Genomic DNA, 57,671 nt, shown 5'->3' on the forward strand with positions numbered 1-57,671 from the left:
AATGAGCCGCAGAATCGTGATTTTATCTATAAAAAGTGGACTCAAACGGCTTACGAAGAAGGCTTAGCCGGAAGTATGTTCTGGATTCTGACAGGCTACGAGCCAAATCAGAAGGACAATCTCTACCCTGATTACGATGGCTTCAGAATTTTAAACGACGGTGGTACGACAGCCCAGATTCTCACTAACCATTCTCGCCAAATGCGTGGAATGAAATACAGTGAAGAAGATACGGTATATATCACTTACCCAATCGATGGCATGAAAGTTTCAAACGCAAATTTCAAAGTAAGTGCCTACCCTTTCACGACAAATGGCAATAATCTGGAATCGATTCAACTTCGAGTACCAAAAATCAACCAAACAATAGAAATGACTGATATTGATGGGGATGGATATTACGAAACGACTTTAGATTCATCTAATGTGGGTTACGGTGAACACTCACTAATCGCTGTCGCAAACTTCGAAAAAGGAGAGCGCAAAACTCAAAAAGTCAAGATCGTAGTGGACAGACCAATAAAAGGTTACGAAATAGGAACCCAATACGACTTTGAAAATGGTTCTGCGTCTGGATGGGAAAAAGAAGGGACTTGGCAAGCTAGTTGGAAAAATCCTGCTCTTGAGGTAACTGATGATCTTGGCAGTAAGATGCTTAAACTCAACGTGGTTTGGTCTGGTAAAAATGACTGGGAGGAACTGAAGCTTCGAAATATGTCTATTCCAGACTTCGGACAGCATACCAAAATGAGATATGACCTCTACGTTCCAACAAATGCAAACAATAAAGGTGGATTAAGACCCTATGCTGCCTTAGGTGACGGGTGGGTAAAACTAGACACCGACAAACATCGAGTCGCAGTAAAAGATTTAGAAACAGTTACGCTAAATGGTAAGTCATTCTACAAACAAACAGTTGAAATCGAACTAGGTGACATTTCAACTAAATTGCCGGATATATTTCTCTGTATTGTTGGCGACAAGTTTGAGTTAGATGGTTCGGTTTATATTGATAACATCGAATTTCTCAAACCAGTCTATTGATATTCATATACAAAGAGGTTCCCTTGACCTTTTTACATTCAGCCACTCTTCAAATAGCAAACGCCTAACCTCAGATAGAGGTTAGGCTCTGCACTCACCGCATGTTGATTTGAGTGACTCCAAATACTTACCGCTAGAAATCAATTAAAAAGAACCTAAGCATTACGAACTCTACACCACTACAAGGAAAGACAATATGTATAGAACTAGCAGCTTAGCCTCAGCTATAGCTTTAGCTTTGATCACAACTCATCTCATAGGTTGTAATGGAAGTTCTGACGGTGATCCGACGGCTTATATTTCGCCATCTGGCAACGGCATAAGTAGTGCCGCCATTTCTTATCAAGATAATGAGGTTTATCTAAATGGAGTTAACGTTGCGTGGTTGGATTATGCAAATGATTTCGGAAACGGAATAAATGAAAGCGCGTTAAATACGCTTCTAGATCAAGTTAAAGAGGCGGGAGGGAACACCATACGTTGGTGGATACATGTTAATGGTAGTCAAAGTCCTGTTTGGAATGAGCAGCATACCGCTATCGCTCCAGCAACTGAACAAACACAAATAATTGATGACATTGAACGCGCCCTTGACCTAGCTCAGGCTAAAGGTATCTATATCATGCCTTGCCTTTGGTCATTTGATATGCTCGCTCAATCACAATTAAATATGAGTAGTGCTATAGTGCAGGCAAACTATTCCCTGCTAAATAATGAAGATGTTCGTCAAAGCTATATTAATAATTTTATATCTCCTCTTTTAGATAGGGTGGCTGGCCACCCTGCACTTATCGCTATTGATTTATTTAATGAGCCTGAGAATATGACAGAGTCTTGGTTCATTGAACGAGAAGGTCTAGAACCTTCTTTGATTCCAAACCTTAATGATATACATACCACAACTGCAGTCTTCAGTAACGCGATACACGAAAAAGCTCATCAACTAAATAAACAAGTCCTAGTTACAACTGGGCCAAAATCACTGGGGATGTTCAATACCGATGGATTTGGTGGTACTAACTATTATTCTGATGAGAATATGATTGTACTTGGTGGCTCAGAAGCACCGTTAGATTTTTATGCTCCCCATTATTACGATGACCTAGGTAAAAATGGTGCCTGGTCTCCCTTCTACCATAAGGCGAGCTATTGGGAGTTAAACAAACCTATCGTTATTGGCGAATTCTTCGCTGATAAAAATGCTTATAAGCCTGCTGAGTTCAACTATTTTAATGACCCAGTTGCAGAGGAACAGCTCTGTATAAGATTAAACGATAATAATTATGCTGGCGGCATCTCTTGGCAATGGAACAACGAGTACAACGAATCCGTTTTAAACTGCGTCCGCGCACTAAGTAAGGCCTCCGAACCATCTGATAGCAGTGCTCGCTTCGATTTTGAAACTGGTGATATACCCGAAGGGTTTATCGCAGTATCAGAGACATCGGGTGATATTCAGTTGAGTGTTACCTCTACTAACGGTCATTCAAGTAGTAATGCGTTAAGCTTAGCTATTAACGACCAACCAGGAGAAAAAAAGAGCTATCTACACCTTCCATGTTCATCACTTGATACCTCAGAATTAACAAGCATAAATATATGGGTTTATATAACCGCAGAGGCAGCATCTTCGGGCTATAGTGGCGGAAAGTTGTACGCAAAAACAGGCGATAGTTGGCAATGGAGCGAAAGTGAGTGGATAAATGTTGCACCGGAAGAGTGGACACTTTTTAGCTGGTCTCCTGCTCAAGCGCTTACAGAGATTCAAGAAGTTGGCTTACAACTCTACGCAGGTGACCAAACAGACGCGGCAAACAACGTAAAAGTTTATATCGATGACATCAGCATGATAAGTAAACCTTAATCCCGTACAAAAAACACATATTAAAAGAGATAAAATACAAGGGATAACCTTACATTATCCCTTTATCGTTTTTCGCTGGTACCTAAATATATTGAACCACTCAACCCTATGTAATAATTCTAAGCGATCAGTTACTTCAGCTTGGTTATAAACGATCCTTTAAAGTACAGCAGACGCTCTATATAGCATTACATCAGAAGTCGCATTGATTACATTCACTTCGCCAGGTCGCTGATAAAATGCACTGCCAGGCCCAGAATAATGCTGCTGGTTGCTGAGTTTTACTTCGCCACTTAATACAAACCAAATACATGCTCCCTCATAAGTAGGAGTAGTAAGTGACTGACCAGCTGTTAAATGGTATTCGCGCAGGCGGAAGTCATCGACAGGTACCACATATTCAAAACTACCGTCGTCATTCTTCTGAGGTTCAACAGTCATAGGTATTACCGGTGAGAAATCTGTAATAGCTAACAGTTCGTCAATGTCTACATGTTTAGGCGTCAAACCGCAACGAACCACATTATCCGAGTTCGCCATCAGTTCAATATTTTGTCCTTCAAGATAAGCATGTGGAACGCCTGCCCCTTGAAATACTACGCTTCCTTTTGGAACATACATCAAGTTCATGATAAATATCATAATAAGGCCAGCGTCAAGATTCATTCCTTCTCGCTCAATTCTGTCCACAGCTCGCATAAACCAGAATAAAGACTCCGACTTTGTTATTTCATTTTGACAATATGCACCTTTATACTTATTAATTAACGGACAAAGCAAGTTTACTAAGTCCGATTGGGACAGCGAAAAGATAGATGCAACAAAGCCTTTAATACCTAACTCTTGATATAACTCAGCGAGCGGTATCAATGACTTGTGTCTTCTTAGCTCCACCTCAACTTCCGTAACGTTACGGAATCCATGTAACAGATAAAAATCAGACAACGCTAACATCAACTCCGGTTTGTGGTTATCGTCTTTATAACTGCGTTTATCCGAACTTTTGTTCATTGCATTCTCTCGTGCATAACCGCGTTTTGCCTGCTCAATAGTAGGATGAACCTGAATTGATAACGGCTCTTTAACATCCAATACTTTAAGTAGATAAGGTAAACGACTACCATATCTCTGTACTTGAGTCTTGCCTAAACGGTACTCAGGTTCTGCTTGAATCCAAGCGGTCAACGTAGAACCATCAACTAAGGTTGATGACCCTAACAAATGATCTCCAAGCCACAACTCTGCAATCGGTTCGTTTACCTGGTCCATTCCTAATAAAAGTGGTAAGTAATGAACTCCGCCCCAATCATATTTTTTAACTGCACTTTTTATTTCGATCATCTTACACTCCTACCAAAGGTCTCTCTTACCAACTGCTGCCGGTACTTTTAAGTTATTAATTTTGTTTTAAATTTGCTTAGTTCAGATTGTTGCTTGTCCGTCAATGTGAACAGTTTCTGGCTACGAACGTTCACAGCTTCTAAGGATTGAATGCTTGTATCTAGGCCGATGACATTCGAAGTGACAGAAGAAGATATGTGTTGGCAAGACTGCAATTGCTCATTCGCAGATAGAGTTACTACATCTGTTTCTTCAGCTAGTGCGGATACATGTTCGTTAATCTCGCTGATCGCTGATTTTGTTTTACCTAAGTGGCCTGTATTACTTTGCATCTGCGATGTACAAGTCGACATATGGGCAACTGCGACAGCACTAGCTTGATTTAGATTATCAATAAGATCCTGAATTTTATGAGTCGCGTGGGCAGTCTGTTCTGCCAACGCACTGACCTCATCAGAAACAACGGCAAATCCACGACCGAGCTCACCCGCCCTAGCGGCTTCGATAGCGGCATTTAATGCTAAGAGATTGGTTTGACGAGCGATGTCTTCAATTACTTTAATAATGTTGCTGATATCTCGTGTTCTTATTTCAACATCAGCAATTGTGCTGGAGCTTTGGATGAGTAAGTTACCCAATTCATCATTCCCAGACACAGTTTGACCAACATAGTCCAGAGCTACACTGACTAAGTCATGAATGTCGTTTGTATGTTCGTTCGTTTTTAAAATGGCTTGCTGCGTCTCTTGGCTAATACTCGCCAATTCCTCAGCAGCAGCTGATATTGAGTGCAAAGAAAGTGTTTGTTTACGCGCAGAATTACAAACTGCACTAATATCGTCAGAGTTAGTTTTACTCTGGCATTGAATACTTACATTGTTGGACTTTACTTGCTCTATTAGCGCCCGATTATAGGACATCACTCTGTGGATCTGACTGGTAAGTGTTGTAAACTCCGAGCTCCAACCCGTCACTTTTACACTTTGCGCATAATTGCCTTTTACAAGTTCATCTAACACCGACAATGTATAGTTAATTGGCTGTTTTATCTTACGTGTTAGAATAATACCTGCGACAATCAGTACCACACCAGACACTCCCAGCATGATTAACTGGATGCCTATAATACTATCGAGTAGATGGTTAACATTAGACTGTAGTTCTTGACTTACACCTCCAACATAACGGTTAACGTCTGACAATTGCTGAGTTAGTTGATTGTCGAAATAACTATAATCGTCTCGAAGCTGATTCAGGTTTTTCGATAGTCGTAGTAATTCAGTCTTAGTTGTTATTAAACTTTGCTCAGAGAAAAGCCCTTGATTTAAGCGCTCACTTACATCTAGATAGTCCTTTTCGCTATTTAGTAAAGGGATTTCATCAAGCAGATATGACTGTTCTTCACGTAAGGTTGGTTCAAGGAAGTTTATCTGCTCTGAGAAAGATATAGCTTTATCTAACTCATTGGCGAATAAGGCTTGGCTTAAGACAACCATCGCTGCGTTGTGTTTTTCTAAATAAGCTTCTACGTCTTTCTTATGGAAATCGTCATCGTTAGATAATTTACCTAGCACCCGCTTCAGTGAAATACTCAGTGATGCTGAGAGATTGTCCATCTCTTGCTTTTCATTATTTAACTGATGCCTAAGCCGTATAGAATGATCTTTATTTTTTCGTATTGCAGAAACATTGGCTTCCAGCTTAGCCAATAACAACGATACATCTTCAGGAACGAGGATATCAGTTAAGTTACTGTCATCAATTTCTTGAGAAAACGATTTTAAGTAATGTTGAACTTTACCGTACTTAGAATCTACTGCCTGTTCATTTCTCGCGGATACTAGGTCCGAAACATAGCGACCCAATGCTTGTTGCTTCTGTTTTAGTTCACTGGCTTTTTCCGTTAGCAGCAGTGAACTTCTAATATTACTAGCAAGAATATCTTTAGCGTCGGAAGAACGGTAAACAGTAAAAACGTTAGTCAATGTGAAGATGGTCAACACGCATACAAACGCTAGAATAATCTGAGTAACGACTTTCATAGCTTTCTCTAGTCAAACGGGAAAAAGGAGAGAGCAAAGCTCTCTCCATATAAGGACATCAGGATAAATAAGGGGGTCCCTGTTAGAACCAAAGTTCAGCTTGAACACCAAAGTTCAACGTGTCAGTTTGACCATCGCGCGTATAACCAGAATCAACGCGGCTTTGCACTTCGTCATCCCATTTTGCGTATGTAACAAAAGCACGAAGCTGCGGACGAGCCCAAAAACCACTTTCTAGAGTTAAAGTTGGAGCAATTGTTGCCTTAATCAGGCCACCATCTGCACCATCAGTTTTTTTCTCGTTCGCATTTTCATAGCCAACTTCGTATTGCATAGCGAAGTTTTTGGTGATTTGGTGATGCGGGCGCACACCGATAGCATAAATGTCACGGTCATATCCCTTGGTTGCAGAGTTTGACCAATCACTCCATGGCGCATAATCAGAGTCTGTTTGGTAGAAAGCAAAGGTCGACATTTCCCAGTTTTCGCTTAAGTTTACTAAGCCATCAAATACAATACGTGTAGACTTAGTATCTTCTGAGTTTGCGAAGCCCCATCCGTTTTTACCTAGCGAATCGCCGGCCGCTAGCCCTTCACCATATTGAAGTGTGATTCGAGAATAGCCATTAGCTACGCCATAAAAACCGTCGAAATTGTAAGCCGCTGCCAATCCAAGTCCATCTGTTGCAGCACCTTGATGCCACGGATGTTCCTCCATCGTATGACCTACGAATTGGAGTGCCAAACCAGTACCGAACATCTCTTTTAAAATCAGGTTTACAGATAAGTCTTCTGGATAGCCTTGCTTAGAAGTATCTACTGGCGCTTCTCCATTGCGGTCACTTGGCATGAATGCATAGAAGCCTAAATCCATCTTTGCGATACCAACATCAACATTGTCTACACCGCCGCCAGTACCGTTATATTGAATGTATTCCCAGTCATATTGGTGATTAGATGTGTTATACGTGTTGTAACGTTTACCAGCCCAGAACGTAACGCCTTGAGCAAAATCGAAGCCACCCATTTCAACGTAACCTTCACGGAACTGAATATCGTGACCATCACCATCAACACAATTCCAGTCAGCAGTACATGTTGTTTCGTGAGTCAGGTTAGCTCTAAATTTAGCCCACGTGCCTTCGTCGGTAGCAAACTTGACTGTTGGCAGCAGTTCAACTTTGGTATTTTGTTCGTTACCTAAACGGAACTTACCGTAGTTAGTAAATAAACCCACGGAGTTTGAACGAGTACCGTCGGAATTAACCAACAGCCCAGACTTCAAATAACCATGTAGTTCAGCAGATGTTTCCAGTGCCATTGTTGGTGCAGAGACAGCAATTAGGCCAAGTAAGATACTTTTCGTTAATTTATGTAGTTCCATAGCGCTTCTTCTTATCGTTAAAGTAAGAGTTAACATTCCTTATAAAAGCCACAACCACTGCTATATAAGGCTCCGTTCATTTCATCCCTAATGTATCAAACCAAAAAATGATAACGTTACGATTTTGATCACCAAAAATAATTTTCTAATAAGTTTTAAATCGTAAATGGGAATTGGATTAAAAATTTTGGCTTTGCGCCAATATTGTTTATTGCTGATGATCACAGTTTATTTATAAAGCAAAACTTTGATCACATTAATGTAATTAGCGGGAGGGATCTCCCTCCCTAAATTGGATTTATAAGAACTCTTGGTTTTTTCTAATCAATGTCAAACGTTGCTGAACGCACGCTGCAGAAGTCAATGGATCTTCCGGCGTGTTTATTACGTAATCGACCAATTGATCTACCGTTGTTGTCAGAACATGACAACGAGTATCTGACGAAGCGTAGTAAATAAACACTTCACCATTCTCGCGAGCAATCAAACCATTGGAAAATACGACGTTAGATACATCACCAACACGCTCCTCACCTTCAGGAGCTAAGAAATACCCACTTGGTCGGTGAGTGACTTTAGCTGGGTTGTCTAGCTCTGTCATAAAAGAGTAAAGCACATAACGTAGTCCTGCCGCTGTCATACGAACCCCGTGGGCAATATGAAGCCAACCTTTTTTTGTTTTGATAGGTGCAGGGCCTTGGCCATTTTTAGATTCTTTGATGGTGTGATAGGTTTTCGGATCAATTACTTGCTCTGCGTCGACCACAGGGTTTTCCATTGAATCGGTAAAGCCCATACCGATCCCACCACCTTTACCTGCTTCAATAAAACTATCTTGTGGACGAGTGTAAAGCGCATACTTGCCGTCAACAAACTCAGGATGTAGAACTACGTTTCTCTGCTGAGCTGAACGAGTTTTTAAATCAGGTAAACGTTCCCAGCGTTTAAGATCGGTAGTACGGACAATCCCACATTGAGCAACAGCCGCTGACTCATCACCTGGTGCTGCATTAGGATCTTTCCTTTCTGTACAAAATAATCCGTAGATATAGCCATCTTCGTGTTTGACCAAACGCATGTCATACACATTAGTATCAGGCACATCAGTCTCTGGAATTTCACAAGGCCCTTGCCAAAACTGAAATCCATCCACGCCATTTTCTGATTCAGCTACCGCGAAGAACGACTTTCTGTCATCGCCTTCAACTCTAGCCACTAAGTAGAATTTTCCATTTAGCTCAATAGCACCAGGGTTTAGAACTGCGTTAATACCCAACCTTTCCATTAAGTATGGGTTAGACTCTGGATTAAGGTCATAACGCCACGCAAGTGGTGCATGTCCAGCAGTTAAGACCGGCTTTTCGTGACGACAAAAAATGCCGTTTCCTGGCAAAACTGGAGGATTTTTATATTGAGTGTTCTGCGCAAATTCTTTTTTTAGCGCTTCTAATCTCGTCTTATAAATAGACATATTTGTTTCCTTTGAGCTCTAGTTATTTATAAATAACTAGAGCGTTTATAAAGCAGGTTAAAAAATAACGTTACGATTTGTTATTAAAACACTTCAGACTTTGTTTTTAATTCGTGCATAATGTCATCAATCGTTGTATAGGCAACCGCTGAATAAGTGTCAGCTGCACCGTAATACACAGCAATTCGACCAGTTTCAGCATCAGCAAGAGCTGCACATGGGAAAGCGACATTCGGAACAAAACCAGTCGTTTCATACTCCTTCTCTGGAGTCAAAATGTAGTCACGTGTACGGTACAGTACTTTCCATGGCTCGTTGATATCCAGTAACGCAGCACCAAAGCTATATACATAACCATTACAAGTACCTGAAACACCATGGTAAATCATTAACCAACCTTCACTTGTTTCGATTGGAATTGGGCCAGCACCAATTTTGGTACCTTGCCACCAGCCATTACCACCTTTACCCATAACGTGACGATGCTTGCCCCAATATTCCATATCATTAGAATGGCTTAAGAAAATATCACCAAATGGCGTATGGCCTGAGTCAGATGGTCGGTTAAGCATCAAAAATTGACCATTTATCTTACGAGGGAAAAGAACACCATTACGGTTAAATGGCACACACGCATTCTCTAATCGTGTAAAGGTTTTAAAGTCTTTTGTCATACCACAACCAAGTGTCGCGCCATGGTCATCAGTACACCAAGTAACATAATAGGTATCATCAATTTTAACTACACGAGGGTCATAAGCGTATGTCGGTTGGAAATCGTTACCTTGCTTATCTTTCCACTCAATTGGTTGATTATCAAATTCCCAATCCAGTGCATTCTGTGAGCGACCGACATGCAGATGTGGACGTCCATTTTTATAATCGCAGCGGAACACGCCGATAAATGCACCTTCAAAAGGAACCACTGCAGAGTTATAGACACGAGCCGCTGCTGGGAAAGGATTCCAACCAATGATTGGGTTTTCACTGTGTCTCCACATCACACCTTCTTCACCTGTTGGGCGCTCTTGCCAAGGCATGTTTGGGATCGAATCACCAATAATTTTTACAGACATGTTTTACTCCAATTGATTGAGTCCTAATACTTTTTACTAAGGACAAATTGTTTTGATACGAATAGGGGCTTAGCTCCCTACTCGTCTCCTCTAAATTAGTTTTCTAGCAGAGCTAGTATCTGCTTTGTCTTCTCTTCTACTAACGCTTGATTACCACGAGACTCGACATTGAGTCTCACAACTGGCTCGGTATTAGATGAACGCAAGTTAAATCGCCATTCATCAAATTCCATACTGATACCGTCAGTCATATCAGTAACAACAGCAGTCTCAACAAATGCATCCCAAACATTGCGCACGGCTTGTTCTGCATTATTAACATGACGATTAATCTCGCCAGAAATTGGGTAATGTTTTTGTGCTTTGGCCACAAATTGTGACAAGCTCAGACCGCTATCTGAAACCAGTTCCGCGATCAATAGCCAAGGCAACATCCCCGAGTCACAGTAAGCAAAATCACGGAAGTAGTGGTGAGCACTCATTTCCCCACCATAAACCGCATCCTCTTCACGCATCCGCTCTTTGATAAAGGCATGACCCGTTTTGGATTGGATGGGAATACCTCCCGCTGATTCTACAGTTTCGATCGTGTTCCAAGTTAAACGAGGATCGTGAATAATCTTTGCACCAGGCTGCTTGTTCAAAAACGCTTGCGCCAACATACCAACGATGTAATAGCCTTCGATGAATTCACCATGCTCATCAAACAAGAAGCAGCGGTCAACGTCACCATCCCAAGCCACACCAAAGTCCGCTTTGTGCTGCTTAACTGCATCAATCGTTGCTTGACGGTTCTCTGGCAACAATGGGTTTGGAATTCCATTGGGGAAATGCCCATCAGGGTTGTGATGAACCTTGATGAACTCAAACGGCAAGCTTGGTTCTAAATTATCAACCATATGTCCTGCCGCGCCATTGCCAGCGTTAACTACAATGCGAAGTGGCCGCAAATTAGCTTTATCTATATAGCTTAATAGGTGTTGAGTGTACTCCTCGCTCATATCGTAACGTTGCGATTTTCGTGTATACAAATCACGATCATTCGATGGAACAAGATTCGACTCACTCACCAATAGCTTAATGTCATTCAACCCTGTATCACCACTGATAGGTTTAGCTTGTTCGCGAACTAATTTCATCCCATTATATTCTTTAGGATTGTGGCTCGCCGTCACCATAATTCCACCATCAAGTCCCAAATGGGATGTGGCAAAGTAAACCTCTTCAGTGCCGACTAAGCCAAGATCTACCACCTCAGCGCCTTCGTCGATAATTCCATAGCGTAACTGTGTAGCCAAAGATTCACTGCTCAAACGAATATCGTAGCCCACAGCGACTTTACTGGCTTTTGTGTGACGCACATAGGCTCTACCAATTCGGTATGCAATCGTCTCATTTAACTCCTCAGGTAGTCGTCCCCTGATATCGTATGCTTTAAAAGCAGTTGTAGTTGTTTTCATAACACCCCCAAAATCGTAACGTTACCATTTTTGTATTTTAACGAGCTAATTTCAAGAAATAGTGATGTTCTTGATACATAAGTGTGATGAGACTTGCGTTTTAATATAATAAAAAAGCCAAGCTTTGAGCTTGGCTTTTTGCTAATAACGATACGAATGAGAATGGCGCCTTCGGAGAGCTTTAACGTTCATGTAATGTAGTTTTCTCGATGTATTGAAGCTTTGTCGCATCCGTCCCCTCAACACATTTCACAATGAAACTGGATAGTTTTTTACCAACACTATGCATATCTTGTCGTAGTCCTGGGATCGGAGGGGTAAAAAAGCTTGGTAAATCGCACGTTTCGACGGCAATGATATCTACATCTTTGCCAATGACTTTCCCTGCATCTTGCACACCTGCGATCATGCCACATGCGCTGATTTCCGAGCCACAGATTATGCCATCAGGAGCTACATCACTTTCCATCATTTCTTTAGCATATGTTCGATAATTTTTTACTTCAGTATCAAAGATAATATCCGTGTCTTTCGAAAAGTTAGCGCCATATTCCATCGAAGCACGCTTAACGCCGTAAAACTTATGCCAACAGTATGTGTAAATATGCGACGAACTCACCAATCGAATGTTCTTTCGACCTTTACTGTACAAATAGCTAGCTGCACGATAACCTATATCGTAATTATCTATATCAACAAAAGAATGCTCTACCGACATTTCCGTTTGCCCAAAAGTCACAAAAGGTATCTTTTGCTCATGTAGATAAGTAACGCGCTCATCTTGTGTTTGGGTTAAATTGAAAATGATGCCACCAGCGAGATTATTTTCTACCGCGTACTTAACTGGCTCTAACGGATCTTGCTCGGGCTCAAGAGGTAATACTGTAAGGTGAAACGGCGTCCCTTCCAAACCGGCAGTAAGCCCGCTGATAAGTGCTAACGTACCGACATCACCGACTATATCACCAGGCTTTGTAACCGGTAAAATCGCACAAATATTATAATTAATACCCGTTCGCAGTCCGAGTCCGGATAAATTAGGTCGGTAACCTAACTTCTCAGCAGCGGCTTTAACTTTCTCTTTGGTGGGTTGTTTTACATCATCCCCATCTTTAAGAGCACGAGATACAGTGGTTACAGATAGTCCCGTGTACTCGGCAATGGTCTTTAATGTTGCTTTCGACATACTGTGATCTTTTCAGTTAATCTTTATTCGTAACGTTATGGAAAGTTTCTCATCATCGCCTTCATTGCTCAAGGAACTAAACCGCTATTTAAAAAAAAAACAGGCATAGATGCCTGTTTTTAAGAGGATAAGCACAATTTTTGTTAAATTCGCTCTTCTGTTGCTGCACAGAACAATGAAACATTTGCCAAATTCAGATGTAAACCCATTTTATCGCCATTAATAATTGTTACGTTAGCATCAAGCTTAGCTCGTAATGGCTGGCCTTTCATATCAAACTCAGCTAACGTCTCTGCACCTGTCATTTCAAAAGCATTTACTGACAATGAAAGTTCATAATGACTATTGAGAGGAGACTGACTTACATGCTCCGGGCGAATACCAAACAATATTTTTCTGCCCTCAGTTGGAGTAGTTTCAAATTGATAGTTGTTTACTGGTATCCAAACATTGTCGATCAGAACACCCCAAGTACCATCTTCTTTATGTAGTACCCCTTTAAGTAAATTGATCTGTGGTGAACCAACAAACTTCGCGACAAATACATTTGCAGGTTGATTGTATATTTCGTAAGGCGTGCCTATTTGCTGTGGAATACCCTTGTTTAGGAGCACGATTTTTGTTGCAAGCGTCATCGCTTCGATTTGGTCATGAGTTACATAGATGATCGTCGAATCAAGCTGACTGTGAAGTTTTTTCAACTCCAAACGCATTTCACCACGTAGTTTTGCATCAAGATTCGACAAAGGCTCATCAAATAGGAAAACCTTTGGTTCTCGCATTAATGCTCGGCCAATCGCAACACGCTGACGCTGACCACCTGATAATTGTGCAGGAGTGCGATCTAATAAATGACCAATCTGCAATAGCGTCGCAACCTTCTTAACTCTTTCCTCAATGTCAGCTTCTGGCTTTTTGTTGATCTTCATACCAAAGCCAATATTTTCTTTCACAGTCATATGAGGAAATAGTGCGTACGACTGGAATACCATCGCGATATCACGATCTTTTGGATCGGCAAGCGTCACATCTTTGTCGCCGATAATCACTTGACCAGAAGTGACATCTTCCAGTCCCGCAATTAGACGCAGTAACGTCGATTTACCGCAACCGGATGGACCAAGCAATACCGTGAATCCACCAGCTTCCATTTCTAGATCGATGTCATTAAGGATGACGGTCTTGCCAAACGATTTATTGAGTTTTTTTACTTCTACTGCATGCATTATGACATCCTCAATTTAGTGCTTTGTGTAAGTTTGATTTTCGAGTTCTACCGATGGGCTTTCCATTGGTGCTATGCGTTGGAATACTTCTAAGCAAGCTCTTCCGTTGTGGTAAGGACATTTCCAAGGTTCAATTTTAGGCTTGGAAATACATGGGCTACCTTTGCGATCCACTTTCCAATACCACTCACCTCTCTCGTTGTCTTTCAACTGATGTAACACAATATTCCAACAATCCTGCGCGGCTTTAAACAAATCTTCTTGCGGTGTTTTTTGGTACGCATTAAAGAAACCAACCATTGCTTCGGCCTGAACCCACCAAATACGTTCAGAGTCTAGCAAATAGCCATCCCTTAATTCGTTGAACACTGCACCATCACGCTCAAGCCCTTCATTTAAGGTCACTAACGCCATGTCTGAAGTCAAAGAAAATACTTGGTTAGCGAGTGTTCGGTCAGTCAGTTCACCAGCGGCTGCGTCCAGCAACCAAGTACCCTCTATATCGTGTCCATATGAAATATCATTCGAGACACATTGCCAATCGCGAGTAAAGAACAAGCCAAAATGACGTGTACTATCAACGACTACGTCAATCATTAACTCAGTCAATGAATGTAACTGTTGCTGCACCTCTTCATCAGGCCATGCTTGGTGCAGAGTAGTATAGGCTTCGAGAATATGTAAATGCGTATTCATCGATTTTTCAGCGAGTACTCCCTCAGATGTATCACACACCAAATGGTTTGGAATCGCTTTCCACTCACAATCAAAAGCCTCAAGGTAACCCCCGAACTCTGCATCGTAGGCATGCGACTCTATTAAGGTAAACAACTGTTTTGCATGCATTAATGCATCATTATCTTCGGACGCCAAGTAATATTCACTAAAAGCGTAAATGGCAAATCCTTGGTTGTATACGTGTTTCTGCGAATCCGTAACGTTACCATTTTTATCCAGCATCCAAAACACGCCACCATGAATTTCGTCAACAGCGTGGTCTAACATATAATTAAAACAATGTCTGGCAGCTTCTAAATACTTTGCTTCGCCAAGAACTCGGTAAGCATGAGAAAACGTCCAAAGTATACGTGAGTGCAGTAGCACCGATTTATCGTACCCCTGATCGACATTCCCATCAAAATCAGCATAACAGTAAAAACCACCGTTCTCAGTATCTTTAAGCGTCAACCAATATTTTAAGATATCTTGCGCTTCTTGCTTTAACGCTGCCTTAAACTGGTGTAATTCAGACATTCTCGTCTCCAAAATGTATTAAATCTGGTCTAATTGAAAATCTTCATTGGCATGCCAAAGCAATGTGATATTACAAATCACTACAGGTACGAATCCAAACAAGATAAACACTATCGGAAGTATGAAAGCAATAAACATACTGACAACTGCAACAGCCAATGTGATTACCAGCGCCCTTCGATAAATGTGTATAAGTCGGAGAGTGACGACTACATCTTGTTTCAATGTTTTGGCTTCGTACAAACTGATTTGAATCAGGCAAACATAGAGAAAAAACGCAGCCATGATTATGATTGGCAATATACTAATGCCTACAACAGCTAACCAGTCAGTCCCTGAGACAACCAGCCAATGGGCATACCAACCCAGAGAAAACATAGGCAAGGCAATAACCCAACCTAATTTATTACTACGTACAAACACCGCTTTGTATTCTTTCCATACGTCTTTCAGACATATTGAATGTTGCTTGTTTAAGTAGCGTCTGGTCATCGTTGCAACAACAACAGTGGCTGGGAAAACACCTAGAATAAGTCCACCAATTAACGTTAGACCTAACCACAATACGTGCATACCCACGGCTCGGGACAACCAGTAACAAGCGATGATAAGCGGTGATTGCTTTTCCATAATTAACCTTTTACAGCTCCATTGGTCACACCAGCGTATATTTGTTTTTGCAAACTTAGGAATATCACAATAGATGGAATTAATATGATCACAATACCCGCTGATATTGTTGTCCATTCAGTACCAAATACTGAAGTAAACTTGTATAAAGCCGTAGATACCGTCACTTGCGATGCATCTGGTAGGTATAACAATGGGAAATAGAAATCGTTATAAATGAAGATAGTACGTAAAATAACAATCGTAGCTATCGCTGGCTTAAGTAACGGCAATATAATTTTTCTATAAATTAAGAAGTACGATGCCCCCTCCATCTTGGCCGCTTCATCTAACTCTTCAGGTATACCTTTCATAAACTGAAGGAATACATAAATCATCACAACGTCAGCACCAATGTAGAGCAAAATTACCGAAGCTTTATTGTTAATAAACCCTAACGACTTTATAACTTCAAAGGTAGCAACTTGAGTCGTAACTGCCGGGATTACCATCGCGATGATATAGGCTAGCAATACTAGTTTCTTACCACGAAACTCGAATCTCGATAGAACGTAGGCAACCTGTGTACCAAATATAATGGTAAAGAACAGGGAAATAAGCAAAATTGTCCCAGTATTCATAAAAGCTAAGCCTAGATTACCGTCAGTGAACACCTTTATATAGTTACTAAGGTTGGCAAAGCTTTCTGGCAAACCCACTTTACTAGTATTGTAATATTCGTCTAGTGTTTTAAACGAAGCCATCAAAACTGAGTAAGGAGGTACCAATACCGCTAACGCTGCAACCGCTAAAGTTAAATACTTAAATCCACTCCAAAATACCCATGACGGATTTGACAGATTTTTCTTTAGACGCGCTTTTTTTATCTGTTTCTCTGAGCGTTGCACACGTTTTAGTTGTTCCTGCTCTTCAAGGCTAAGAGCCAAATGTTGCTCTGACATGTCTATTTCTCCTCTTTAAACAGAACTTTTTGCAAAATCATAAACAGAACAACAATCATCAATAGTAGCACCGCCATAGCAGATGCTAGACCAAAATCGTTGAAGTTAAATGCAGTTTCTAAGGTTGCCATTACAAACGTTTTTGTTCCATTCGCCCCTTTAGTAATGATCATTGGTATTTCGAATACTGACAGAGAACCAACAAATGCCAGTAAGACCTGAAGACCGATAACTAATTTAATTGAGGGTAGAGTAATGAATCTAAATTGCTGCCATTCATTTGCACCTTCAATTCGGGCGGCTTCGTACTGGTCTTGGGGAATAGATTGAAGAACACCAAAAAATAGAATCAAGTTAAAACCTAAATAACGCCATATAGAAGCAGCAACTAACGCCCAGTTAACCACATCACCATCCATCAACCAAGGCTTGATCCACGAATCCAACCCCACGGCAATAAGAAAGCTGTCTAACGCACCATCTACTTGATAAAAGATTTGGAATACCATAGAAGCAGCAACCGCATTAAGCACAAACGGTATAAACAAAAGTGTTTTAAATAGATTTCGACCCGCTAGTTTAGAGTTAACCAATACAGCAAACCATAGCGATAAAGTTAATTGGATTACAGCACCAGCGAAATAGTAAAGTGTAACAAGCAGCGGATTAAGTTGGTCAGGCTCTTCCCATAGATAAGTGTAATTGTCCAGTCCGATAAAATTCTTAACCGGAGCATAGCCATCCCAGTCAGTCACACTCATATAGAAAAGTTGGCTCGCTGGATAATAAGAGAAAGTAAACAGCAAGGTTAACGGTATTGCTAAGAACGCAAAAACGATCATCCTTTGCTGCTGTTTCAACGTTAAATCAAACATAGGTACTCCATCAACGCCCGATATCAGATACTTCTAATTTTAAGGCTTATATTTCGAATCTGGCAAAAATCTTAACGTTACGATTTTTGCAAATCAATGAGCGTTCCTGAAAAGCTACCCTTTATGTGAAACTGATCAATAAACATTACAATAAATATAAAATAACTGTGATCAAACCACGCCCACTTCTAAAATTACATGTTAATGAGAGCGTATGAAATCATGAAAACCACACTACCGAAACGTTACGATAAATGAACTATTAGTAGAGATTATGTAAGATCATTGAGCCATCTCTGTTGCTGGTATCGCCAACCGCATAAAGCTAGCTTAATCAACTCTTCGACCAACATCATTGCGAACACTGTTGTAAAACCAAAGCCAAAGGCATACGCAGCTAAAGCACAAAGTGGTATACTTATGACCCACATCGCAAATAAGTCCATTTTCAAGCAAAACTGATTATCTCCTCCAGCCCTTAATGATCCGTTAATTATGATCATATTGGTCATACGCAAAGTTATTGCAACAGAAAGTATTGTAAGCGCAGGGGAAGCGATACTTAACAAATCTGGCTGATTCAATCCAAGCAATTCGATCACTGTATCCTTGATTAAATAAAGTAAGAAACCACATGTCACCCCCAAAACCATGACATACTTTATGAAATCGGCTGACGTAGATAGTGCGTCATCAAACTCTTGCCGTCCGAGCATGTTACCAATGATCACTGAACAAGCGACTGATAAGCCGAAAAACAAGGAGTAGCAAAGAGATTCAAACGGACTTAGTAAACTAAATACCGCGAGTTCTGTCGTACCCATATGCCCGAATATCATCTGATAGCTCATCGTTCCCAGTGCCCAAAGTATCGAGTTCAACGCAAGTGGAACCGCCAAACCACGAAATTTTCCCACGGACACTTCACCATAATTGCTACAAAGCAACCAATGACTGCGAAATGCAAGAATCGCATAGATTAAGACAAGTTGGACGATACGGCTTATTGTCGTAGCTAAAGCAGCTCCCGCGACTCCCATAGCAGGTACTCCCAACCCACCTTTTATCAACCAGTAATTGAGTACAATATTCAAAATAATGGTAATACTTCCGATTATAAGAGGAGTAATAGCATCACCGCTCGAACGTAACGTAGACTCAACAACAATTACAATATGAGTGAGTATGAGTAGAGGCAGTGCATACCACAAGTAATCTGAACCTAATGTAATAACTATTAAGTCACTGGTTTGTAGCCTCATTAGCCAATTAGAGCCTAGAGTGAGAATTAGCGTTGTTGGTACCATGACCAACAACCCGAAACGGATCGCTATAAACGTTATGCTCTTTGCTTTAGCTTTATCTTCTTTACCCCAATACTGTGCCACTAACGTTCCATTTGCGGTAGCAAGTCCAGCCATGACCATTATGGCCACAAAGTGCCATTTCGAGGCAATTCCCACAGCAGCTGTTGCTTCCTGTCCAAAATCACTTACCATTAAGACGTCAGCCAAAGCTAAAACGGCTACCAAAGCACTTTGTAATGCGACAGGAAAAGCCAGCCTAATGACCTCTATTAATTTAATGTTTTTATTTAAATTTAGCTTGTATAGCATCATTATCACTCGTCTAAATATCGGACAATTTAATGGTGATTAATATAATGATGAAGATAGAATTAATACATGTGCCAAAATAGTAAAAACCTGTTCAAATCCGACATCCGAGATAAAACTATCACTCGAGACTGGAGAGATCACGTCCACCTTTCCGATCAATGTAAAGAGCGGTATTTGACTCAAGCTTCTATACCTGAATTGAGCAAGTACGATATTTTTATGGCTGGGATAGCGCAATTGAGTAAAAGCTATGAGGTCGAACGACAAGGTGAGAATGTACACACTATGCTTGTGACAACTGAAGGCGAAGGATCTCTAATTACAGAACACGGAATCTACACCATTCACAGTAACACAGTTACCATACTGCCTGCTGGCATGCCTTTTCGGTTCGAATTGCTTGATAAGACTCGTCCCTGGAAGATGACTTGGTTCCTACTAAAGCCGACAGAGCGATGGCATCCACTAATAATGCTAAACAAACACATCATTCCTTTTGATTCCAGTGAGCAAGTATGGTCTATTTCAAGCCTATTAAACGCTGAAATTGGTGGCCGTCCAGCCTTTCGCCAACTACTCATGACCGAATTAGTTCGATACTTAGATACTGGAAAAACGGAAAGCACGACCTCTACGATCCGAGTACAAGCTATTTTTAATACCGTAGAGTCGCAACTTCATCAAACATGGAAAATTAGCGATATTGCCAAACAGTGCTTTATCAGCGAAGAACAGCTTGGAAGAATATGTCGCACAATTTATGGTGTGTCTCCCCAGGCAAAACTGATTGCAATGCGGATGAATAAAGCACAAGAGTTGTTGCGTTACAGTGACTGGCCAATAGCGGCGATTGCAAATCGAGTCGGCTATAAAGATCCGTACAATTTCACCCATAGATTCAGCCGCACCTTTGGCATATCTCCTAGTCAGTTTCGTAAGCAATACAAGTGAAGAAGTAATGAGTGATAAGTGATGAGCCTTGATCTTATATTTATTAATAGACAGTCAACTGAATCCAATTGACAATAAAATGCCATTATTAGCATGTAACAGAGTTCATTTAGCCCAGTTTAACTAGCATATTAAATACGACTGAATAAAATAAATTAGGCAATACGACGTGATATTTACTGCTTGCTCCATTCTATACAGTAGATTACTTAAGAATAGGCGAAATTTGTCTAGGAGATCGGTGGCAGTCCAAAATAATTTATGGTTTGTCCAATATTAATGGTGCAGTTCAGCTTGTAGTGCTCCGATAATTTCATTATACATAGCATCAATTGAGGCTATGTTTTCTGACCCTTTTCTGCGGATTATCTCGACTTTCATAGAGGGAAGCATGGGAAGCCCTTCCTTTTCGCCCAAGACTTTCAACTCAGGAGTGAGACTGCATTCGGTGAGAACAGCTACCGCGATTCCGCTCGTTGCAGCCACGATTTGCCCTGCTGTACTCGGGCTTTGGTAAACAATCTTGTAGCGCCTTCCACACTTATCGAGCATATCTAATACCACGTTTCTAATGTGGCTGCCTTCATCATGTGCCGCAATTGGCATTGGATCTTTATTCCATGTGCCGTACGCTTCAGACGCAACCCAGTGAACCGCTTCGTTGAAGAGATAGGTTCCTTTATCTAGTCCTTGCACGGTTGTCACAGCCAGATCAAGCCTCCCCGATTCTATTTGTTCTATCAATAATGCCGATGGCTCACAGGTCAGTAATACCTCGACATTTGGATAGTGCAAAGAGAACGCCCTTATGACAGGTGATAAATAAGCTTGAGCATAATCTTCCGGAACTCCAATACGGATTTGACCTCGGATTTCATCGCCTCTGGTCACCTCCAATGCCTCAGAATGAAGTCTTAGGATTTTACGAGCATAAACCAGAAGCTCGTTTCCCGTTGATGTTAGTAATATGCCGCGTGAATCTCGCAAAAGGACTGGACTACCAATTGCCGCTTCCAATTTTTGTATTTGTAAACTAACAGCGGATTGTGAACGATGAACCAGCCTCGTAGCACCAGATATCGAACCCGCGTCCACTGTCGCCACAAATGATTTTAGCCAGTCAATTTGAAGGTCTCTTGATCTCATGGTTTTGTATATTCGATTATCGAATATTATGAATTTATTATATTCGCTTAATTAATTCAAATAGCAACCTTAAGCTATCGATACTCCTTTTCACTCACTAGATAACTTTATGAACATGATCGCCTTTTCCAAAAGTACAGAGTCACATTCAATGCAAATGATCATTGGAGGCTTGTTATTGGGAACTATTGGGATTTTTGTCTTTAACGCGGGGCAACCCCCTGTAACCACTGTGTTCTTTCGTAGTTTATTTGGTTGTATCGCGCTTGGGATATGGATGGGTTTCCATAGAAACCTTAAAGAATTAAAAGTATCACCAAAAAGCCTCTTAGCGGTATCTGTAACGGGGACATTAATGGCGAGTATCTGGTGGCTCTATTTTCTATCCCTCAACTATATCTCTGTAGGGTTGGCGACGCTGGTATACCATTTGCAACCTTTTTGGCTGATTCTATTAAGTGCTGTCATGTTCAGAGAGAACATCAATAGAAGCACGGTGATAGTACTTATAGCGGCATTGGTCGGATTGACTCTCGCCACTGGAGTTTTCGATGATTTAAACCTAAAAACAGATGAGCGTTTTTTGTTGGGTATAGGACTTTGTATGGTGGGGTCAGTGCTGTATGCAATCGCAACACTGATAGCGAAAAGTAACTCTCAGATATCACCAATGAGTTTTGCCTGGTGGCAGTGCCTAGTCAGTGCGTTTGTAACAAGTTGGAGCTTTGCATTAAACGCATCACCAATTATCGAAACCGCTTGGTTTTGGTTAATAAGCCTTGGGGTAATACATAGTGGGCTAGCTTTTACACTCATCTATTCAGGTATGAGTAAACTTCCAACTAGTCGTATTGCCGTACTTCAATTTATTTATCCAGGCGCAGCACTGCTCGTTGATTGGGTCTATTTTGACCACTCTTTTACATTGACCCAGTGGTTCGGTGTGGCTCTACTTGTTTCATCGTTATGGTCACTAAAACGGGGTTAGAGGCATGAACGAACTGTGACCACGCTCCCTCTTTCTTGGTTTCGTTGCTCAATCTCATTCTTTATCGGCTACATCTTGTGGCTTTACAAAAATTCGTTAGGCAACACAACTCGTTAAGTCACCGCGCATATTAACATCTAAAAAGGAAGAAACATGAATATATCTCAACTCACAGGCTTGGAGCACTTAAGCGCAATAATTACCGGAGACATCCCGCCTCCGAGTATTTTTGACACGATGGGAATGTTTAACCTGGAAGTCTCCCAGGGTTCTGTTTTGTTGGGGTGTTGTGCCACAGAACAACATTGTAATCCTATGGGTGGAGTACATGGAGGTTTCGCGGCAACCGTACTGGATTCAGTCACAGGTTGCGCCGTACATAGCATGCTAGAAGTCGGAGTTAGCTATGGTACAGTTGACTTGGCAGTGAAGATGATGAGACCTGTACCCATCAATGAAAAGCTTATCGCCGAAGCAAAAGTGACACATATATCCCGCTCTCTAGGAATTGCCGAAGGGACTATTCGTAATAGTGAAGGCAAACTACTTGCAAGTGGTTCAGCGACTTATTTTATCAAGAGACCGAAAACCTAAGAACAATTTAATACGAGTTTAAACACACTCGAAAAGCTAACTCGCATTCCACTTTCTCTCAAGAATTGCTTCTAGTGCAACATTGATCAATGTACATGTAATTGAACTTACAATTGGGCTTGATTGCGATAAATTTACTGCAGGTATATCTCGGAACTCAACGCGAGTTTTCCATAAGATACTTGTCATGTATTTCAATAATAATCTTACATTAGAAAATATAGGCCAAAATGACGTTATCACTTCTACTTCACTGAACTGCTATAAAACACAAAGGGGCAAAGATGAGTCAGAAGAGATGCCACTGACTTGTGATTACGGTTGCTCGACTTATTAGGAGAAAGATTGCCCTTTGGTTATGTTTACAAACTGTAAACTGGTACGCATACATATACTATATTCTGTATGTGCTCATCTAAGGGGTGAATGGATTGTGGATATTAAGTCGCTTAAAGAATTATCTATTGAAATTAACTCGAAAATGCCGTGGTTGGCTGGGATTAAATCTGAACAACAATATCATGAATTGATAGAGTTAATGGATAAGCTGGTAACGGATTACGATGCCAACAAGACGCTTATTGATTTATTGTTTCCTGTTATTGAACGCTACGAAGATAAGTCGGAGTTATTTCAAAAATTTAATGACCACATAGACTCGCTAGATAAAGGCAGAGCTATGTTGTCAGTAATAATTGATCAACATGGTTTAAAACTGAGCGATTTGCCAGAGATTGGCGGTAAACCCTTAATGTCGCTGATTTTAAAAGGTGAAAGAAAATTGACAGTAAGTCATATACAAGTATTGTCTAGGCGTTTTGACATCCCCAAGTACATGTTTATCTAATGTCCTTGTTCTAGAGCAGTTTTACTGTAGCTAAACGCATTTCGAGACAAAAGTGTTTTCAGTACATTTATGCAAAAGACCCTTGTACAAGTTTGTCCCAACAGCTTGTTACACACTTTGCTAAATTAGAAAATAAAGGATTACCTTTGGGGCTCTTAGGTAAAGTGGTGTCCGGAGTTATTTGACCACTAAGAATTCTATGAATAATCCCCATCTTTAATTTTATTCAGTGTCATCAAAACTAATTTCAAATCGCCTTTTTGAACAACTTCTACTGGGGTTAAGCCTCCTAAAGCAGGAATGTGTGATGTTAACCACTTAATCCCCAACTCTTCTGAGCAAAAAACATCTTTGAGTTCAGATTTTAGACATGGAAATTTCGTAATAACTTCTTCTATTTCATCAGCTTGCATATCATCAACCAACGATTCTTTTGGCAACTGTTTTTACTCACAATCCACTTCTCGATAAAAGTGATATTAGATATTTATAGCACACGTTGCTCGCCTATACATCTGGTTTAATCTGAAGTAAACGATGGGTACTGCTGAGGAAGAGGTTTCACAGAACAACGCTTCATACGACTTCAGGTCGCACGGCATAAACGCTTTAGAAAAGGCAGCTTACCGATGAGCGCGCTGCCATTTTAGTATGAGACTTTATTACTCTCCCACAGTAACGTTACCAATTCGACAACTTTCTTGAATAATAGCGGGGATGGGTGTCCAGGGATTCCCGGAATCGGTGGCTGATTGCTCCGAAATACGTAGCTGTGGATTCACATTGTTGCTTCATCGTTTTATTAATATTTGCGGCACAAATTAAACTTTATGCTTTTCTAACCATTACAAAAGTAAAAAATAAAATGTATACAAGTAGATGTGATGAATATTTTTTCATTTCATTTTTAGCAGTCATTGCTTCTTCATCAGGACTGATAAGCTCAAGCCTGACTGAACCATGTCCTGTTCGACCCGTCGTTGTACCCGTTTCTCCCACGATGGTCTTTATTCCTGCGTAAGCCGCTTTCCATTCTTTCTGTAATCGACTGGATCGCATGTACAGAGTCACGACCCGCCAATGTGCTTTGGGGATCGCAAAGGAAAACGCATTGATAAAATTCGAAAGTAGTTCAGGTTGATTAAAGGTCACACCCGATTGGCTAACTGTACAATGAGTTAAGAAGTATTGCATCTGCTCGGTAAACTGTTGTTGATTATGCTTGTAGTGATTACGCAACTTGGCATTAAATTTACGCACATACTCTTTTTCTTTGTTGGTTTTCAATCTCCCAGGAACTAGACTATGTTGCCGAATATTAGAGAAAAGACGACTTTGCCCCATGTTATTCCCAGTGGGATTGGCTGTTAGGGATTTTAGGTATTCCGCGTTATCAACCCACTGATCAACCGTGCTTGATGAGATACGATATTCGAGTGTCAATCTATCAACCGATTGGCCACTGGCAATGGCATCGAGTACCTGATAGCACAACTCAATTGAGAAACTCTCCACTTTATGATTCACGAGACTTGGATAACGTTGCTCATTTTGGTTAGGTGAATCTGATACTAGCTGTACATTGAGCTTTTTGTATAGAGGTGTTGCCGCGTGTGCCAACAACACTTGTCCGTTGTAACGCTGGCGCATTTTCCAATAGCGGTCATGAGATAGCAAACCGTACTGTGTTGCTTCGTGCAGCGATAGCGATTGAAGATAGTCACCTTTATGAGGTGAGGCAAGTAAATCACTGAAATGAAAATAATGGGTAAACGTCATCTCAGGATCTTCGTGCCCAGCAAAGGCTGCAATTTCCCAGTACCCCTTTAATGATGTGCCTTTAAATAACAACTGTTGGATATCGGTACTTTGCTTTTGGTCATATGGGTATGCATAGGGTAGAATTTCATGTGCATTCTCAAGCTCTAACATCAGTTGCAGGCGACTTAAACAAGAGTGCCTCAAGTGGTGGAACACCCAGTGATCCTGCCCCGAAGCGATCTTCAAAAAGCTTCCCACGTAATTCCGCACCGCATTAAGACTAAAAGGGGTATTGGGGTTTTCTCCGAGAGTTAAAAATGGAGCAAGTTGAGATTTAGATAGTGCTCTTTTTTGTCGTAAGTATTGGTTAAAAATGTCTTTTTCATGGTCCAGCAAAAGAGGGAGCACAGGCACTCTACGTAAACTGCTCGCGGTTTTATTATCGGCTAGTTGGTTCGGACGCACTTCCATCCAAACCTCTTCACAATGGCTGATATTGCGCATTTGCAATTTGTATAACTCAGCAATTCTTAACCCACACCGATAGGACATAATGCAGATACACTGCAGTGCTAACCGATCTAGCATGTTGAGATCGTCAAGCGTTTGAATATGTTCAATAAGTGCACGAAAGATGTGTTCATCCACAAAACCTGCACGTGTGTGTTTTTGAGTGCTGTCGCAATGAAAGAAATCGTCACTGAGCCTTGGAAGGTTTAGGTATGAAAATGCGTAACGATGAAAATCTTTTAACCGAGCCGCAAAGTTCTTGCGTGACTTTGGGCTTTTATGGCGATTAATTTGTTCTTCATAGATTTCTTCTAAAGCACCCTCGCTCAAAGTGTTGTCTATGGTGAACTCGGTATTCATGAACACCCAGTCTTTAATAAGTATTGTCCGGTAACTATTGACAGTTACGGGGGTGCAAGTTTCAAGTTTGAATCTAAGCCAATTTATGAAGCAGGTTTGCCAATTGGACATGGAATAGGTATCAACCAGTACAGACAAGTCTTCTGCAAGTTTTTGAGGGCTGGTTTTCTGACCTTGCTTTATCTTAAACGGTATCCGAACCAACTCATAAAACTCTGAATCTTTAATACGGGGGCCGTTTGTCATTTTTGCTGATGCTTCCCTGCCCTTCGGTAAGGAAATTGGATCATTAAAATCATAAAATGATGCTGACCGCGGCATATTGAGATGGGGTGAGAGTACCTGCTTTAAGTTGGACAATGGAAGTGAATAAGATCGCGTTCGCCCCATGCGGAACTCAATGAGTGCTTGGCTGATTGAGACGTTGTGGTGGCGCTCATACCAACTCGCAGCCGCTCGACAAAAGGTTGTAAGGTTTAATCGTAGATCATCTGTCTGACTGAAATAACAAGTGAGTATTGTGTCTATCTGTTGAGGGGTTTCTGGTGCAGACCATTCCGAAAGATCCGTCTTTTGCCAAAGGTTGAGCTGAGCCAATGTATGCAATGACAAGTAACAGTGATATTGAGTGACACGTTCACCATCAATTTCTGCGTTGGTATTGAGGTTCTCATTGTCCAGAAGCAGAGTTAGGTAGGTGTAACAACTGACCCTTTGCAGAGACAGTGGCTGCTGGCTCATAATTGCATGATGAAAAGCATTGACCACATCAATACTCATTTGACCTGACTCAAAGATCAACGAGAGCATCAAACTTTGGTAGCGAAGTGAAGCATCCTGTAGATCGACATTAAGGTGCGTATCCCTCCATGTCGCATATTGGTCATAGATAGCCCAGGAATAGGCTAACCATTTTTTATCACGTGTTTGGGTTGGTGGACGATTGGTGATAATCGTTGATGGTGGAGAGTATGGCCAGCCATGCTTCTTTTTGTTGGCATTAACACGATACTCACCATATTTAAATCCTTGTCGGAAGTCTTTCTGCGGGCCGAACACGTTTAATAGTGACTGTTCAAACTGCTCCCAACCTTGAATAAACACCTCTTCACTGGTTATGCTTTCTGGAGAAGGAAACGCCTCGTCAAATAGCTTGTCCGCTTTTTGCTTTACCTTTTCGATATGCTCAAGGCGACTTTTTTCTCTCCGTAATTCACCGGTCAGGAATGTCATACTTCCTCCTCGCCTAACAGCATACAAAGGTGCGATTGCAAGTAGTTGGAGATGGTTGTGAGCTGGTGCCGATTGAGTTGGCTGAACTGGCTAAAAGGCAGTATTTCTGCGTATTGATGCCCCATCCATGCGGCGATCAGTTCATCATGAACACCGATTGAATACAGATATGATCGTAGGTAGTGTCGTGTCCAGTTGGGAGGAAGCGGAAGAATACTGTCGATGTGCTCCGCATAAGACGACGGGGTTGTTTCTTCTACCCCATTTCTGCCAATATAAAAACAAAACGCTCGCTCACCACCACGGGCTTCCATATAAGCCTGAGCGAGTTTAGGTTTAAAACGACTGTGATACAGCTCGGCTTCTTCACAAAACTGGAGATATTGCTTTAACTTTGTAAGCGCAATGGGCGGCAGAATAACCACTCGACCACCAGAACTTTTTCCACGCTCTTTGTCCGCTATTCGATATTCACCGGTAGATATATGAATGTCTTTCAGTGATCCAAACCAATCGTTCACGGGACGATATCCACTAGCAAGACCTAGAATGATTTGAAGCTCTAAAACACGCATATTGTGGTAAATGGCACTAAAATAGTCAGCTTTATCTTTAACCTTTGAACTAAAATATTCGGTTAACTTTTCAAACCACCATTGCAGATACTCAGTTTCCAGAAAAAACGGTGAACCAAGCACACCTTGTGACGTGACCTTCTCCAGATCAACTAAATAGTTTGATTGGCTGAGCTCTGACAGATAAGTACAATACTGATAATAACACGTTAAAAACTCGTTAGCGTTAATTGCGGTGTAGTATCGAGCTGGCTCATTTTGCGGATCGTGCGCACTAATGAGTTCAGCAACACAAACATCGTTTTTTTGAGCAATCATGGTTTGCTTCATAAAGTTCGATAACGATGATGAAGTAACAGATAAGTGATACTTTTTCTTTATATCTGATAATAGCGTTTTGATGTCCGAACCAGTAGAGGCAAAAAAATTGAAGTTATCTAGTGAGGCAATGAGGTTAAGTGGCAGTGGGAGCACATAACTTACTTCAAAGTCCTTGGCTAGAAACAATAATTGTCTGTCCAACTTCTTCGTGGAAGGCAACTTGAAACGGCGTTTAATACCAATGATATGATGAGAGCCATCAGAACGAGCGCTTTTCCATTCGTTTATTTCATCCAAACTATTGCCGGTATAAATCATCAGTAAAATGACAGTTGCTGCCGCCACCTGCTTGTAGTCGCTATTGTCACGCAAAATAGAGATACACTCGCTCATGACACAGCGAATATCATATTCACTTACTTGGTTAATACTACACGTCAGCGACATCTTATTTTTTACAATCCGGCTATTAATCGCTCGGGCTCGCATAGCATTTTGATACTTATCTCGCTGAACAAAATTTTTCGATGAAATTAATGATAAAGAACGTTCTGGCTGACCTTGATCCTCACTTTGCCAACCTGAGCCATTTACTTTTGAAGACAGTTCAATCACTGTTGCGTGGTGTTCATTTTCACTCTCATCAAATGGTTGTGCTTTCGAGATGGTTAGATTACGGCCCTGTTTAAATTCACGCGCACCAATCTTACGGCGGATCCCTACTCTGTTGTTATAACTATCTCGGAAGGGATTACGATAATAGGTAAGTTGCGCAACTTGCTGTTTATTAATCTTAATATCTGATTCGATTTTCTGATCAAAATACTCAATCAGCGATTGAAAATCATGCTGCTCGGGTACAGGTAAAAGGGGAATCAGTCGTTTACGTTTTCCGAGAGCATACTGTCTAATTTCATTGCATACTTTAACGATTTTAGCCCGGTGCTTGCCAGCGATGCTTAACTCAGTCACGACAATCAGCGTTAGAGCTTTATAGAAATCAAACTTGTCTTGATCATACGAAAGAAGAGTGAGTGTTGACGAAATAAATGCTGCGATATCAAGTTTGCTGACTAGCTTGCGATTATGCAGAGTTTTATGAAGGGTTGAGAGTGATACCGTGCTAGGCACTTTTTGAAAATGTTTGGCTTGGGAAATTAGCCACTGGATTTCAATAAACTCTTCTCGAAAAGTGGCTGGTAATAAATCAATCAATCTTAGAACTTCAGTCGCAATGGTACTCTGATTTTCAGGTGACCCATAAAATAATTCGTCTATCAAACTGAGACGATTTTGTTCGCTTGTTCCGTTATTACTCATTCCCAAAACGCTCCTTCATCTGTTCAAATAACGCAGGTTTAACTGATAGCTTTTGGGCAGGTCTTGGGTTGTACTTCGATTGTTTCTTTAATCCAGATACACTCATGTTGGTTAATTCGGCGAGTCTTTTTTGAGTAAGCTGATCAGCACCAAAGTGGTCGTTTAATAAATGAGGTGGTGTATGAATATTGATTTGTTGTCGCATCGTTTCGAGCGATTGATTATCCACAGAAGAGAGTAAAACTCGTAGCACACTTCTCCAAGCTAGATCTGAAATCTGACTGGATTGAAGGTCACGTTCAATCAAGATCATGGCGTCATGAACATTAAAATGTTGCAACGAAAAACTGAAAAACTCGAAGCCTGAAATCAGCTCAAGTTGATCTGTATCTGATAAAATTGCTCGGTAAATTTGGTCACATCCAATGGCATTAATTGCCTCCAAACCAACCTGAACTTTATCGAACTTAAACACCATTGAATGAAAAAAATTGAAGGCATCGAGAGCCTCTGGGTGAACTTGAGTGGATAAGTTTTTCTTCTTAGATTTTGCTAGTAGAGTTGCCACTTCACACCTAAAACATTAAATAAAAGTACCAAAAGTGTCTTTTAAACAACTATGAATTGGTACCAACGTTAAATTTAATATGGCATTAAATGGTGTAAATGCAAATAAAATAAAATGATTTAATCCATTATTAAATAAGGATTTTATTGTAAATTCTAGTTTTCTTATTCACATGGGTTACAGCCTTCCAAGCTGATGATGCGGGTTCGATTCCCGCTGCCCGCTCCAATCCCCTTACAAAAATTTCAAAACGCACCGTTCGTTATTCTGTTCAATCTGATCCGTTTTAAGCCTTCGATTCAGTCAGCTCATGCAACACTGTTGTTTTTGTTCCTGAGTGAAAAGTCTAACAATTACTTTTACTTTGGCTTTGAATAATAAAAAATGCCACTCTCGAGGCAAGAGTGACATTTCATCGGATGTTCTAGAATGCGGTTAAACCGAGTAAGCAGGTCCGTGAAAGGTTACTTAATCACAGCTCCATTTCTGCTTTGATCTGCTCTACCCAACCAGCAATTCGCTGCTCCGTAAGACTGGACTGATTTTCTTTGTCGATGACTAAACCGACGAAGTCATCTCCATCGACAGCATTGGAAGAACCAAACTCGTAGCCTTCAGTTGGCCAGAAACCCACCATTTCTGCCCCACAGTTAGCAACATGGTCATACAATTCACCAAGTGCATCGACGAACTCGTTCGTATAAGCGACTTGGTCACCCAAACCGTACAACGCGACTTTTATACCAGTCAGATCCATTTCTGAAAAATTAGGCAAAAACTCTTCCCAGCTTTCCTCTTGGCAATCTACGGACAATCCAGGCAGCTGACCTTCACCTAAAGTTGGTGTTCCTAAAATAAGGTAGTCATAACTAGTAAATTCTTTAGCATCGACTTTATTTATATTTTTAGGTTTAGCGGCAATCTCATCACCGAGTTGTTTTTGGATCAATTTGGCCATTTTTCGAGTGCTACCCATATCGGTACCAAAAAAAATTCCTACTTTGCTCATAATTAGCTCCTTGCTTGAAATATCGTAATGGCAGAGATATCCTGCAAAATACCCACCAAAGTTTAAACACTAAAAATCAATAACTTATAAAAACCACGCATTACAATAACTGACATATTGTCGTAAAGATGACAATTAATCGTCATCATCGTCGTCTTCAGGTTGCCAAATTAACGGGCGATATATTTCAACACGATCACCTTCCTTAAGTTCGCTATCCAACTTAGCGACTTTGCTGAAAATACCGACTTTCTGCTTATCAAGATCTATGCTTGGAAACATGTTTAAAATATTGGAGACCTGAATTGCACTCAGCACTGTCGCAGTATGATCAACATCGACAGACAGCCATACCTGTTCATCTGGTAGCGCGTACACAACACTTACTTTCATCATTACCCCCTATTGTGAGCAATAGCCGGAACCGCATTTTTAACGACCGATTCGTACTTTTGTTTTAACGCGAGTACCAACCCCAGAACCAAGAAGCCTCCCGGTGGCAAAATAATCAGAAGCAGCCCTCGGTAATCGTCAATAATGACCAATTCCAGAAACGCGAAACGTTCCCCTAATAGCAAATGAGCATTGCTAAACAATGTCCCGCTACCCAGGATCTCTCTTATCGCTCCCAGCGTTGTAAGCACCCACGTAAAACCTAAGCCCATAAACAGACCATCAGCAATTGACGGTAATACCGCACTTCGACTGGCAAAGGACTCCACACGACCGAGAATTGCGCAGTTTGTGACAATTAAGGGGATAAACAGACCGAGTACTTTATGCAGAGAATGAAGATAAGCATTAAGTACCGCATCTATCAGCGTCACTAACGTAGCAATAATGATGACATTAACCGGAATACGAACCGTCTTACTGATAATGCCTTTTGCCATCGAGTTCAGGGTATTGGCAGCGACCATAACAACCATAGTCGCAAGGCCAAGACCTAAACCATTCGTTGCACTGCTTGTCACCGCAAGCAGCGGACAAAGGGCAAGAGACTGCTTTAATACAATGTTGTTACCCCATAAGCCTTGAGAAATAATAGTTTTGTATTGATTTGAGTCACTCATTGTTCGCTCCTTGATATGATTCAAGCGCTAATAACGCTTGATGCACGCCCTTAACTACAGCTCTGGGGGTAATCGTCGCACCACTGAATTGGTCAAAGTCTCCACCATCTTTTTTCACTGCCCATAATCCTGTGTTCTCTAAGGCACGTTTTGCAAAACTATGTATCCAGTTACTTTTTTCTGCTTCTATTTTGTCACCTAGTCCGGGAGTTTCACTGTGGCTGATGACTCGCACGCCAATAATCTCGCCGTTTAGCGTAATCCCAATAAGAAACCTTATTGTGCCGCTGTACCCCTCCTGATCACCACGAATGACCCAATCAATCAATTGATGCTTTTCGTCTTCCACTCGGTAGAGTTCGAAAGACTTACCTTCGAACTCAATAAGTTCACTGGATGCGAACACATCATTCGCGTAGGGCTGCCCCGCCAGAACCTCTCTCAAGAGTGCGTTTTGGTCTTCGAGAATTCGCTGTGCGATAACGGGTTTTGTCGCCCAATCGGTAGCAAATAGCAGTAAGGCAGCAAGCGCGCAGGCACTAGAAAGTAAAACTACCTGATATGAAATCCGCTCTTTGACTTGTTGTAATCTGATTTCCATGATTATTTCCCCGTTACTGTGGTCGCACCGAAGACATTCGGTCGCATGTAATAATCAATCAGTGGGCTGACTGCATTCATAATTAGTACGGCAAAGGCGACGCCTTCGGGATAACTTCCGAACGTTCTGATTAACCAGACTAAAAGGCCACAACCCAATCCATAAAGGAGCTGTCCACGAATACTAGTTGGAGATGTCACGAGATCAGTCGCGATATAGAAAGCACCCAACATCGCTGCACCACTGGTCAGGTGTACCCAAGGAGACAAGTAGACTTCAGCGTTAATTAAATGACCAACTAAAGCAGGTAGTGCCAAGCCAATCATAAAGGTAAGTGGGATAGCCCAGTGGACTATTCGTCGCCAAAGCAGGTAACCACCCCCACATAGAATCAGAAAAGTACTGGTTTCACCCAGACTTCCTGAGTGCTGTCCAAAGAACTGTTCCGTGAACTCAACAGGCAAAATACGCTCACTACTTAACGCTGTAGCGGCAGTTACTCCATCAAAGCTAAGCCAGCCTTCTGGCACCGAGACTAAGTTGTTACTCAAATCGATCGGAGTTGGAGCCGCCCACTGCGTCATTTCGACGGGAAAGCAGATAAGCAACATAACGCGCGCTAACATCGCAGGATTAAATAAGTTTTGCCCTAATCCTCCGTAGATTTGCTTACCCAATATAATCGCGAACATACTGCCTAACATGGCAAGGCTGATAGGAAATGACGGGGGTAAACTCATTGCTAACAGCAAACCAGTTAATATTGCTGAGCCATCAAAGCACGCGCTAGGTTTCTTATTCATCGCCAACAAGCATAAACACTCACTGATAATGCAAGTTAGGCAACAAACTGCTATCAGAGCAATGCTATTGCGCCCAAACTGAAACCCTGCGAACACGCAGGCAGGGAATAACGTTAATATAACGAGATACATGATTCGTGTCGTCGAACTCCCGTTATGGGCGAACGGACCTATCACCGAGTCGTACTTAATCATAATTGTTGCTCCTTCTCGGTAGCTGTAGCTTGACGAGTGACGCGCGCAGGACGTGCAGGTCTTTCTGGCCGTGCAGGCTTCGCTGCTGGAGGAGCCGCTCTGCCATTCCTGCTTGGTCTCGCCGCTTTTTGTGCATCTTGTGCTGCTTTTTTCTCTGCGGCCTCTAGGGCGAGACGTTGCTTACGAGACTCATTAAGCACTTTCGCCTGAGTCGATTTTTTCTCTTGGAAAGCAGTAGAGGCAATGGCACCTTTAGCATGCATGAAGTACTGCACCAGAGGGATAGATGATGGACATACATATCCGCATGCACCACAAGACAAACAATGGTTCACACCTAGATCTTCGGCACGTTTGAAATCTGAAACACGCGTATATGCCGCCATCTGAAATGGCATTAGACCCATCGGGCATGCGCGGACACATTGCCCGCAACGGATACACTCTTGGTGTTTGGACTCAATGAATACTTCGTCTTCCGTAAGGGCTAGAATTCCGCCAACCGTTTTATCGATAGGCACCTGCATTGAAGGAACGGCTTGGCCCATCATTGGCCCACCCAAAAGTAATCTCTCTGTAGATTCGCTGACGCCACCACAATAGTTGATCACTTCATTTACTGGTGTGCCGATTGGCACCTCAACATTTTTCGGCTCTGCAATGCCCTTACCACTGACAGTGACGATCCGAGAAACTAATGGACGTCGGAATCGAACAGCATGATACACAGCCCTAACCGTGGATATATTGTTCACCAAGATCCCGACTTGAGTTGCACGGCCACCCGGAGGAACCTCTTGCCCTGTCAGCGTTTTTATTAAATGCTTCTCTGAGCCCATCGGGTAGATACTCGGCACCTTACGGACTTCGATACAATCCACTTCACTTGCCGCGTAGTGCAGTGCACTGAGTGCCTCTGGTTTATTATCTTCTACCCCAATGATTGCTCTTTTAGCCCCACTTGCAATCAAGAGCATCTGTATCCCTGCAATGATCTCTTCGGGATAGCTTTGCATCGTTAAATCATCACTGGTCAGGTAAGGTTCACATTCCCCCCCGTTGATGACGATGGTGTCAACATTGGAACTGCGTGAAAACCGTATTTTCACTGCCGCCGGAAAGCCCGCCCCGCCAAGCCCAACAATGCCCGCTTCTGCTACCCTTTCGATAATGGTGTCCGCGTCCAGGTCATGGATGCTTTCGCCTGGTGAAGTCTCACCCCAACGTTTATCGTCGTTAGCTCGAATCACTACCGTGTCACATTTCACTTTCGCAGGATGCGTGGTGATATGCGGAACAATCGCAGTAACAATGCCATTGACCGATGAGTGAACTGGTGGAACGAAATCATTCTGCCCTACTGCAATAAGCTGACCTCGGTAGACCTGATCCCCAACACTGACCAGCGCTCTAAGTTTCGCACCAGAACGAGTCTGTAACGCCATGTAGATATTTCTTGGCCAAAATTGACGGTCAATGCTTTTATCCGAAGTGAGCTCTTTATAAGCTTTAGGATGGATCCCACCGCGAAATGGCTTACTCAATAAACTAAAATCAATCAAACTGGACATGGTTCACTCCTAAGCCGTCAACGAAGGTTTTGGCCAATACCATGTCGATACTGAAGGCGTCACTTCAGTCATGGTGAGGCATCCTCGGGTACACGCTTTTTCACATAACTGGCATCCGGTGCAAACATCCTTAATTACCGTATGTAACTGTTTAGGCGCTCCGACAATCGCGTCGAAAGGACACGCTTTGTAGCATCGGTTACAGCCGTTACATTCTGCTTCATTAACACGTGCGACCAACTCGACATCTTGGTCATCAACATCAATAGAAACACCAAGCAACTGCGCGACATTCTGTGCGAGTGCTGAGCCTCCTGGCGGACAACACGACGGGCTCAGCTCTCCCGAAACCATTTTTTCCGAAGCTTGTCGGCAACCAGCCTCACCACATTGACCACACTGACCACCAGGTAATAGTGCTTCAACTTTGTCAATGCGCGGGTCTCCCTCAACATGAAACACCTTTGCCGCGTACCCTAGCGCTAAACCAAGCACAGCGCCGAGACAGACAAAGAAAATGAGCATTGTAAGTAACATGTTTAAGTCTCCTTTACGCCATTCCTGAAAAGCCCATAAAGGCCATTGATAAGAAGCCCGCTGTGATAAACGCTATTGGCGAGCCTTTGAAGGCTTTCGGCACATTACTCAGCGTAAGCTGACTACGTAAACCGGCAAAAATAGTGAGCACCAACATAAAGCCCAACGCAGATCCAAAGCTGAACATCACGGTATTAAGAAATGACAACTCATCTTGAACGGCTAACAAAGCGACACCGAAGACCGCACAGTTGGTGGTAATTAGCGGTAGGAAAACGCCAAGCGCCTGATAAAGTTCGGGAAATGATTTCTTAACGTATAGCTCTGTGAACTGTACAACCGCAGCGATGACCAAAATAAAAGATATGATCCGCATAAACTCCAGATGTAATGGCTTTAAAATAGTAAATTCAATCAACCAGCTGCATACCGTCGCAAGAGTAAGCACAAAAATGGTCGCTACCCCCATCCCTACCGCACTCGTAATCTTGCTCGACACCCCCATAAACGGGCACAAGCCCAGAAATTTGGCTAGCACGACATTGTTTACAAATGCCGCGCTGAGAAAAATGATCAATCCTTCGGACATAACAACACTCCAATAACTTGTACTATCGACTATGGTGCATAGCGTATGCCACGAGTGAAATGTTGCACCGAGATGTATCAAAACCCTCGATTTACAAAGTGCTTGAGCAGATATTCATTGCCCAGAACCACCAGATTTACCTTGTCAGAAAGCCAACAAAGTTCACTTAATCGAAGTAATAATTGTCCGAAATCAAACAAAGTTTAATTGGAATAAGCCCACCATAACTGGACTGAGAGTCTGGAATAGGAAATGCATTACCTGTTGTTACATCACCAAACGTAAAGGGATAGACGTATGGAACAACTTGAGAACTTTCTACCCGATAGCAATCCAACGGCTTTTGATACGCGCGCGTTCGAACAAATTGTTGCGCATGCGCCAGTTGCGATCAGCATTACGGATAAGCATGGCAACATACTTTTCGTTAACCAGACTTTTAGCCAAATTACAGGCTATTCCCCCCATGAACTCATCGGTAAGAACTCGTCTTTACTTTCGTATAAGGCAACGCCTCAGAGTGTCTACCAAAACATGTGGTTCGCAATTACCAACGGTGATCACTGGCAAGGTCAACTGGTGAATAGAAAGAAAAATGGGCAACCTTATATCGCTGAAATGTCGATATCTCGATTGAAGGAACAAAAGGGCGAGACCCGTTACTATGCAATTCACAGAGATATTACAGAACGCCACCTACGCATCACTGATCAAAAGAATCAATTTACGCTGTTTCAGGCGGTTCTTAATGGATCATCAACAGCAATCGCATTGGTTGATTCATTGAATAACCTTTTAGTCACTAATAAAAAATATCAGCGGATAGAGCAAAGTATCCAACATTCACCCATTGATCTCCTGTTAAGCAGTATCAAACATGATTATCAATATGACAGTTTGGTGGAATTTATAGGTCAGCAAAAAGCTCGTACGCAGAATATTTCTATTCGCAGCGAAGACGACACACACGAACGATGGTTTGAGTTCGCCATGGTCAAGACTCCGGTTTCAACCATTAACATTGAACACTACTTTCTTCCTGATAGTGATGATGATTACACTGTTATTTCTATTACCGAACGTACTAAAGAAAAATTGCTGGTAGAAGAGCGCCGAATTAACGCGGTCAAACTGATGGTAAGAGACAACAAATACGTCCACGCCATGCAAGAAGCATTGATGGGCACCCTCCATCAACTGCAGGGACCGTTCAATGTCATTAATTCTGCAGTCAACATTCTAAAACGTACCAATGCCTCATGCCCGGGCTTAGTCGCAATGGACGATGCAATGGCTACCGCGAATTCTGCTATGCATGAAATTCAACTCGCTATCCCTGAGCGAGAAAGAGAGGCGCTACAACCCGTCAACCTAAACGAAATCATTCGTGATGCATGCAATATCACTGGTGATGAGTTAATGCGATTGTCTATCAATTTAGAGCTAGACCTATCACAAAAACTCTCGTCTATTAACGGCACGCCTCATCGACTCATTCTTGCGTTAAAGCAACTTATCGATAATGCGTTAGACGCAATCAGACTAGCGAAACCAGTAGACCGAACTTTGTTTATTCACTCTTATGAACAAAACGGCGAGATCATCATTGATATTGAAGACAGCGGATTGGGAGTGAAAGAAGAGCTTCGCCTGACTGTATTCCAACCTTTTTACAGTACCAAGCCGAAACATCAGTCCGGCTGTCGTGGAATAGGACTCTCAATCGTGCAGCAGGTTCTCAACGAACACTCTGCCACCGTGACTATCTCAGATAGTCAGAGACTAAACGGCGCGAAAGTTTGCTTAACATTTCCAATTATTACCGGTAGATCATTATGATTGAAGAACATACTCTCTTAAATTTAGAGCGTCAGTTGTTGGCGGCAATGTATCGAATATCTAGTGTTCTAAATGCTAGCTTAAACTACGTTGAATCTTCCGACAAAATCCTAAAAATACTGCATGATGAATGTCGATTGCAGTGTGGAATGCTCACCATCCTCGACCACGAAAAGAACATTTTGCTGGTTAAATGTGTGCACAGTCCAACCAGTGACAACACCAGTGGACAAAAGAACGTTTACTATAAAACTGGCGAAGGCATTGTCGGAGAAGTTCTCAGCCGCGGTAGTTCGATGGTCATCCGCAACCTTGGTAGTGATATGCGCTTTGCGGATAAACTTGCGCTCTACGACTATGATAAACCCTTTATCTGCGTACCAATCAAAGACAGCAACAGTAAAGTGCTTGGTGCGCTTTCTGCCCAGCCGCCTAACGTAAGCGATGAACATCTGACTCTGCTATCAAAATTTCTTGATATGATTGGCAATCTGATTTCGAAGAATATTCAATTGGCTCAAAACGTTGAACGTACCGAAAAAGAGTTGGTCGATGAACGAGATGGCCTGCGACGCAAGGTCCGTAATAACTACAGTTTCCGCAACTTAGTCGGCCACACAAAAGTGATGAGGCAAATCTTTGACCAAATTCGCTTGGTGTCTCGCTGGGATTCAACTGTACTCGTTCGAGGAGAATCAGGAACCGGTAAAGAGCTTATAGCTAATGCCATTCACTATAATTCTCCTCGTGCTGATCGCCCATTCGTCAAACTTAACTGCGCGGCATTACCGGATAACTTGCTCGAGTCTGAGCTGTTCGGACATGAAAAAGGAGCATTTACGGGTGCAGTAAAACAACGTAAAGGCCGCTTTGAAATGGCGCACAATGGCACTATTTTCCTCGACGAGATTGGTGAAACCAGTGCTGCTTTCCAGGCGAAATTGTTGCGTGTACTACAGGAAAAAGAGTTCGAACGCGTTGGCGGTACAACGACGATTTCTGTCAATGTCCGTATCATCGCGGCGACAAACCGCCATCTTGAAGACGAAGTAGCCCAAGGAAACTTCCGTGAAGACCTCTACTATCGTCTCAACGTCATGCCAATGCACTTACCGGCTCTGCGTGACCGTATTGAAGACATTCCTGAACTCGCAGAGTACATGAGAAAAAAATTAAGCAAACAACAAGGCCGAGAGCTCACCATCAGCGATGACGCTATACGCGTGATGATGAATCACAACTGGCCCGGAAACGTTCGTGAACTGGAAAACACCTTGGAACGTGCTGCTGTTCTGTGTGAATCCGGAGTCATTAATGCCAGCTTAATTACGATCAATCAGACTGAGACAAGCTTCGCCAATTCTCCACAACCCGCGTATACGGTGAGTGCAGGTTTTGCGGCAACTCCTTCTCGCGTCACAGATAGCCATCTTATGACCAGAGAAAAGAGCAAACCATCTGATGAACGAGAGCTGGTAATTGATGCTCTTGAACGTTCTGGCTGGGTCAAAGCAAAAGCAGCAAGGTTATTAAACATGACACCACGTCAAATCGCGTATCGAATCCAAATATTAAATATCGAGATGAAACAAATCTGACAATTTGCAGGACATAAATATTGTCAACTATCAGACAATTGTTGTAAGCCAACAAAGTTAGCTATTAAAAAACAATAAGTTAAACAGGGAACGATGATTGCAGTAAACCTTTTTATAGGCATAAAATCATTAAGGGGCAGACATGGATAGTCCTTCACCACGAGTAAAAAGTGACGATTGCGCGAACGATAATCTTCATCACTTTTTAAACAAACAAACTCAAGAAAAGATCGCGCAGCATCCTTGCTATTCAAAGCAGGCTCATCAGTATGCTCGGATGCATTTACCAGTAGCTCCTGCTTGCAACATTCAGTGTAACTACTGTAATCGTAAATACGATTGCAGCAATGAATCTCGTCCGGGGGTTGTGTCGCACGTTATGGATAGTGCTGCTGCCCTCAAACAATTTTCAACCATTAAAAAACGCGCGCCTAATCTTACTGTTGTCGGTATAGCTGGGCCCGGTGATGCATTAGCGAATCCACAAGCGACGTTTAAAACTCTGCGAGATATACACAAAGCGGATCCCAATGTTCAACTGTGTATTTCGACCAACGGTCTGGCACTTGCGGAACATGTCGTGACACTCTCCGCTTTAGGAGTTAACCACCTCACCATTACGATTAATTGTATTGATGCTGAGATCGGCGAAAAAATTTATCCGTGGGTTTTTTACAATCGTAAAAGACTCAAAGGAAGAGCTGCAGCGCAAACGCTTATTGATCGCCAGCTACTCGGATTACAACTAGCTGCGGAAGCAGGAATGCTGGTCAAAATCAATACGGTGCTTATTCCCGGCGTCAACGACCATCACATTGCTCAGGTTTCAGAGAAAGTAAAATCCCTCGGAGCGACATTACACAATATTATGCCGTTGATATCAGACCCGAGCCATGGCACCTATTTTGGGCTTAGTGGCCAACGAGGACCGACGGATAGTGAGATAGAAGCCGTTCGAGAGGAATGCGGCGTTCACATGCCACAAATGACGCATTGTAAACAGTGCCGTGCAGACGCCGTGGGTATGTTGAGTGACGATAGTGCTTCCCCGTGCAGCGCAACAAAATCTCCATCTGTATATCGAGTCGCTGTGGCAAGTCATGGTGAATCAAATATTGGGCTGCATTTTGGGCATGCTAAAAGCTTTGAAATCTACCAATATGATAACCAGTCAGAGCAATTCCTTTTCCAGGAGTCGCGAAATGTGGCTCAGTATTGTAAAGGACAAACCGATTGTGGGGATGATAGTGATAAGGAAGCCTTGTTCGATACTATCGCCGACTGCCAGATGGTACTCAGTGCCAGAATCGGGATTAGCCCTTGGCGAGAATTAGAAAAACGCGGAATAACTCCTAATGTTGACTTCGCCTTCCAGCCAGTCAGCACTAGCCTGGAAACTATCGCCAAACAGCAACAAAAAAATTCTAAAGTAAAGGAGGACAAGCATGAGCTTATTCATCAACGATAAATGTGTTGGCTGCCATGCCTGCATGACTGTTTGTCCAAATCAAGCGGTATATAAAACAGGCAGAGCTGAGAAACCATTTGCGATTCACAATAAAAGATGCAACGAATGCTCTTCTTTTTGGCATGAACCGCAATGTGCCAGCATTTGCCCTATCGAAGAGGCGATTGTCGATTGTGCCAATCTTCCTTTAAACCCTAGAGGAAGCTTAAGTCCGCAACCTTCCGGGGATTCTGTATAGTGCGAGATGGTAAATACTCCCGATACTGGCAGCCTATTGTCCACTCTTATTTGAGTGGGCATTCTGCCCTTCCTCTGTATCTTGGTTTAGATAAGAGCACTTTTATTCGGCTAATTCACGCAATAGGTGTAGAAGTTGATAGTAATGACTTCGAAACGAAGCAGGCCGAGTTACGTAGTGAATTGATGGTTTTAAGAGCACAGGAACATGGACAACTCCACCAGTTATTACTTCAGAACATCGACGAATCCGTGCCCTTTGCGACAGAGATGGCTACCGTCATCTCAAGTGGCTGTATGGGAAGTCAGCACCTGTGGCATGATTTAGGCTTGCCTGAACGGCCAATACTCAGCCAGCTATTTTCAGACTACTTTCCGGACCTATCCGCGCTTAACGTAAACAACATGCGTTGGAAACGATTTTTGTATCGCCAGCTATGCGAGAACGGTGGAGACTATGTGTGCCGCTCGCCCAGTTGTGAAACTTGTTCAAGTTACAGCGAGTGTTTTGAGACCACATCCCATTAGATGTTGAATCCGTCATCACCTTGGCGATACAAACATTAAGATAAATCATTAATTAGAAGCATATTGCGAGAGCAGATTATTAATAGCGTGTTTACTTGTCTTTCCGATTTTTTGCATGAGTTCAAAAGTCGGTTTTTGGACATTTTTCAGGCGAAGATCGTCTACCATCAGCATCCATAATTTCGCTGTCATTTGTGAATCAGCCAATGCACGGTGAAACGTGCCATCGTTTTCAATGTGTTTAAAATGCACAAGATCACCTAATTTATGAGTCGGTGCATCTTGAATTAATCTCCTCGCAATTAACATAGAACAAGCGAATTGTTGGGAGTAACTCTTATTGATTCTTTCTAGCTCAGCATCGAGAAACCGCTTATCAAACGACGCGTTATGTGCAACAAGCGGACTGTTACCAATAAACTCAGAGAATTCCTCCATCACCTCTTCGCAGCTAGGCGCGGTCCGTAACATTTGATTGGTAATACCCGTATAACTTTCTATAAAGCCACTGACTCTAAAGCCCGGGTTCATTAACTGCTGAAAAGATTCCGTTACCTGACCATCGACCAACCTGACAGCACCAATTTCAATGGCTCTGTCGCCCATATTCGGTGACAGCCCCGTAGTTTCAAAGTCAAGAACAACAACCGAACTCGCAGATGGACACATATTCCAAGCCTTTATTTAGTTTAAAGCGCAATTATAAACCCAAACGAGCGCATAAGGGCACTTGCTGAGTAGAGCAAATACAAAGATCGCCTAACGACAACTTTTAATACGACTGAACCAACAGTTAGTTCTACTCAACGAAGAAAGGTGGAGGATACAAAGCCCCTCCACCTTTAATTAATTCAAACTATTCTCACACTCGGGTGTAATATCGCTTTGCTATTCCCAAGCAAGGCCTTCAGGTAAATCAGGAAGTGCCCAGTTATGAATGTAATTGATCACTCGTAATGAATCGTCAGCCGCTTGTGTAAAGCCACGTGCAAAATCAGTATGCACTTGGTCTGCTGTAAATGCCTCAGGATTACCTGCTATATCAAGAAGAGGGACAACTTGGTATGACAGACTTGAAATCCCCACTGGAGCACCAGGATTAGGCTCAACCCCTGGAAGCAACAGACCCACTTCAGTTCCAGAGTACATAACGTCACGATAATAGCTATATCTCATAAAATCAAAATGCCCGTTGTCATTAATACCCAAGATAGTGTTGATATTAATAACAAGATCGAGATTAATCGTGCCAAACTTATCTCCAGCACCAGCCAAAAGTGCTGCTGCTGTATCCAAGTCTCTTTGACTAACTGTCTCAACACCGTTACCTAGCAGATGGTCAAGATCCCCTAACTGCTCGTTTGTTAACAAAAGACCCGGTAAGTGGCCATTGAGCATCAACGCTTTATAAAGCGCCAAATTTTCCAGTGGCGAGTCGATAGTTTTAATTGTTCCGTCGGGAAGAACAACGTCAATCCTTCCCGCGGGATCGATCTTAATACTAGCGGCACTGTTGATGTTACTTATCGCTTCCGCATAAGAGGAATCAATAACGTCAATCGATGATCTCGCCACACTCAAGCGACCAAAATCTACTTCTTCAGTATAATTAGCAAATGTATAATCCTCATAACCCACTAGGGTTTCAGCAATTTCACATTCACTATCAAGTGGGATAAGCAGACCATCTGCGACTCGAAACTCTTCAGGTAGCGCTGGCAGAAGTTCCCCTGTGAGCGCGTCTGAAGCCTGTTCATTCGCTATCGGTTGGAAACAGCCATTATCATCTTGTTGAGGTACGTATATCGTTGCATCCAACTCATCCCAATCCCAGGTGTACTTAACAGGCTCCCCATTGTCATCACGAACAATGATTAACAAGTCACCATAAAGATCACCTTTACTTGTACCCGGTTGTGTATTCCCCCTGCCAGGCTTTCCATCTCTGCCCTGGTTACCTGCCCATTCTGGACGATCTGAACCATCATCAACAGCGATAGCCATAGGGGGTGCTAAGAATAGTAGAGCCGTAAATATCATACCCATGAACAAGAGTATCTCTAAGGCTCTTTTTTTCATCGGTGTATAGCCCTTCATCATTTTCTCCTTAGTGCATGGCAATGCGTCTTTAGCACCACACTGCCTATCCGAAAAAATATGCCTGACTTATTAAGATTTTTAACACTACCAAATTAAATATAGGGCAACATTTTTAAGTGCTTACTAATATAAGCAAGCACATTGATATACATCAATTGAATAGCAACTAGTTACAATATATGCATCTGGTTAGCATGAGTTATGAGAGAGAATGACACCGTTGTAAAAAAAATCGGCATAACATTTGGCTAGGCGGGCTCTCACAACAAATGAAATAGAATACATTTCTTTATGTCAGGATATAGCCCGGTATTCGATGAGATCACAAAAGGCTTTGTGATGGCGAAGGTGTGAGAACGTATAAATTCTATTATCAACTCAAGCTTGCTAATCGCGCTGCAAACCCCATAAAGAACATGCCAAGCAGACCATTACCTAACTTGGCCAAAAGTTTATTATCCCTGAAGAGTTGGGTTAATGACGATCCCAGGAAGATCAGAGTGCTCAGATAAATAATACTGAACACTTCTAGAATGAAGGCCAGAATCAGATACGAAATCCATGTGTGTTCATACGTGTAATCAATAAACTGGATAAAGAACGAGACATAAAACAGAATCGCTTTCGGGTTGGTTAAACTTAACGTCAACGATTTAGCGAACACATTTTCTTTCTTTTTAGGGCGCGCTACTTCCGACTCGTCTCCATCTGTTTTACTCATTAACTGATGGACGATTTTTATCCCCAAATAAAGCAAATATGCGGCACCAAGGTAGCGGATAGTTGTGAATAAAACGGGTGACGTTTGAATTAAAGAGGCAACCCCAAGATAGGAAAGTAAAATCAAAACTGCGTCGCCGATAAGTACACCAGAAGCCGCCTTATAACCAGCCTTAACGCCCAGAGATGAACTGGATTTCAACACATAAAGAGAGTTTGGACCAGGAGCGAGGATTATCATTGTTAACCCTACTAAATACGTCCATATATTAATTACCCCAAACATTTCCAACATGATAAGTCGCCCTTAAGACCAATCCACCCAACGAAGATACGAGATATAACTGAAAGAATTGGCAATGTCTATCTCAGGCCACAAATAAGTCATCCGAATAATATATACCTTGGAAAGAGCTCGCTATTCCGCTGCGTGTTCTTTCCTTGAGAGTAGGCCTTGAACTTGTGCCAGTGACAACGCTCTGAATCCTGCATCTTGAAGTTGCTTGGGTATATTCACTCCCATTTATAACAGACCTCTCATTCATGTTAGAAAAAAATTAAAGATGTTATAGAACGTGATCGAACTCTTAGATTTCGCTCTATGTTACCGGTAACTTACGCAATGTTCCCGGTAACATTTGGGCATAACAGGAATACAAATAGAGATCCGATAAAGAAATTAAAGGACGAATGAATGAACATCTTACACAAAACCCTAACCTCCGCTATCTCACTAGCTTTGCTATCAACGTCAGCGTTCGCCGCTGACTTTAATTTCAAATTTCAATCTAGCGATCCTTCTGGCGACAAGAACTTTCAGGTTCAGAAAGAATGGACAGAGCGCGTAGAACGAATGTCTGGTGGTCGTATCGAGATTGACTTACTACCTGTTGGCGCTGTGGTGAAACACACGGAAACCTTAGGAGCAATTAAAATGGGCGTCATCGACGGCCACATTACCGCAACAGGTTACTTTTCAGGCCAAGACCCTGCTTTCGGTTTAATTGGTAACATGGTTGGTGCATGGTCAGACACACGTCAATTGCTTCAATACATCAATTACGGCGGTGGCTACGAATTGATGACTGAGCTCTATGCTCCTTACGGCGTGAAGTACATTGGTGGTTCAACAACAGGTGTTGAATCGTTTGTATCTAAGGTTCCATTGAACGGTGTTGATGATCTAAAAGGTCTAAAACTACGAGCTCCAGAAGGCCTGGTTCAACAAGTATTTGCTGCGGCAGGAGCAACGCCTGTAAACCTACCAGGTTCAGAAGTCTTTACTGGTTTGAGTAAAGGCGTAATTGATGCCGCTGACTACACCGTTTTCTCTACTAACCATACTGCTGGCATGAATGACGTTGCAACCCACCCTGTTCAACCGGGCTTCCACTCACTGCCAACTATTGATATCTCAATGAGCCAGAAGAAGTGGGACAAACTACCTGCCGATCTTCAGGAAATTATGACGGTCTCTGTTCGTGACTTCGCCGAAGATATTACCACTCAGCTACGCATTGCTGACGAAAAAGCGGTTAAGGAAGCAGAAGCAAACCCAAACATTACCATCCATGACTGGTCAGAAGAAGAGCGTAAGAAGTTCCGCCAGATTGCAATGGGTGAGTGGGAGAAATACGCAGCGCTCTCTCCTAATGCGAAAAAAGTTTACGATTCTATTACGACTTATTTGAAAGACTCAGGCCTTCTATAAGTTGTTAAATAAAGGGAGGTTTACTCCTCCCTATTTCATCTGGAAATTAGACATATGAAAGAATCAGGCACAAATATTGTGGCTGAAATGCCACAAAATATCCTCGATAAAGCAATAACTAAAATCAGTGAGTGGTTTAGTTTATTGTTTGTTGTCACCGTCATCATCTCTTTTTATGAAGTAGCGAGTCGCTATCTTTTTGACTCACCGACAATGTGGGTTCATGAAACAGCATCTTTTATTGGTGGTTCACTTTTTGTCATTGGTGGTGCTTACGCTTTAGCTACCGACAAGCATGTGCGGGTTGTTCTGCTCTACGATTCGGTATCACAGGAAACGAAACGCTACCTAAACATCTTTCACCACTTAGCAGGACTGCTGTTTAGCGGATTGTTGATTTACGCGGCTTGGCAAACCGTGGCTAACTCATGGTTCGCACCATGGGGAGGATTGAGATTAGAGACATCTGGGTCAGCTTGGAATCCTCCGTTCCCTGCCCTCCTTAAAGGGGTCATCCTTATAACCGTTTGCTTAATGTTCATTCAATTCGTTTTGCATTTAATTAACGAAATCAAACAACTAAAGGAAGAAGGCAATGATTAATTTATCTTCTACAAAACCTAATGTAGGGAGCTATAAACCAGTACTCCTTGTCATAGGTCTTCTGACTTTAGCAGCTGCTTTGGGTTGGGTTGGATTTCAAACATTCACCTCGAACTTATCATCGATTGGTATCGAGTACGGCAGCTTGTTGATGCTTGTTTTGATGATCGGACTTTTGTTAACTGGTATGCAGTTAGCTTTCGTAACCGGTCTGGTCGCTCTGATATTCACCTTAGGCTGGTTTGGTGTCGACGCTTTACCTCTTATATCAAGCCGCATATTCAGCTTCGTAAGTGGCTATGTGTTCCTTGCAGTACCAATGTTTGTACTTATGGCAGCTTTACTTGACCGTTCTGGTATTGCCCGAGATCTATTCGATGCGATGAAAAGTGTCGGACGTAAAGTTCGTGGCGGTGTAGCCGTTCAGACATTACTTGTTGCCGTGATCCTTGCATCTATGTCAGGCGTTATAGGTGGAGAGACGGTACTGCTTGGTATTCTGGCTCTGCCACAAATGCTACGACTCGGTTATGATCGTAAGCTTGCAATAGGTACAACATGTGCCGGTGGAGCGCTTGGAACCATGCTGCCACCAAGTATCGTACTGATTATTTACGGCTTGTCCGCATCAGTATCGATTGGGGAACTGTTTAAAGCCGCATTCTTGCCTGCGTTAATTCTGGCTTTTTTCTATATGGCTTATGTATTAATTCGTTGCAAGCTTAACCCTGCTCTTGCACCACTACCGTCAGAAGAAGATCTGGCAAAAGATGCACAAGCGCACCCAAGCTACTTCAAAGCTCTGTTCTTCCCTTTGCTGTCAGTGGCTACCGTTTTAGGAAGTATTTACACTGGCGTTGCGTCAGTTACCGAAGCTTCTGCTTTGGGCGTAGTTGGTATTGCTATCAGCGCTGCTATCCGAAAAGAGCTAAATTGGAACATGATTAAAGAGTCAGCCATCGCAACCATGCGCACGTGCGGCATGATCATGTGGATAGGTATCGGTGCTTCAGCGCTGGTTGGCGTTTACAACTTGATGGGTGGTATCGATTTTGTAGAGGAAACGATTCTCGCTTTGAGTGGCGGTAACGCGATGTCGACTCTTCTTATCATGATGGTGATCCTGTTTGTTCTGGGTATGTTCCTGGACTGGGTAGGCGTGGCACTACTTACGATGCCAATTTTCGTGCCTATTATTACCGGGCTTGGAATGGATCCTATCTGGTTTGGTGTTGTGTTCTGTCTAAATATGCAAGTTGCATTTTTGTCACCACCATTTGGTCCTGCAGCGTTCTATCTGAAATCTGTAGCGCCTAAAGATATTAGTCTTGGCGAAATTTTCACAGCACTACTACCGTTTATCGGACTACAGGTTTGCGTACTCGCTCTCGTGATTCTCTTCCCTGAGCTTGCGTTGTGGTGGCGATAAGTTTGCCCATGAAGCCTAATTATGAGTTGATACTATGAATAAAAAATATGTCGTTATGGGTGTTTCTGGGTGCGGTAAGTCTTCTATCGGTTACTCACTGGCAAAATCACTTAACATTCCTTTTTTCGATGGTGATGATTACCACCCAGAGGAAAACGTAGAAAAAATGAGGAATGGAATTCCTCTAACTGACGAAGACAGAAAAGAATGGCTCTTAACCTTAAATGCACTAATACAGGAACAAGATAACTTGGTGCTGGCATGCTCTGCTCTTAAACCGGAGTACAGAGACGCGCTGAGAAGCGGTTGTAATGAGTTAACGTTCTGCTATTTGAAAGGAGATTTTGACACTATCTGGTCCAGACTCAAAGCGAGAGAAGATCATTACTTCCAAGGTTCAGCCATGTTAGAAAGTCAATTTAGTACTCTGATTGAACCGACCGAGCAAGAAGCGTTATACATTGATATTAATCAGACACCAGAAAAAGTAGTCGACGATATTCTCTCGAAAGTCTGAAAAATAAGGGCTGGTCTTCCAGCCCTATCCTTACGCTACATTTTATAAATGATATCAGTCTTATACCTATTAAGACTTCTTCGTAGTAAACCACCCAGAAGTATGCTTGCAGATACTAACCAGCATTAACATAACGGGAACTTCAATTAGAACACCAACCACCGTCGCCAAAGCTGCACCAGATGAAATCCCAAAAATCATTACAGAAGTAGCTATAGCAACTTCAAAGTGATTTGATGCACCAATCATTGCCGCCGGGGCAGCATCCTCATAGCTTAAATTAAGTAGCTTAGCCGCCAGATATCCCAACGAAAATATAAATACGGTTTGTATAAAAAGCGGAATTGAGATCCAGAGAATGGTCAGTGGATTATCCAGAATAGTTTCGCCTTTAAAGCTAAAAAGCAGGACAAGTGTTAATAATAATGAGCCAATCGTGATAGGTGTAAGTACATGCAGAAACTTCTCTTTAAACCATTCTTCCCCTTTATGGCTAATGACCCATTTACGGGAAAAAAAGCCGACAACCAACGGAAGAGCGACATAAATAGAAACGGAAAGCAGTAACGCCTGCCACGGTACCGGAAGTTTACCTATTCCCAGAAGAAAACCACCCAGAACTCCATATAAGACCAGCATAGTCAAAGAGTTAATCGCAACCATTACCAGCGTAAGACCATCATTACCTTTGGCCAGATACCCCCAAACCAATACCATTGCTGTACAGGGTGCAATACCTAACAGAATGCAGCCAGCAAAATAGCTTCGCCAGAGAGGAATTTGCAGAACTTTTATCCCATCCTGTAAAACAATAGTTCCATCACCATATGCCGCACCAACTGGTAAATCGAGGCCAAACGGCATTTTCACCAGATCCATTGCTTCATCGCCAATCAAACTTTTCAGTATGATTCCCAAAAACAACATGGCAATGGCATACATAGTAAACGGTTTAATGCACCAGTTGATGAAAAGAGTGAGAAACACTGGCTTACCGCTTTTCCCAGCTTTCACCACACTGGTAAAATCAATTTTTACCATGATCGGATACATCATAAAAAAAAGACAAATCGCTATCGGAATCGAAATAACAGGCGCACCATTCACTTCGATAGCCATATCATTCAATGTATTAGCTAAATCAGGTGCTACCTTCCCTAGGGTAATGCCGATAACAATGCACAATCCAACCCATACAGTCAGATATCGTTCAAATAAACTGCTCATCTTCCTGTCGTTTACAGAGTTTTTAGAATCACCCATTATTCTATTCTCCATATAGATATCTGAACTGTATTTACGTCTCTGAGTATAGGTGAGAAAACAATAAGATAGTGCGAGGATTTCATTGGCATGGACGACAAAACATATTCCTTCACTACGCTAGCGACGGAGATAACGTTCTATGGTTCAACGGGACATATTCAGGAACTTGAGAGCACTATTAATGCTGATCTTACCCTGCGTGACTTTAGCGATCACGTAGATAGTAAGTTGGGAGCTAGAATCCACATTGAGTTTGTACCATAAGCACGCTGTTAGACAATTAGCGAGCTAGCTCAAAGAAGCTAGTTCGCCAAATCGGATGAGTAAAATCATGTCAAAATACCAGAAGCAAAACTTAACTTCGTAGTTTGAACAATAGAATGATGATATCCACTTTTTAATTTTAATTATCCACGACTCTGAATATTTCCCACTTTTGGCTACCAGACACAATATGTGGCTCTAGATCCTTACTCCACGCTTTATGCCCTTCCAGTTCACCTAATTTTTTCCATGACTCATCAAGCTCGGTTAAATCATTAATGGTGACCTCAGAAATAATCTTTGATTCTAACGCTCCAACGGAGCCAACTAAGACTCGATATTTGTCTCGTGTCCAACCAATTTGGGTGCCAAACTGATCAAACCACCGATCCAGTGAATCTAACACTTCGGGCTTATGTCCAAACTTCGCATCAATAGACCATCTAGCAATCATCATGAGAATTCTCCTTTTTTCCATGTACATTTCAGGCTAAGCTAATACAACTGAACCATCTACTGAATGCATGTATTCCAATTGGCCACTACTCAGCCCGAGAAGTGGAACCGTGGAATTCCAAACATACAGAGCTTGCAGCCTTATTATAGTTTATTAATGCGAATCATTCGTATTGGTTTTTTATCAGATGATCAACATGCTAAATGGCCTAGATGAATAGCAATTAATTCAACTCAACTTTTATATAGTTACAGATCACACCATTAGATTACTTACTCTAAACTATACAAAGGTACTGGCTCTTAAGAGGTAGAAAAGAATGCATCTAGTTTCCTGCAATAGTTTGCTTTGAAAGCTTTAGAGCATCTTCTAATTAAAAACCTAAGTAGCAAATGGTGTTATTTTTTAGCTCAAGTACCACAAGTTCATTTATGCAAAGTGAACCTGATTTATACTGGCAGCACGGAATGAGCCAGAATCATGTTAATTATGGCGAGATCCACATTTATTTCGTATCAATAGTAATTACTTTATGAGGGTCAAAACCAGAAACTAACTCATGTTCAAAATATCCACGTTGATTTGTATGGAAGTTTATGCCGAAGTCTATTTGTTCATTGCAATCATGATTGTGCCCGTAACACCAAACTACGATTTTATTCGCAATACTTTCAAACTCCCCACAGTGTGACGCAAAAGCGGGAGCAAGTGGGCTTCCGAGGTATTCAGCCTGAATTAGGCTTCCTGATGGAAGATGGTGGGTAACAATTACGTTTTTTTGCTCTGGCGATTGCTTTATTGAATTATAGAGCCATCGTCTCGACTCGCGATGTAGGCCTTGGCTATCTTGGGGAGTAAAAACATTTCCATGATAAAGAATTTGCTTAAAGTCATTCATTCGAGCTTCTGCTATTTTCATTGAAACATCTGGTCTTCCATCGAGACAAAAATCTGTCCATAACGTGCATCCATGAAAACGAACTCCCTCGATAACTACACTGTCATTTTCTAATAAATGGACATTCTCATATTCGTTAGCTTTAACGCGACATTGGTCTATCAGTGAGTCTAGAGAAGTACCGTAGGCTTCGTGGTTGCCCAGAACATAAATAACGGGTACATCAAATTGCGAAGCCCAATCGATACCCTGACTCCCTATGTGTATATCGCCGCTCAGTACTATCACGTCAGCATCTGATTTAGGTACTTCCATTGAACCGAACTCCAAATGGAGATCCGAAAGGTGACAGATTTTCAATATATTCCCTCAATAAATTGCCTTTAGAGTAATAATAAGCACTGGCATAGATTGATCAATGTGAACAGATACATTGGGGCATATTGGGTAAGTTGGAAGTGCAATATTATGGACACACAAATTCTGCCAGACGTGTGAAGTTATTTACCTTGTCGATATTTGGTCGGTGTACAGCCATTTGCTAGCTTAAAACGATTTGAAAAATGACCAGAGGAGCTAAAACCACAATGTAAAGCAATGGTGACCAAAGACATATCTGATTGTTTCAGAAGCGTTTTAGCCAACCGTAATCTTTGTTGCATGACATATTGATGAGGAGCAAATCCAACAGATTGTTTAAACATCCGAGCAAAATGGTATTCACTTAAATTAGTGACTTCCGCCAGATCACAGAGCTGAATACTTGAGCCTAAGTTAGCATCAATATAAGCCTTAACTCTGGCGAGCTGAAAAGGTGCCAAACCTCCCGTTACTTGTATAGGATTCCATTTGAAATCAGTGTAATGCTGAACTAAATGCGTCAATAATAAAGTCACAGCCGAACTCATTGCCAGGCGATCAGCCCTATCATTCCAGCTAAGATTTAATAAGAATTGTCTGTAAAGAAGAGTGATTTGGGGATCATCAACAAAAATACGTTCATCGACACTTAATCCGTATGGGCTTTTATCCCATATAGCTTCAGCAACATTTCTCAAATGCTTGTCAGTAAAATAAAAATGCACAAACGATAATGGTCCGCGAATATCCCATATTGATGAATGATCTTTTGGCATTAAACACAATCGATCCGGTTGTCCGCCATTACGCCAACCGTTAGGCGTTTTCAAAAAGGATTCATAACCATCCTTTACATATAAGCTCAATGTATGATGGTCTGGAGCATCAATATCGACAAGAGCATGTTGATTGTACCAAGACGCAATGCCTGTACCATTATCAAGCGTAGTTGACCCCAACTGCCTAGCCTTGTGGCGCTGCAAGTTATCGCTCATACGGTACTGTTTTGGCATAGCACACTCTTCTGCTTTAAGGTCTCGAAACTCAAGCCAGTTTAAGATTGGCAATCCTGTATAGCCAAGCTATTTTTATCTGTTTTCCCGAGAAATCCGCAAGATTATGTAAATGGTAAGCAAGTCCCTGTAATACGTATAAAAAATGCTCATTTAAAATCAGTTTTACACTAATTAACATGGATGAAAAAGTATGGTTAACGTTTTACTCTATATAGCCACAGTCCTCATATGGGGTACTACATGGTTTGCTATTGCTCTTCAAACAGGTGAAGTTCCACCAACAATTTCGATTTTCTATCGATTTGCTATCGCTGCGTGCCTGCTATTTGGAATGCTAAAAATCTCAGGAAAGCTTCGACATATAAACAAACAAGATCACCTATTTTGTCTACTTCAGGGCCTTTGTGTGTTTTGTTTAAACTTCTTATGTTTTTACTCAGCAAATCGTTATATCAATAGTGGATTAGAATCTGTTTTATTTTCAATGTCGATTGTATTTAACGCTATAAATGGCGTGATATTTTTAGGTCAACGTATTACTCCGCGTCTCATTTTTGCCAGCCTCATAGGAATATTTGGGATTATATGCCTATTTTGGGAAAACTTATTAGCGAGCAATTTTGATACAGCAACATTATTTGGTGTATGTCTTTGTCTGATTGGAACCTATGGTTTCTCAATAGGAAACATTATCAGTGCCCGCCATCAAAAAAGAGGGTTAGACGTATTATCAACGAATGCTTATGCGATGGTATATGGCGCCGCATCCATGTTAGTCATCATATTGTTCACCCAAACTCACTTCGCTATTGAGACGACTGTTAGTTATATAGGGGCTTTACTCTATTTAGCTATCTTTGGTTCAGTTATTGGCTTTGGAGCTTACTTTGCACTTGTGGGACGAATTGGCACAGGTTCTGCGGCTTATGCGACCGTACTATTTCCGTTGGTAGCTTTAGGTATATCAACAAGTTTCGAAGGCTATGTTTGGACTGAAATGACAATCATTGGATTATTTCTCATTCTGTCCGGCAATATCGTTATGTTTTTAAAACTAAAAACCAGACCTAAAAGGTATACAGGAAATCATCGCCAATTGATTAAGTAAGGTTATGAATATTTGGTGGGAATGAACTAAAAATCGATTTGCGCTAAGTGGGAATAGGGCATAAATGAGCCAGCGCAGACCTCGCTGGCCCGAAGGTGACCAAAAAAGTTTTAGTGATACGGCCCTAACCCGTTCTAATTAGATTAGAAAAAAACAATGTAAACAACTAACTTTCGTGCTTATGATTTGAATCCAACATCCTTTGTATTTCATCTTCTCCAAGTGGCTGGTTGTGCTTAATTCTCAGGCTCTCATTCCATTCTTTATGGAAGTCTTTCTGTAGATACATATTAATACACAAGGTTATAGCCATTGCGATAAACGCACCGATACTTGCGAGTAGCATATCTTTGTGAGCATCCCATACGTCGCCCTGTGTCCCGAGATAATTCATACCTAAATCACCACCAAATAGCTCTGCCGCTCCCCACTCAAAGAGCTCAAACATCATGGATGTCGCCATGGTCAAATCTAGTGGAAAGAAATACCCCCAAAAGCCAGATGTATTGGCAACGCGACAATATAACTCTCTGATGGGGTACGCTAGTAGAAGCCCGTATGAGAAGTGGATAAACCGGTCAAAGTGGTTTCTTTCCCAACCCATAGATTCATTGAGACTAAAACCCAGATTGTTTATCAGAAAATCATCATAAGGCACTCTGGCGTAGGTGTAGTGCGCGCCAACCTCATGCAAACACATGAAAATGAATATTAATGTGTAAGATACTCTCGACATCGGAAAATGGCGGTAAGAGAAAGCCATAACAATCACAAAAACAACCACTAAGGCATTTTCCAAAGCCCAGTCTGCACGGTCATATGGAGATATTGAGAGTGCTATAAATTCAAAGGCAAATAGTATTGCTAAGAAAACAAAATAGCGATTGTGTGTTTGTATCATCATTAAGCCGCCCCTGCCCTCTCCATTATTAATAGTATAGAAATTAGTGGTCGGATCAGCGAATCTTACGAAAGGATAAACTTATTATATTTAAGGGTATTTGTTTATTAAACCATACAGCACTTAGTCAAGGATAAAACAGATTTTTTAAACGCCGATGCCTAATCCCATAGATTCAAAACGCACAACGCATTGTTAAACCTTAAGATGCAATTTATGCACCCACGCACACATTTGGTGCGAAAATGTACTGATTCTGCTAACTCACGCAAGAGAACGTAACATTAATTTTGCAACACCTTTAATAATGCATAATCATTCTGCTCAATCCACATGACTCGATTCTGAATAAATCAGTTTGTACATTGCACAAAATACGACCAAGTGTTTTGCGCGTAGCTATCACCATTTTGAATCACTCTCGAAAAGAATTATGCATACTAGAACGAATACTCCTATTGGTGTGACTCTTAATATCATCGGGTCTGCCCTCTTCGCTTTAATGTTCGCTTACACCTCTTTACTAAGTGAACTGAACGGCGAAGAAATATATGGATGGCGTATTTTCATTACTTTCCCGCTTCTGACGGTGTTCATTATGGTCAACGGAAACTGGCACCAAGTCGTGGCTATCTTCGAGCGAATGCTAAAATTTGACTTAACGTTCATTTTGACTCGTTTCATCGCGTCCTTTTTGATTGGAATTCAGTTATGGCTGTTTTTGTGGGCACCTGTAAACGGCTATGGACTTGCCGTATCACTTGGATACTTTATTATGCCCATCACTTTGGTTTTGGTTGGACGCTTAGCATTTGACGATCAAATGTCTCGTTTTCAAAAGCTGGCCTGTTTTTTTGCTGTACTTGGCATTCTCAATCAAATGCTCGTATCTCAAACTCTAGCCTGGCCTACCCTGGTCGTTTGCTTAGGTTACCCACTCTATTTTTGGCTACGACAAAAAACCGACACAAACAATATTGGTGGTGTCTGGTTTGACATGATGCTAAGCCTGCCAATTAGCCTCTACTTTATCTTTGAAAGTGGGCACATTCTTCAAGAGCTCAACGTAAGTTCTGACCTTCTCTGGCTAATTCTGGGATTGGGGTTAATCAGCACATTAGCACTGGCATTTCAGTCTCTGTCAGCGCCTCACTTAAACTTGAGCTTGTTTGGCCTGTTGGTCTATGTTGAACCAGTTCTCCTCGTTGTGGTGGCTATTTTGCTGGGCGAGAGCATCTCAGCAAAAGAATGGCCTACGTATATTGCCATTTGGCTAGCCGTTATTGTACTGATGTTCGAGGGTTACCTGAGTTTAAAGAAAGCGAAGTATTAAGTGGTGGGTTTTATAAATCGCAGAAAACACATCCGTCCCCATTCAACGTAATTGAAAGGATTAAACGTGGGATTTCATGAGCATCTGACTATAAATAATGAGTTCGTCTATAGTCGGTTATTTTGTTTCCATCGTTGCCGGTATGACTGAATCTTCCGGCTCCCCTGGCTTCAAAATAGCTTGCTCTTGTTTCCGCTTTTCATGCAACGCTTCAATAAGCTGACGATCTAACTTTGCAAAGTACATGTCTTCCTCAGCTTTACCTTTCAGGCGAAGTTTTTCTGTGAAGTCCATTGTAGCCACCTCTTCATCATGACTAACTACCGAAAGTATAGATGAACAGATGAAGGTGG

Annotated in this window: 53 protein-coding genes (1 of these 53 only partly in view); 18 read left to right on the top strand and 35 right to left on the bottom strand. The window is 41.9% G+C overall.

Annotation, left to right across the window (positions count from 1 at the left end; genetic code table 11):
- Both WJM94_RS04515 and WJM94_RS04520 read left to right on the top strand, forming a co-directional pair.
- Positions 1 to 1,044, top strand: partial view of a cellulase family glycosylhydrolase gene (locus tag WJM94_RS04515; RefSeq protein ID WP_444493043.1) — the 3' portion only. The gene continues 966 nt to the left of window position 1, outside the view; 1,044 of the gene's 2,010 nt are visible here — the last part of the coding sequence; its start codon lies beyond the left edge, outside the window; its stop codon occupies positions 1,042 to 1,044.
- Between the two features lie 196 nt (positions 1,045 to 1,240).
- Positions 1,241 to 2,908 carry a hypothetical protein gene (locus tag WJM94_RS04520; protein ID WP_444493044.1) on the top strand — a complete coding sequence of 556 codons (1,668 nt, stop codon included), beginning with the start codon at positions 1,241 to 1,243 and terminating at the stop codon, positions 2,906 to 2,908.
- 159 nt (positions 2,909 to 3,067) lie between these two features.
- Here the strand turns inward: WJM94_RS04520 and manA are convergent, their stop codons facing one another.
- The 13 genes from manA to WJM94_RS04585 form a co-directional block, all read right to left on the bottom strand.
- On the bottom strand, positions 3,068 to 4,249 hold the full coding sequence (gene manA / locus WJM94_RS04525; protein WP_444493045.1) for a mannose-6-phosphate isomerase, class I: 1,182 nt from the start codon (positions 4,247 to 4,249) through the stop codon (positions 3,068 to 3,070).
- 47 nt (positions 4,250 to 4,296) lie between these two features.
- Positions 4,297 to 6,291: a methyl-accepting chemotaxis protein gene (locus WJM94_RS04530; protein ID WP_444493046.1), complete on the bottom strand. Its 1,995-nt coding sequence runs from the start codon at positions 6,289 to 6,291 to the stop codon at positions 4,297 to 4,299.
- A gap of 82 nt (positions 6,292 to 6,373) precedes the next feature.
- Positions 6,374 to 7,675: a carbohydrate porin gene (locus WJM94_RS04535; protein ID WP_444493047.1), complete on the bottom strand. Its 1,302-nt coding sequence runs from the start codon at positions 7,673 to 7,675 to the stop codon at positions 6,374 to 6,376.
- 298 nt (positions 7,676 to 7,973) lie between these two features.
- Positions 7,974 to 9,146: a glycoside hydrolase family 130 protein gene (locus WJM94_RS04540; protein ID WP_444493048.1), complete on the bottom strand. Its 1,173-nt coding sequence runs from the start codon at positions 9,144 to 9,146 to the stop codon at positions 7,974 to 7,976.
- Between the two features lie 83 nt (positions 9,147 to 9,229).
- Complete coding sequence (locus tag WJM94_RS04545; RefSeq protein ID WP_065301450.1) at positions 9,230 to 10,222, bottom strand: glycoside hydrolase family 130 protein; 993 nt, start codon at positions 10,220 to 10,222, stop codon at positions 9,230 to 9,232.
- Between the two features lie 95 nt (positions 10,223 to 10,317).
- Positions 10,318 to 11,682, bottom strand: coding sequence for a phosphomannomutase (locus WJM94_RS04550; protein WP_444493049.1), 1,365 nt, complete (start codon positions 11,680 to 11,682; stop codon positions 10,318 to 10,320).
- 181 nt (positions 11,683 to 11,863) lie between these two features.
- On the bottom strand, positions 11,864 to 12,868 hold the full coding sequence (locus tag WJM94_RS04555; protein ID WP_444493050.1) for a LacI family DNA-binding transcriptional regulator: 1,005 nt from the start codon (positions 12,866 to 12,868) through the stop codon (positions 11,864 to 11,866).
- A 143-nt stretch (positions 12,869 to 13,011) separates the two neighbouring features.
- Positions 13,012 to 14,094 (bottom strand): ABC transporter ATP-binding protein, encoded by a 1,083-nt coding sequence (locus WJM94_RS04560; protein WP_444493051.1) that lies wholly within the window; start codon positions 14,092 to 14,094, stop codon positions 13,012 to 13,014.
- Between the two features lie 15 nt (positions 14,095 to 14,109).
- Complete coding sequence (locus WJM94_RS04565) at positions 14,110 to 15,348, bottom strand: AGE family epimerase/isomerase (protein WP_444493052.1); 1,239 nt, start codon at positions 15,346 to 15,348, stop codon at positions 14,110 to 14,112.
- A gap of 18 nt (positions 15,349 to 15,366) precedes the next feature.
- On the bottom strand, positions 15,367 to 15,978 hold the full coding sequence (locus tag WJM94_RS04570) for a DUF624 domain-containing protein (protein ID WP_444493053.1): 612 nt from the start codon (positions 15,976 to 15,978) through the stop codon (positions 15,367 to 15,369).
- 2 nt (positions 15,979 to 15,980) lie between these two features.
- Positions 15,981 to 16,919, bottom strand: coding sequence for a carbohydrate ABC transporter permease (locus WJM94_RS04575; RefSeq protein ID WP_065301456.1), 939 nt, complete (start codon positions 16,917 to 16,919; stop codon positions 15,981 to 15,983).
- 2 nt (positions 16,920 to 16,921) lie between these two features.
- On the bottom strand, positions 16,922 to 17,794 hold the full coding sequence (locus WJM94_RS04580; RefSeq protein ID WP_065301457.1) for a carbohydrate ABC transporter permease: 873 nt from the start codon (positions 17,792 to 17,794) through the stop codon (positions 16,922 to 16,924).
- A gap of 272 nt (positions 17,795 to 18,066) precedes the next feature.
- Positions 18,067 to 19,413 (bottom strand): MATE family efflux transporter, encoded by a 1,347-nt coding sequence (locus WJM94_RS04585; protein WP_444493054.1) that lies wholly within the window; start codon positions 19,411 to 19,413, stop codon positions 18,067 to 18,069.
- A 66-nt stretch (positions 19,414 to 19,479) separates the two neighbouring features.
- On the opposite strand from WJM94_RS04585, the gene WJM94_RS04590 reads away from it, so the two are divergent.
- On the top strand, positions 19,480 to 20,364 hold the full coding sequence (locus WJM94_RS04590; protein ID WP_444493055.1) for an AraC family transcriptional regulator: 885 nt from the start codon (positions 19,480 to 19,482) through the stop codon (positions 20,362 to 20,364).
- 276 nt (positions 20,365 to 20,640) lie between these two features.
- On the opposite strand, the gene WJM94_RS04595 is transcribed toward WJM94_RS04590, so the two are convergent.
- Positions 20,641 to 21,510, bottom strand: coding sequence for a LysR substrate-binding domain-containing protein (locus WJM94_RS04595; protein WP_065301488.1), 870 nt, complete (start codon positions 21,508 to 21,510; stop codon positions 20,641 to 20,643).
- Positions 21,511 to 21,619: 109 nt separating this feature from the next.
- Between WJM94_RS04595 and WJM94_RS04600 the strand changes: the two genes are divergently transcribed.
- The 3 genes from WJM94_RS04600 to WJM94_RS04610 all read left to right on the top strand — a co-directional run bounded on the left by WJM94_RS04600 (position 21,620) and on the right by WJM94_RS04610 (position 23,939).
- The gene (locus WJM94_RS04600; protein ID WP_065301489.1) at positions 21,620 to 22,498 is read left to right on the top strand and encodes a DMT family transporter; all 879 of its coding nucleotides are present in this window, start codon (positions 21,620 to 21,622) and stop codon (positions 22,496 to 22,498) included.
- Between the two features lie 153 nt (positions 22,499 to 22,651).
- Entirely contained in the window at positions 22,652 to 23,092 is a 441-nt protein-coding gene (locus WJM94_RS04605; RefSeq protein ID WP_444493056.1) for a PaaI family thioesterase, read from the top strand.
- 433 nt (positions 23,093 to 23,525) lie between these two features.
- Complete coding sequence (locus tag WJM94_RS04610; RefSeq protein WP_444493057.1) at positions 23,526 to 23,939, top strand: helix-turn-helix domain-containing protein; 414 nt, start codon at positions 23,526 to 23,528, stop codon at positions 23,937 to 23,939.
- A gap of 197 nt (positions 23,940 to 24,136) precedes the next feature.
- On the opposite strand, the gene WJM94_RS04615 is transcribed toward WJM94_RS04610, so the two are convergent.
- The 12 genes from WJM94_RS04615 to rsxA all read right to left on the bottom strand — a co-directional run bounded on the left by WJM94_RS04615 (position 24,137) and on the right by rsxA (position 36,965).
- A complete protein-coding gene (locus tag WJM94_RS04615) occupies positions 24,137 to 24,352 on the bottom strand; it encodes an MbcA/ParS/Xre antitoxin family protein (RefSeq protein ID WP_444493058.1) in 216 nt (71 codons plus the stop codon).
- 415 nt (positions 24,353 to 24,767) lie between these two features.
- Positions 24,768 to 27,803: a tyrosine-type recombinase/integrase gene (locus WJM94_RS04620; protein ID WP_444493059.1), complete on the bottom strand. Its 3,036-nt coding sequence runs from the start codon at positions 27,801 to 27,803 to the stop codon at positions 24,768 to 24,770.
- Positions 27,800 to 30,019: a hypothetical protein gene (locus WJM94_RS04625; RefSeq protein ID WP_444493060.1), complete on the bottom strand. Its 2,220-nt coding sequence runs from the start codon at positions 30,017 to 30,019 to the stop codon at positions 27,800 to 27,802. The genes WJM94_RS04620 and WJM94_RS04625 overlap by 4 nt, the downstream gene beginning before the upstream one ends.
- A complete protein-coding gene (locus WJM94_RS04630) occupies positions 30,012 to 30,587 on the bottom strand; it encodes a hypothetical protein (RefSeq protein WP_444493061.1) in 576 nt (191 codons plus the stop codon). Before WJM94_RS04630 ends, WJM94_RS04625 begins: the two co-directional genes overlap by 8 nt.
- A 472-nt stretch (positions 30,588 to 31,059) precedes the next feature.
- A complete protein-coding gene (locus WJM94_RS04635) occupies positions 31,060 to 31,596 on the bottom strand; it encodes a flavodoxin (protein WP_444493062.1) in 537 nt (178 codons plus the stop codon).
- A gap of 135 nt (positions 31,597 to 31,731) precedes the next feature.
- Positions 31,732 to 31,989 carry an RnfH family protein gene (locus WJM94_RS04640; protein WP_444493063.1) on the bottom strand — a complete coding sequence of 86 codons (258 nt, stop codon included), beginning with the start codon at positions 31,987 to 31,989 and terminating at the stop codon, positions 31,732 to 31,734.
- Positions 31,990 to 31,991: 2 nt separating this feature from the next.
- On the bottom strand, positions 31,992 to 32,669 hold the full coding sequence (locus tag WJM94_RS04645) for an electron transport complex subunit E (RefSeq protein WP_444493064.1): 678 nt from the start codon (positions 32,667 to 32,669) through the stop codon (positions 31,992 to 31,994).
- Complete coding sequence (locus tag WJM94_RS04650) at positions 32,662 to 33,270, bottom strand: RnfABCDGE type electron transport complex subunit G (protein ID WP_444493065.1); 609 nt, start codon at positions 33,268 to 33,270, stop codon at positions 32,662 to 32,664. Before WJM94_RS04650 ends, WJM94_RS04645 begins: the two co-directional genes overlap by 8 nt.
- 2 nt (positions 33,271 to 33,272) lie before the next feature.
- A complete protein-coding gene (locus tag WJM94_RS04655) occupies positions 33,273 to 34,268 on the bottom strand; it encodes an RnfABCDGE type electron transport complex subunit D (RefSeq protein WP_444493066.1) in 996 nt (331 codons plus the stop codon).
- A complete protein-coding gene (gene rsxC, locus WJM94_RS04660; RefSeq protein WP_444493067.1) occupies positions 34,265 to 35,839 on the bottom strand; it encodes an electron transport complex subunit RsxC in 1,575 nt (524 codons plus the stop codon). The genes WJM94_RS04655 and rsxC overlap by 4 nt, the downstream gene beginning before the upstream one ends.
- A 9-nt stretch (positions 35,840 to 35,848) precedes the next feature.
- Entirely contained in the window at positions 35,849 to 36,376 is a 528-nt protein-coding gene (locus WJM94_RS04665) for an RnfABCDGE type electron transport complex subunit B (protein WP_444493068.1), read from the bottom strand.
- Between the two features lie 13 nt (positions 36,377 to 36,389).
- Complete coding sequence (gene rsxA, locus WJM94_RS04670; RefSeq protein ID WP_444493069.1) at positions 36,390 to 36,965, bottom strand: electron transport complex subunit RsxA; 576 nt, start codon at positions 36,963 to 36,965, stop codon at positions 36,390 to 36,392.
- 297 nt (positions 36,966 to 37,262) lie between these two features.
- Between rsxA and nifL the strand changes: the two genes are divergently transcribed.
- From nifL to WJM94_RS04695, 5 genes are all read left to right on the top strand, one after another.
- The gene (gene nifL, locus WJM94_RS04675) at positions 37,263 to 38,804 is read left to right on the top strand and encodes a nitrogen fixation negative regulator NifL (RefSeq protein ID WP_444493070.1); all 1,542 of its coding nucleotides are present in this window, start codon (positions 37,263 to 37,265) and stop codon (positions 38,802 to 38,804) included.
- Positions 38,801 to 40,402: a nif-specific transcriptional activator NifA gene (gene nifA, locus WJM94_RS04680; RefSeq protein WP_444493071.1), complete on the top strand. Its 1,602-nt coding sequence runs from the start codon at positions 38,801 to 38,803 to the stop codon at positions 40,400 to 40,402. The genes nifL and nifA overlap by 4 nt, the downstream gene beginning before the upstream one ends.
- 142 nt (positions 40,403 to 40,544) lie before the next feature.
- Positions 40,545 to 41,870 (top strand): nitrogenase cofactor biosynthesis protein NifB, encoded by a 1,326-nt coding sequence (gene nifB, locus WJM94_RS04685; RefSeq protein ID WP_444493072.1) that lies wholly within the window; start codon positions 40,545 to 40,547, stop codon positions 41,868 to 41,870.
- On the top strand, positions 41,848 to 42,108 hold the full coding sequence (locus WJM94_RS04690; protein ID WP_444493073.1) for a 4Fe-4S dicluster domain-containing protein: 261 nt from the start codon (positions 41,848 to 41,850) through the stop codon (positions 42,106 to 42,108). The genes nifB and WJM94_RS04690 overlap by 23 nt, the downstream gene beginning before the upstream one ends.
- A complete protein-coding gene (locus WJM94_RS04695) occupies positions 42,108 to 42,635 on the top strand; it encodes a nitrogen fixation protein NifQ (RefSeq protein ID WP_444493074.1) in 528 nt (175 codons plus the stop codon). Before WJM94_RS04690 ends, WJM94_RS04695 begins: the two co-directional genes overlap by 1 nt.
- A 48-nt stretch (positions 42,636 to 42,683) precedes the next feature.
- On the opposite strand, the gene WJM94_RS04700 is transcribed toward WJM94_RS04695, so the two are convergent.
- The 3 genes from WJM94_RS04700 to leuE form a co-directional block, all read right to left on the bottom strand.
- Complete coding sequence (locus WJM94_RS04700) at positions 42,684 to 43,304, bottom strand: 3'-5' exonuclease (RefSeq protein ID WP_444493075.1); 621 nt, start codon at positions 43,302 to 43,304, stop codon at positions 42,684 to 42,686.
- A 219-nt stretch (positions 43,305 to 43,523) separates the two neighbouring features.
- Entirely contained in the window at positions 43,524 to 44,735 is a 1,212-nt protein-coding gene (locus tag WJM94_RS04705; protein WP_444493076.1) for a hypothetical protein, read from the bottom strand.
- A gap of 373 nt (positions 44,736 to 45,108) precedes the next feature.
- Positions 45,109 to 45,750, bottom strand: a complete 642-nt coding sequence (gene leuE, locus WJM94_RS04710) for a leucine efflux protein LeuE (protein WP_444493077.1) — start codon at positions 45,748 to 45,750, stop codon at positions 45,109 to 45,111.
- 399 nt (positions 45,751 to 46,149) lie between these two features.
- Between leuE and WJM94_RS04715 the strand changes: the two genes are divergently transcribed.
- The 4 genes from WJM94_RS04715 to WJM94_RS04730 all read left to right on the top strand — a co-directional run bounded on the left by WJM94_RS04715 (position 46,150) and on the right by WJM94_RS04730 (position 49,715).
- Complete coding sequence (locus tag WJM94_RS04715) at positions 46,150 to 47,166, top strand: TRAP transporter substrate-binding protein (protein WP_444493078.1); 1,017 nt, start codon at positions 46,150 to 46,152, stop codon at positions 47,164 to 47,166.
- 54 nt (positions 47,167 to 47,220) lie between these two features.
- On the top strand, positions 47,221 to 47,769 hold the full coding sequence (locus WJM94_RS04720; protein WP_444493079.1) for a TRAP transporter small permease subunit: 549 nt from the start codon (positions 47,221 to 47,223) through the stop codon (positions 47,767 to 47,769).
- 151 nt (positions 47,770 to 47,920) lie between these two features.
- Complete coding sequence (locus WJM94_RS04725) at positions 47,921 to 49,198, top strand: TRAP transporter large permease (protein ID WP_444493525.1); 1,278 nt, start codon at positions 47,921 to 47,923, stop codon at positions 49,196 to 49,198.
- A 34-nt stretch (positions 49,199 to 49,232) separates the two neighbouring features.
- Complete coding sequence (locus WJM94_RS04730) at positions 49,233 to 49,715, top strand: gluconokinase (RefSeq protein WP_444493080.1); 483 nt, start codon at positions 49,233 to 49,235, stop codon at positions 49,713 to 49,715.
- Between the two features lie 69 nt (positions 49,716 to 49,784).
- Here WJM94_RS04730 and arsB read toward each other — a convergent pair whose 3' ends face one another.
- A complete protein-coding gene (gene arsB, locus WJM94_RS04735; protein WP_444493081.1) occupies positions 49,785 to 50,978 on the bottom strand; it encodes an ACR3 family arsenite efflux transporter in 1,194 nt (397 codons plus the stop codon).
- 90 nt (positions 50,979 to 51,068) lie between these two features.
- Between arsB and WJM94_RS04740 the strand changes: the two genes are divergently transcribed.
- Positions 51,069 to 51,245 carry a hypothetical protein gene (locus WJM94_RS04740; protein WP_444493533.1) on the top strand — a complete coding sequence of 59 codons (177 nt, stop codon included), beginning with the start codon at positions 51,069 to 51,071 and terminating at the stop codon, positions 51,243 to 51,245.
- Between the two features lie 139 nt (positions 51,246 to 51,384).
- Here WJM94_RS04740 and WJM94_RS04745 read toward each other — a convergent pair whose 3' ends face one another.
- The 3 genes from WJM94_RS04745 to WJM94_RS04755 all read right to left on the bottom strand — a co-directional run bounded on the left by WJM94_RS04745 (position 51,385) and on the right by WJM94_RS04755 (position 53,973).
- Complete coding sequence (locus WJM94_RS04745; RefSeq protein ID WP_444493082.1) at positions 51,385 to 51,702, bottom strand: hypothetical protein; 318 nt, start codon at positions 51,700 to 51,702, stop codon at positions 51,385 to 51,387.
- A gap of 505 nt (positions 51,703 to 52,207) precedes the next feature.
- Positions 52,208 to 52,960: a metallophosphoesterase gene (locus WJM94_RS04750; RefSeq protein WP_444493083.1), complete on the bottom strand. Its 753-nt coding sequence runs from the start codon at positions 52,958 to 52,960 to the stop codon at positions 52,208 to 52,210.
- Positions 52,961 to 53,100: 140 nt separating this feature from the next.
- Positions 53,101 to 53,973: a helix-turn-helix domain-containing protein gene (locus WJM94_RS04755; RefSeq protein WP_444493084.1), complete on the bottom strand. Its 873-nt coding sequence runs from the start codon at positions 53,971 to 53,973 to the stop codon at positions 53,101 to 53,103.
- A 193-nt stretch (positions 53,974 to 54,166) separates the two neighbouring features.
- On the opposite strand from WJM94_RS04755, the gene WJM94_RS04760 reads away from it, so the two are divergent.
- Positions 54,167 to 55,084, top strand: a complete 918-nt coding sequence (locus WJM94_RS04760) for a DMT family transporter (protein WP_444493085.1) — start codon at positions 54,167 to 54,169, stop codon at positions 55,082 to 55,084.
- A 166-nt stretch (positions 55,085 to 55,250) separates the two neighbouring features.
- On the opposite strand, the gene WJM94_RS04765 is transcribed toward WJM94_RS04760, so the two are convergent.
- Complete coding sequence (locus WJM94_RS04765) at positions 55,251 to 55,988, bottom strand: DUF2238 domain-containing protein (protein WP_444493086.1); 738 nt, start codon at positions 55,986 to 55,988, stop codon at positions 55,251 to 55,253.
- 430 nt (positions 55,989 to 56,418) lie between these two features.
- Here WJM94_RS04765 and rarD point away from each other — a divergent pair, with 430 nt between their 5' ends.
- Complete coding sequence (gene rarD / locus WJM94_RS04770; protein WP_444493087.1) at positions 56,419 to 57,318, top strand: EamA family transporter RarD; 900 nt, start codon at positions 56,419 to 56,421, stop codon at positions 57,316 to 57,318.
- Between the two features lie 117 nt (positions 57,319 to 57,435).
- Here rarD and WJM94_RS04775 read toward each other — a convergent pair whose 3' ends face one another.
- Complete coding sequence (locus WJM94_RS04775; protein WP_444493088.1) at positions 57,436 to 57,612, bottom strand: hypothetical protein; 177 nt, start codon at positions 57,610 to 57,612, stop codon at positions 57,436 to 57,438.
- Positions 57,613 to 57,671 lie beyond the last annotated feature (59 nt).

It is taken from the genome of Vibrio sp. YIC-376 (assembly GCF_052353105.1).
In the GTDB taxonomy this organism is placed as follows: Bacteria; Pseudomonadota; Gammaproteobacteria; order Enterobacterales; family Vibrionaceae; genus Vibrio.

Bases quoted from the DNA above. Each gene is read 5' to 3' on its own strand.
- WJM94_RS04520 (WP_444493044.1), top strand. From the start codon at position 1,241: ATGTATAGAACTAGCAGCTTAGCCTCAGCTATAGCTTTAGCTTTGATC.
- manA (WP_444493045.1), bottom strand. From the start codon at position 4,249: ATGATCGAAATAAAAAGTGCAGTTAAAAAATATGATTGGGGCGGAGTT.
- WJM94_RS04530 (WP_444493046.1), bottom strand. From the start codon at position 6,291: ATGAAAGTCGTTACTCAGATTATTCTAGCGTTTGTATGCGTGTTGACC.
- WJM94_RS04535 (WP_444493047.1), bottom strand. From the start codon at position 7,675: ATGGAACTACATAAATTAACGAAAAGTATCTTACTTGGCCTAATTGCT.
- WJM94_RS04540 (WP_444493048.1), bottom strand. From the start codon at position 9,146: ATGTCTATTTATAAGACGAGATTAGAAGCGCTAAAAAAAGAATTTGCG.
- WJM94_RS04545 (WP_065301450.1), bottom strand. From the start codon at position 10,222: ATGTCTGTAAAAATTATTGGTGATTCGATCCCAAACATGCCTTGGCAA.
- WJM94_RS04550 (WP_444493049.1), bottom strand. From the start codon at position 11,682: ATGAAAACAACTACAACTGCTTTTAAAGCATACGATATCAGGGGACGA.
- WJM94_RS04555 (WP_444493050.1), bottom strand. From the start codon at position 12,868: ATGTCGAAAGCAACATTAAAGACCATTGCCGAGTACACGGGACTATCT.
- WJM94_RS04560 (WP_444493051.1), bottom strand. From the start codon at position 14,094: ATGCATGCAGTAGAAGTAAAAAAACTCAATAAATCGTTTGGCAAGACC.
- WJM94_RS04565 (WP_444493052.1), bottom strand. From the start codon at position 15,348: ATGTCTGAATTACACCAGTTTAAGGCAGCGTTAAAGCAAGAAGCGCAA.
- WJM94_RS04570 (WP_444493053.1), bottom strand. From the start codon at position 15,978: ATGGAAAAGCAATCACCGCTTATCATCGCTTGTTACTGGTTGTCCCGA.
- WJM94_RS04575 (WP_065301456.1), bottom strand. From the start codon at position 16,919: ATGTCAGAGCAACATTTGGCTCTTAGCCTTGAAGAGCAGGAACAACTA.
- WJM94_RS04580 (WP_065301457.1), bottom strand. From the start codon at position 17,794: ATGTTTGATTTAACGTTGAAACAGCAGCAAAGGATGATCGTTTTTGCG.
- WJM94_RS04585 (WP_444493054.1), bottom strand. From the start codon at position 19,413: ATGATGCTATACAAGCTAAATTTAAATAAAAACATTAAATTAATAGAG.
- WJM94_RS04590 (WP_444493055.1), top strand. From the start codon at position 19,480: ATGTGCCAAAATAGTAAAAACCTGTTCAAATCCGACATCCGAGATAAA.
- WJM94_RS04595 (WP_065301488.1), bottom strand. From the start codon at position 21,510: ATGAGATCAAGAGACCTTCAAATTGACTGGCTAAAATCATTTGTGGCG.
- WJM94_RS04600 (WP_065301489.1), top strand. From the start codon at position 21,620: ATGAACATGATCGCCTTTTCCAAAAGTACAGAGTCACATTCAATGCAA.
- WJM94_RS04605 (WP_444493056.1), top strand. From the start codon at position 22,652: ATGAATATATCTCAACTCACAGGCTTGGAGCACTTAAGCGCAATAATT.
- WJM94_RS04615 (WP_444493058.1), bottom strand. From the start codon at position 24,352: ATGCAAGCTGATGAAATAGAAGAAGTTATTACGAAATTTCCATGTCTA.
- WJM94_RS04620 (WP_444493059.1), bottom strand. From the start codon at position 27,803: ATGACATTCCTGACCGGTGAATTACGGAGAGAAAAAAGTCGCCTTGAG.
- WJM94_RS04625 (WP_444493060.1), bottom strand. From the start codon at position 30,019: ATGAGTAATAACGGAACAAGCGAACAAAATCGTCTCAGTTTGATAGAC.
- WJM94_RS04635 (WP_444493062.1), bottom strand. From the start codon at position 31,596: ATGAGCAAAGTAGGAATTTTTTTTGGTACCGATATGGGTAGCACTCGA.
- WJM94_RS04640 (WP_444493063.1), bottom strand. From the start codon at position 31,989: ATGAAAGTAAGTGTTGTGTACGCGCTACCAGATGAACAGGTATGGCTG.
- WJM94_RS04645 (WP_444493064.1), bottom strand. From the start codon at position 32,669: ATGAGTGACTCAAATCAATACAAAACTATTATTTCTCAAGGCTTATGG.
- WJM94_RS04650 (WP_444493065.1), bottom strand. From the start codon at position 33,270: ATGGAAATCAGATTACAACAAGTCAAAGAGCGGATTTCATATCAGGTA.
- WJM94_RS04655 (WP_444493066.1), bottom strand. From the start codon at position 34,268: ATGATTAAGTACGACTCGGTGATAGGTCCGTTCGCCCATAACGGGAGT.
- rsxC (WP_444493067.1), bottom strand. From the start codon at position 35,839: ATGTCCAGTTTGATTGATTTTAGTTTATTGAGTAAGCCATTTCGCGGT.
- WJM94_RS04665 (WP_444493068.1), bottom strand. From the start codon at position 36,376: ATGTTACTTACAATGCTCATTTTCTTTGTCTGTCTCGGCGCTGTGCTT.
- rsxA (WP_444493069.1), bottom strand. From the start codon at position 36,965: ATGTCCGAAGGATTGATCATTTTTCTCAGCGCGGCATTTGTAAACAAT.
- nifL (WP_444493070.1), top strand. From the start codon at position 37,263: ATGGAACAACTTGAGAACTTTCTACCCGATAGCAATCCAACGGCTTTT.
- nifA (WP_444493071.1), top strand. From the start codon at position 38,801: ATGATTGAAGAACATACTCTCTTAAATTTAGAGCGTCAGTTGTTGGCG.
- nifB (WP_444493072.1), top strand. From the start codon at position 40,545: ATGGATAGTCCTTCACCACGAGTAAAAAGTGACGATTGCGCGAACGAT.
- WJM94_RS04690 (WP_444493073.1), top strand. From the start codon at position 41,848: ATGAGCTTATTCATCAACGATAAATGTGTTGGCTGCCATGCCTGCATG.
- WJM94_RS04700 (WP_444493075.1), bottom strand. From the start codon at position 43,304: ATGTGTCCATCTGCGAGTTCGGTTGTTGTTCTTGACTTTGAAACTACG.
- WJM94_RS04705 (WP_444493076.1), bottom strand. From the start codon at position 44,735: ATGATGAAGGGCTATACACCGATGAAAAAAAGAGCCTTAGAGATACTC.
- leuE (WP_444493077.1), bottom strand. From the start codon at position 45,750: ATGTTGGAAATGTTTGGGGTAATTAATATATGGACGTATTTAGTAGGG.
- WJM94_RS04715 (WP_444493078.1), top strand. From the start codon at position 46,150: ATGAACATCTTACACAAAACCCTAACCTCCGCTATCTCACTAGCTTTG.
- WJM94_RS04720 (WP_444493079.1), top strand. From the start codon at position 47,221: ATGAAAGAATCAGGCACAAATATTGTGGCTGAAATGCCACAAAATATC.
- WJM94_RS04725 (WP_444493525.1), top strand. From the start codon at position 47,921: ATGCTTGTTTTGATGATCGGACTTTTGTTAACTGGTATGCAGTTAGCT.
- WJM94_RS04730 (WP_444493080.1), top strand. From the start codon at position 49,233: ATGAATAAAAAATATGTCGTTATGGGTGTTTCTGGGTGCGGTAAGTCT.
- arsB (WP_444493081.1), bottom strand. From the start codon at position 50,978: ATGGGTGATTCTAAAAACTCTGTAAACGACAGGAAGATGAGCAGTTTA.
- WJM94_RS04740 (WP_444493533.1), top strand. From the start codon at position 51,069: ATGGACGACAAAACATATTCCTTCACTACGCTAGCGACGGAGATAACG.
- WJM94_RS04745 (WP_444493082.1), bottom strand. From the start codon at position 51,702: ATGATGATTGCTAGATGGTCTATTGATGCGAAGTTTGGACATAAGCCC.
- WJM94_RS04755 (WP_444493084.1), bottom strand. From the start codon at position 53,973: ATGCCAAAACAGTACCGTATGAGCGATAACTTGCAGCGCCACAAGGCT.
- WJM94_RS04760 (WP_444493085.1), top strand. From the start codon at position 54,167: ATGGTTAACGTTTTACTCTATATAGCCACAGTCCTCATATGGGGTACT.
- WJM94_RS04765 (WP_444493086.1), bottom strand. From the start codon at position 55,988: ATGATGATACAAACACACAATCGCTATTTTGTTTTCTTAGCAATACTA.
- rarD (WP_444493087.1), top strand. From the start codon at position 56,419: ATGCATACTAGAACGAATACTCCTATTGGTGTGACTCTTAATATCATC.
- WJM94_RS04775 (WP_444493088.1), bottom strand. From the start codon at position 57,612: ATGGACTTCACAGAAAAACTTCGCCTGAAAGGTAAAGCTGAGGAAGAC.